Here is a 56569-nt window from a genome sequence, read left to right as displayed (position 1 = left end):
CCAGGAGACCGAACGGCGCTGCCGGCCTAAAACCAAAAGGGTTAAAACTTTGACGCGCGTCCCGATTACGGTTATACTCTCGCCGCGTTGCCCGACATCACAGGCAGGGCAAGGCGGAGACAAGCGACCGTATCCGGGTCGTCTTCTCCGTTGCAGATTATCATGGAGGTACTGTTTTGGAAGCCTGGATCGCCGAGCACCTGGTGCCGTTGTTTCAGAATCTGTTCAATTCCATCGGATGGCCCGGCGTGGTCATCATCATGGCGCTGGAAAGCGCCAATATCCCCATTCCGAGCGAAATCACGATGCCGCTCGCGGGCTGGCTGTTGACGCCGCGAGCCGTGTTCCCGTGGTGGGAAGCCGCACTGATCACAGGATTCCTGGGCGCCTTGGGGTGCACGATCGGTTCAATCGCCTCGTATGCCCTGGGCTATTGGGGTGGACGCCCGCTGGTGGTGCGCTATGGCCGTTTCATCTTGGTGACAGAAGAAGATGTGGATCGCTTCGACCACTGGTTCCAGCGTTGGGGCGACTATGTCTCTTTCGTCTCCCGCATCCTGCCCATCGTGCGCACCTTCATCTCTTTCCCAGCTGGGGTGTTCAAGATCCATTTCGTCAAGTTCACCGTGTTGACCTTTATCGGTTCCTTCATCTGGTGTGCCGCGCTTGGGCTGGTGGGCTGGGCGCTCGGCGATCAGTGGGAGCAGATACTCGGCATCATGGGGCCGGCCAAATATCCCATCGTCGCCCTGATCTTGATCGGCCTTGTCTACTACGTTTGGCATCACCTCACCGGACCGGCGCGCAAACAAGCCGCCCGCCGCGCGTCAGCCAGCGAATAGTCTGTGCCCTGGCTGCGGTCGGGCTGGCCGCTTCACCCGGCAGCCACGGTGGCAATGCCGGCCAGCTGAATGCGCTGCTCGGTGAAAAGCACCACCCGCAGGTCCACGCGCAACAGCGCCCCATCCGCCACGCGGCCGCTCCATACCAGAGAGTCGGCCGCCTGGCGGTAGGGGAAATCGCCCGCCGGCAGGCCGCCAATGCGCGCACCCTGGTCTGTCTTGCCCTCATACGTGAGCGTCGTGCCAGGAATGCGGTCGCCACGGGCGATGTTATAGGTCACCGGCATGCGGTAGGCCACGACCGGCTTCTCTGGGAATGGGCCAGGCGCCGGGTTGGCGTTGCTGATGGTCAAATTGGCGGTGCCAGCCAACTGCACCTTGTCGGCCGTGTAAAACACGACGCGTAAGCCCAGGTCAGCCTGCAAATCGCGCCCGAGCGCGCCTTTCCAGCCGACGAAATCGCCGGCCTTCTTGGTCGCGCGCTGGTCATCAATCATCAGCTCGGCCCCTTCTGACGTTTCACGCACATAGCGCACGTTCGTGCCCGGCAGCGTCTGTCCAACGGCGATACTCTCCTCGGTCGGGCCAGAATAGTGCAGTGTGCCATCATCATTGTGCGCGCAGCCGGCGCCCAACATGGCCAGGCTTGCCAAGAGCAAACAGCGCACGATCCATGCCGTATGCTTGGCCGGCCGATCATGACCTGATTTCATGCGCACCTCCATCAATCAATCAGCCAATGGCGATCAGCGTTCCAGTGGAACATCCGGCGACAGCGGCGCCCAAACCTCGACCGGCGCCTGACCCAGACGGCGGCTGAAATAGACAAACAGGCCGCTGTTGATGATGAACAACCCACCCAGGGCAAACATGAGCAGGACGCCCCCAGCGCCCAGGAGCAGGTTTTGATTGAACGCTCCCTGTAACTGCATGGCAGAGGCCAGCGCGGCGACGGCGTTCCACAAGCCGTGAATCGCGACGGCCAGGGCGTAGTAGGTCGCCAGGCGCCAACGCCGCGCCCCGCTGAACCAGGCCTGCCATCCCAGCCCCATCAGCCCGGCGGCCAGGCAGTGAACAACTGCGGTGGCCGCGCGCATGGTTACCGGCGCACCCCAGGCCGGCAGCGCGCTGACCGTATTGAACATGGTTTCGGTCATTGCGAAGCCAGCGCCAGCGGCCACTCCCCACAAGAAAGCCTCGGCCGGTAGAAAATGCCGTCGCGAGGCGCCGAAAATCAGAACGCCGACGCTCTTGGAAAATTCCTCAATCAGCGGCGCTGCAACCGCAATCACGCCCCCAGCGCCAATCAGCACCAGCGGCGAATTCAGCAGCGATTGCAGGAACACCGGATCGCGCAAGATGTCTGGCTGGCTGAGCTGCGCCGCCAGGGTCTGCAGGCGCTCGGAGCCGCCTGGCGTCAGCGTAATGATCAACGCCGCGGCCACCAACAGCACCACAACCGCGACGACCTCAATCACCAACGCCAATCCGGTGGCAAAAACCGCGCCGCCCGCGACTTGCAGCATCAAATCGCGACGCTGCACAATCACCCCCGAGGGTCGAGCAAGCGTCGCGGCAAGCGTTAAGAAGAAAAGCGGCGGGGCAACGCTGGCCAGCACATGCAGCGGTGGAAAAATCCAGGGCGCCACGCGCGTGCCCAAGACTAATTCGCCCAGACCGAGAGCGAGCACGAAAAGGAGAGCAAACCACCAGGGGCCAGGCAGCCGCGCCACCACGGAACGGACGCCCGAATACCTGCGCCACCCGATCCAGGCCATGATCGCCCCAGCCAAGCCGCTGACCGCCAAAACGCTCACGGCTACGGTGTTGATCTGTAGTAGATCAAACTGAGCATCCGGCGACACCACCGGCAATCCCAGGTAGAAAAGGCCAGCTAACAGCCCAATGATGACAAACCCCAGACCGACTACAATCAGTGCTATGGGTACCAACCGCCGCATAAAAAGCCTCCACTCGCCATGAAGCTGACAGACGCCAACCTTCGGCAAGCTGGTATCGGTCAAAAAATCGTCGGAACTATGGTAGTTTAAGCCGGTATCCGTGTCAAGTTGCGAGCAGGCTGCCAACTTCGCAACTCCCAACTTCGCAGGCATTGACAGTTGCGCAGCGCTGTGTTACACTCATTTCAGCACCTGCGGGTGCTGCTAATTGAATCTACTGGACCTTCGGGGCAGAGTGAGGCCCGACCAGCCCGTTATCACAGCGGAGCCGGGTCAATTCTCGACCGGCGGTAGGAGCCAGGCGGCGAAGACGCTCAGCTCAAGCCCGCAACCCGCAGCGCGTGGTGGATCCGGTGACGGCGTCATGCCCAGTCCGGAGCCGACGGTATAGTCCGGATGGGAGAAGGTCGCGAGGAGGCTCGACGGCAAGGTCCGTGCGCGCCACGCGTCCCTGGAGGCAATCGCAAACAGGGACGTTTTCTTATCAGTCTCGACGCCTGCTGACGCGCTTCGCCGTCAATGGGCGTCAGGGTGATTGCTTCGCGGCATCCGGTCTCCGAAGGCGCCTGCTCTCGGAGACTTTCTTGTTGATCTTGCTGGCTATGCTGAACGATCGCACCACACGCTTGACCCGGGTTGCATCCCGCGTCACCTTACGCGCCTCTCGCCTAACCGTGCGGGCCTTCATGCGACTCCGCGCCGTGGTGACAGCGGTTGGCCTGCTGCTTTTCCTCCTCGGTTGGGACGCGCTGGTGAAATGGCAGAACTACGCGCCCTACGTCCTGCCCGGCCCAGGCCTGGTATGGCAGAAGCTCTGGATCGTGATCGGCGACGGCTCGCTGCTGCGGCACGTAACGATCACCTTGGGCGAAGTGCTGGCAGGACTCGGCCTCGGCGTCGGTGTGGCTGTCCTGCTCGGCTATGCGATTGCCAAATCAGAACTGCTCGATCAACTCCTATCGCCCTACCTGGTTGCCTTGCAGGCGGTGCCCATCGTGGCGGTGGCGCCGTTGCTCATCATTTGGGTCGGTTTTGGCGCGTGGAGCAAGATCCTCGTTTGCGCCCTGACTGTCTTCTTTCCCATGCTCATCAACACCGTGGTGGGCATCCGCGGCGTGGAGCCTGACCTGGTCGCGCTGATGCACTCGTTGCGCGCCAACCGCTGGCAGATGTTCTCCTTGCTGGAAGTTCCGTCCGCGCTGCCTGTTCTGTTGGCTGGCCTGAAGGTCAGCGTCACTCTGGCGGTCATCGGCGCCGTGGTCGGTGAATTCGTCGGCGCGGACCGGGGACTCGGGTTCCTGGTCAACCTGGGCCGCAATCTCCTCGACACGCCGCTGATGTTCGTGGCTCTCTTCACCCTCATCGCCCTGGCGTTGTGCCTGTATGGCCTTGTCAGCCTGATCGAACGCTGGCTCCTGCGCTGGAAAATCACGCCATGAAGTGCCTCGAAGAATCGTGCAAACAAAAATAAAGAGACGTACACAGAAAGGATCAAAATGATGATGAAACGAGCAAAAGCAGCAAACCTGTTGACCGTGATCGCCCTTTTTACGCTCCTGACGGCCTGCGTTCCCGCGACGCCCCAAGCGGCGCCGGTTGCGACTGCGCCGGCAACCCCGATCACGACCACAGCCGCCCCGGCGACGCCTTCAGCGCCCGCGGCGGCCAGCCAGACAATCGAGCTGGCGATGGGCTATATTCCCAGCGTTCAGTTCGCCCCGTTCTATGTTTCTGTAGAAAAGGGTTTCTACCGCGAAGAGGGGCTGGAGGTAAAATTCCGCTACGGCTTCGAGTCCGACCTGATCAAATTAGTCGGCGCAAACGAGCTGCAGTTCATGATTGGCAGCGGCGAGGAAGTGATCCTGGGGCGCGCCCAAGGTCTGCCGGTCGTCTACGCCATGAGTTGGTATCGCAAATTCCCCGTGGTGGTCTTTGCGCCCAAAGGCAGCGGGTTGGATACGCCAGCCAAGCTGGTGGGGCGTAAAGTAGGTATTCCTGGCCTCTACGGCGCCAGTTACGTGGGTTGGAAGGCGCTGGTCTACGCCACCAAGTTGGACGAGAGCCAGGTGCGGCTCGAAAGCATCGGCTTTGCGCAAGTGGCGGCTGTGCAGTCCAAGCAGGTGGATGCGGCGCTCGACTATTCGGTCAATGGTCCGGTGCAGATACGACTGGCCGGGCAAGAGGTGGATGAGATCTTCATCTCCGACTTCGTTGACCTGCCCTCCAATGGCATCATCACCAACGACAAGACGGTGGCCGAACAACCAGAACTGGTGCACAAGTTCGTGCGCGCCACGTTGCGCGGCCTGGAGTACGCTCTCGCCAACCCAGACGGCGCGTTTGCCCTCAGCCTCAAGCAGGTGCCAGAAGCCGGCGCGGATGAGACCGCGCGCAAGACCAATCGCGCCATCTTCGATGAAGTGCTCAAGCTGTGGCAGACCAATGACGCCCTTGGCGTATCGGACCCGGCGCGCTGGGAAACAGCCGCGCGCTTCATGCGCGCGATGGGCCTCATTACGGCTGAGGTCAAGCCGGAGACGCTGTACACGAACCAGTTTGTAAAACCGCAATAGGCCGCGCACATGTGAAACGTGTGTATGGAGAGGCATGAACGACGCGTTGATCACAGTCACACGGCTGAGCAAGAGCTATCTACAAAACGGCGGGCTGGTCAAGGCGCTGGCCAACGTCAGCTTCGACGTTCACGACGGCGAGTTCGTCGCGTTGGTAGGGCCTTCAGGCAGCGGAAAGAGCACCCTCCTGCGCATGGTGGGCGGACTTTTGACGCCTGACGAGGGTGAGGTTCTGCTGGACGGCCGCACCATGACTGGCCCGCGCGCAGAAATCGGGTTCGTTTTTCAGGCGGCGAATTTGATGCCCTGGCGCACCGTGCTCGATAACATCGCCTTGCCGCTCGACGTGTTGGGCGCAGCAGCTACCCGTGCGGACGCACGGCATGAAGCCAAACGCCTGAGCGACCTGGTCGGCCTGCAAGGCTTCGAGCTGGCCTATCCACACCAGTTGTCGGGCGGCATGCAGCAGCGCGTCGTGCTGGCGCGCGCGCTTATTCATCGGCCGCGCGTGCTGCTGCTCGATGAGCCATTCGGCGCGCTCGACGCGCTGACCCGCGAACGCATGAATTTTGAGCTGCTACGCGTGTGGCAACTGCGCCGCGCCACCGTCCTCCTGGTGACGCACAGCATCCAAGAAGCGGTCTTCCTGGCCGACCGCGTGATGGTGATGGGGCCGCGCCCCGGGCATATCATCGCCACGATTCCCATTCCTCTTCCACGCCCGCGCAGCGCCGACCTGCTGAGCAGCGAGCAATTTGGCCGCCTGGCGCTGACCGTGCGCCGCATCATTGACCAGGCCGGCCAACCCTGGCCAGGCCCGCCGCTGTGAGGGAATATGAGGGAGATCGGGGGCCAGATACCAAAGACCAGAGATCGAAGACCAGATACCAAAGACCGGAGATTGGAGATTGGAGACCGGGCGCCGTGACATTCTCACACCCAGTCATCACACCCCACCGCGTGACCCGATCTCTAATCTCCAATCTCTGATCTCTCTCCAGTACGCTTTGAATTTTAGCGCGCTTCAGGGTATAATACGGTCTTGTGAACAGCCTACTCTCAACACGCCTTTATTGGCATGATGCCTACCTGCGCAGCTTCGAGGCCGCCGTGAGCGACCTGACCACGGTCAACGGCCAACCGGCCGTGGCGCTCACCGCCAGCGCGTTTTATCCCACCAGCGGCGGACAACCCCATGACACTGGCCTGCTCAACGGCGTTGCTGTGACCGACGTCAGCGCGGACGATGACACCGTGTGGCATCTGTTGGACGCGCGCTTGCCCGCCGGCCCGGTGTATGGTCAGATTGCCTGGCCGCGGCGCTACGACCACATGCAGCAGCACACGGGGCAGCACATCCTGTCCCAGGCCTTCATCGTGACCAGCGGGGCGGAGACCGTCGGTTTTCACCTCGGCATGCACAGCGCCACCATTGATCTCAGCCAGGCCGCCGTCAACCAGGCCGACCTGGACGCGGCCGAAGCGCTGGCGAATCAGATCATCGCCGAAAACCGAAGCATCCATGCGCGCTTCGTCAGCCCAGAGGAGCTGCCCACGCTGCCCCTGCGCCGACCGCCCAAAGTGCAAACGGACATCCGCATTGTTGAAATTGCAGGTTTCGACTGGTCGGCCTGCGGCGGCACGCATGTGCGTCAAACCGCAGAAGTCGGGCAGATCAAGATTCAGCGGCTGGATCGTCGCGGCGCCGAGACGCGGATCGAGTTTTTGTGCGGCCAGCGCGCCCTGGGCGATTATCGGCGCAAGCAGGACACCGTCCAGGCCCTCATCAACCGCCTGGATACGGCGGAGGATGATCTGCCCGCGGCCGTGGATCGCTTGCAGGACAAACTGCGCGCGGCGCAGCGTCAACTGCGCGAGATGCAGGCTGAGCTGGTCGCGGTCGAAGCCGCGCGGCTATGGGATGCCGGCCGCATGGTGGGCCAACGCTGCGTGGTGCAGGCCTACCTGGACAATCGCACACCAGAGACGGTCAAAGCGATTGCGAGCGCCCTGCGCGCCAGGCCTGGCTGTATAGCGGTTCTGGCCTGCGAGCTCAGCGCGGAGAGCGGCGGTCAGCTATTTTGTGCGGCAGCCGACGATGTGGCGCTGAACATGGGGCAGCTCATGGCGGCGGCCGCGGCGGCTGGTGCACGCGGCGGCGGCCGCGGCGCGTGGGCGCAGGGCGGCGCGCCCAACGCGACCCTGCTCAGGCAGGCTTTTGACGCGGCGGCGGCCCTTGCGCATTCGATGGGCGAAGTCTAACATCACGAGGAGTCGTGTATGCAGGAAATTGCACCGGGTGTATTCATTGAAACCGGTTATCGCAACGCCAATGTCGGCTGCATCATCACCGACGAGGGTGTCATCTTGGTGGACACCCCGATGGTCCCTGCCCAGGCGCAGGCGTGGCGCAAGCATGTGGCCGAAGCATCGAACAACGCCCGCATCCTTTACGTGATCAACACAGATCATCACCGCGGACATTCACTCGGCAATCAGTTCTACCTGCCCGCGCCGGTGGTGGCGCACGAGCGCGCCTGGAAGGAAATGCGCGGCTACACGGAGAATTTCAAACAACGGGTGCGCGACTCCTTCAAGAAAGAACCGGACATCCAGGTGCAGTTCAACGACCTGCAGATCATTCGGCCCGAAATCACCTTCAAGAAGCGATTGACCATCTTGCGCGGCGGACGCGAAGTGCGGCTGATTTGGATCGGCGGGCACACCCTGGCGACGGCGGTGGTGTGGATGCCGACGGAACGCATCCTGTTCGCCGGCGACTCGGTCTGGCTGGACCAGCATCCATACATGGCCCAGGCCAACTCGCGCGATTGGCTGCATGGGCTGGCCTTCATCAAGAAACTCAATCCGCTCACGATCGTGCCGGGTCATGGCCCGCCGTGCGGCGTCGAAGCCGTAGATCGAGTCACCGATTATATTCGATATATGCGCACGCAGGTCAAGGTGATGTTTCGGCAAGGCAAATCGAAGCAGGAGACCGGCTCGATCTTAGTCAAAGATTTGGTCACATGGTTCCCGATCCCGGCCGGGCGCAAGGCTAAGATCGAATCGCAAATCAAACAGGGCATTGGACGCGTGTACGAGGAAGTCAAACGCAGCGCCAATGAGGCGGCCTGAGATGCCGCATCAGCAGACAAGGCTGCGTGAAATACAATGGCCCACGATATAGCTCACGATACGAACACCCCGGCCGATGAGGTGCGCAGGCTGCTGGACACGGCCGAGGGCCTCCTACCTCTCATGCGAGAGCGGACATCGGCTGTTTCACAGCTGCTGGGGATTTTCGATCAGCTCGATGCGCGCATCCCCACCCTTGAACAGCAGGGCGTTGACCTGCGCGGCGAGCGTGGGCGTTGGGAGGCGCTGCAGCGGGGTTTGCGCTCACGCGCGCGCTGGGCCGTGTCGGCCATTACTTCTTGGCCTGCCGCCCGGCAGCAAGCGCAACCCCAACCAGAGCAGTGGTGGTGGCGCCTGGACGAGACGCTCGCCGCCGAAAGACGGCGCGCGTGGCTACGCGGCGCGGTCATTGTGCTGCTTGTCGTCACAGTCGGCGTTGTGGGCACGCGGCTCTTCCGTTTCTATTTCCCGGTGGATCCCAATGTGGCGGCGGCCAATGACCGCCGCCTGCAAGCAGAACGTCATGTGCGCGAGGGCGACTGGGCCGGCGCCTTTTCGATGTACGAACAAGCGACCCAGTTCGCGCCGGATGATCCTATGCTGTACTTATGGCTTGGGGTTCTCAGCGAGCAAATGGGTCGCCCAGAGCAGGCCGAACCGTGGTATGACAAGGCGCGGCCGTTGCTGCATGATGCCGTGCGCTTCCATGTTGAGCGCGGATTCGTCTACTTGCAGGCCAACCGCGCGGCCGATGGCGAACGTGAAGCGCGTACGGCGCTTGACTTGGACAACCAGTCGGCCGTCGGATACTACGTCCTGGCGAGCGCGCTGGAAATGCAAAAGCAAACTGATACGGCCATCGAGGCATACAAAATGGCGGCCAGCCTGGCCGAGGGGAATGATCCGGATCTGACGGCGCTGGCGCGCGTACACATGGGATTGCTGCTGCAATCAGCGCCGTTTGAAGATTTACGGATGCTGACGCCTACGCCATGAGTCGGGGCCAGCGTCGCCGGGCCAGTCCGTTGGCCGCAGGCGCAGCTGCATCGGCGGTGTGCGAAGGCTTGGATTGCTGCCGTGGGCGTAAAGGCCGTTGGACAGGCAGATAGAGAAGCAGATGGAGGTTGTATTGGCTACTGACCGTGACTATTACACTGTTGAGATTGCAGGATTGACTCGCCGGTTGCCCTTGTTTGAAGTGGCGCCTGGCGTACGCATTGCTGTGTTCAACATGCTGGGCGATACCACCGTGGTCAAGGCGGCGGCGGCCGTCCTTTCCGAGCGCATCAAGCAGGAAGCAGGCGACGCCGATGTGCTGGTAACAGCCGAGGCCAAAAGCATCCCCCTGATTTATGAGCTGTCTGCGCTGTTGGGCCTGCCCTACGTCGTGCTGCGCAAAACGTACAAGCCATACATGGGCAACGCCATCACAGCCGACACCCTTTCGATCACAACGGGCGCGCCCCAACAGCTCTTTCTCGACGAAAAAGACCGTGCCAGCATCGAAGGCCGCAAGGTCATCCTGGTGGATGACGTGGTCAGCACTGGCAGTACGCTCGCCGGCATGAGATCGGTGATTGCCAAAGCCGGCGCCACCGCTTTGGCCACGGCGTCCGTCTTCACGGAAGGCAACGACGATGGCTGGAAGGATGTCATTGCCCTGGGCAATTTGCCGGTCTTTACAGATCAGCCGTAACAAGAACTTTTGCGGCGAGATCAACGTTTGGTATCATGATGGCAACAGTCTCTACGCTGACCGCTGTTTGGTCAGCCAACGTGGAGAAGCGAAGGACGCATGTTCGAAAAACTGGAATCAACGGTTGCCCGTTATCAAGAGTTAACCCGCTTGCTGGGCGACCCGGCGCTGTTCAACGACAATCAGCGCGCGGTTGAACTGGCGCAAGAACACGCCAGCTTGACCGAGTTGGTAGAGACCTACCAGCGCTACCGGCAGGTCGTGGCAGAGCAGGCGGAGGCGATCGCGCTCTTGAACAGCGATGAAGAGCCTGATCTGGTGGCTCTGGCGCGCGAAGAGATCGGCCAGTTGGAGCAGGAGCGAGCAGACCTGGAAGCGCGGCTTCATCGTCTCCTCGTGCCCAAAGACCCGAACGATGAGCGTGATGTCATCGTGGAGATTCGCGCCGGCACCGGCGGCGATGAGGCTGGCCTGTTTGCGGCCGACCTGTTCCGCATGTACACGCGCTATGCGGAGAATCACAATTGGAAAGTAGACCTGCTCAACTCGCATGAATCGGGCATCGGCGGTTTCAAAGAGGTCATCTTCGAGGTGCGCGGCCGCGGCGCCTATTCGCGGTTGAAGTACGAGAGCGGCGTGCATCGTGTGCAGCGGGTGCCAACCACCGAGTCGCAGGGCCGCATCCACACCTCCACGGCGACCGTGGCGGTGCTGCCAGAAATGGATGAAGTAGAAGTGGACATTCGGCCGGATGAGCTGCGCATTGATGTCTTCCGCGCCGGCGGCCCCGGCGGTCAGAGCGTGAACACCACCGACTCGGCCGTGCGCATCACGCACCTGCCAACCGGCATCGTTGTCTCCAGCCAAGATCAGAAATCGCAGCTGCAGAACAAAGTCAAGGGCATGCAGATTCTGCGCGCCCGGCTCTACGACGCGGAACGACGCAAACAAAATGAAGCCCAGGAGGCCGCGCGGCGCAGCCAGGTAGGCAGCGGCGAACGCGCGGAGAAAATCCGCACCTACAACTTTCCCCAAAATCGCGTCACCGATCACCGCATCGGCAAGACGCTCTACCAGTTGGAAACTGTCCTGACCGGCGATCTGGATGAATTCATCAACGAGCTGAGCACGGCCGATCAGGCCGAACGCTTGCAGGCAGCTTCCGAAAGCGATGAATGAACACACATTTGCAGGTAAAGATCTCGTATTCGTGGCTGTGCCCTGGATCGCCCGGCAATGGCGCCGCAGCGATCAATTTCACCAACACCATGTCGGAAGCCGACATGACATCCTTGCAGGAGGCCTGATTTCATGATGCAGGTCAATGGAAGACCGGCAGCGTCCCAACGACGGGACCGATATGCGCCCCCCGCTTCCCTGGTCAACGAACAGACCAATCTCTCCTTTTCGTTCGCCTGGCGACTCGATCCCAGCACCAACGTGGGTCGGGCGATGGCCGCCGCTTTCCAGCGTTTGCGCAGTTCGCAATCGGAAACGCCCCGCCTCGACGTCGAAATTCTACTGGCGTCGGTGCTCAACACGGATCGCGTCGGCCTGTTTGCACATCCAGAGCGCCCCCTCAACGCCGCGGAGAGAAGCCGTTTCGAGGAATTGATCGAACGTCGCCGCCGGCACGAACCAGTCGCTTACCTGGTCGGCAGTCGCTCGTTCTTCGGGCTCGATTTTCTGATCACACCCCAGGTGCTGGTCCCGCGGCCAGAGACGGAACTCCTGGTTGAACATGCTATCCTGGCGATCGAATCGCTCGTCACGCGCAGCGCGCAGGCGTACAGCGACGCGTGGCTGGTCGGCAACCGGCCGCCGGGAACCAACGGGCATGGGCCGGGTCGTTATCCACCCTACGCCCAGTTCTTCCGCCCCCCATCGGTTGACTCTGGCGTGTTGATGGCTGATATCGGCACAGGCAGCGGAGCCATTGCGATCAGCGTGGCCCACAATCACCCGCGCGTCATGGTCTACGCCACGGACATTTCGAGCGACGCCTTGGCCGTGGCCCAGACGAACGCCGTGCGCACGCAGGTGGCGGATCGAATGCAGTTCCTGCATGGCAGCCTGCTCAGTCCGTTGCCACAACCGGTGGACATCATCACCGCCAACCTGCCTTATGTGCCTTCAAGCGTCATCCCCACCCTGGCGCCTGACGTGGCCCAGTATGAACCGCGGCTGGCGCTTGACGGCGGACCGGATGGCACCCTTCTGATCCAGCAGCTGCTGAGCCAGGCGCCTGCGTATCTGCGGCCGGGGGGCGCGCTCTTGCTCGAAATCGGCAGCGACCAGGGCTTCCTGGTGGCGGACATGGCCCGTCAGGCCTTCCCGTCTGCAGACGTCAACGTGCTCCAGGACTTTGCCGGGTTGGATCGGCTGGTGCGCGTGCTGTGTAGCTGAAAAGGATTATGTATCGTTTAATTGCTTTTGATGTGGACGGCACCCTGGTGGATGCCAGCATGCATCTTTCCACGCGGCTGCGCACGGCAGTCGCTCAGACCCAGGCGCGCGGCGTGGCTTTGACCCTGGCTACGGGCCGCGGGGCCACGCCTATCCTTCCCCTGGCCGCCGCCCTGGGCATGACCGCGCCCCTGATTTGTTACCAGGGCGGCTGGGTCTATGACATTCGCACTGGCCGCACGCTGCACAAATCCACCCTGCCGCTGAGCCTGACGCACGAGGTCTTGGCGTGGGCGCAGCCCTTCGGTTGGGACATTTCGGTCTACATGGATGAGGAAATCTATCTGCAAACCATGCACCGCACCTCCGAATTCTACGACCGCTGGTTTGGCTTGCCGTGGCACCTGGTTGGCAACCTGAGCGAGGCCGTGACGCACGACCCAGAGAAGATTCTGTTCACGGGTGAGCCAGAGGTCTGCGATGTGATTCACGCCAGGCTCAACGCGCAGTTTGGCGCGGTGATCCAGGTCTTACGCACACACGATCTCTTTGTCGAGCTGGTGCCGCACGGTACCTCCAAAGGCAAGGCATTGGCCTGGCTCGCCGACCAAATGGGTATTCACCAGGATGAAGTCATTGCCGTGGGCGATTCGGAAAATGACCTGAGCATGGTGAAGTGGGCCGGCCTGGGCATCGCGATGGGCAATGCGACCGCAGAGGTCAAGGCTGCTGCGCGTTGGCAGGCGCCATCGGTGGCAGATGATGGCGCGGCCGTTGTTCTGGAGCATTTCATTCTCAATGCAAACACGGGTCATCTCCGCTGACCGGCCAGGCGCGCTCGCGCAGGCGGTCGCGGTTCTGCGAGCGGGCGGGTTGGTGGCATTCCCCACCGACACCGTCTATGGCGTGGGCGCCCATGCCTACCTGCCAGCCGCGATCGCGCGCCTTTACACGGCGAAGGTGCGTCCAGAAGGCAAGGCCATTCCCCTGCTGCTGGGCGACGCCGCCGACATCGAACGCGTCAGCTGTGATCTCCCGCCGTTGACCCAGCGGCTGATGGATGCTTTTTGGCCTGGCGCGCTGACCCTGGTGGTGCCGCGCAACCCTGAACTGCCAGACATCGTCACCGCGGGAGGGCCAACAGTGGCCGTGCGTTTGCCGGACCACCCCGTGCCGCGCGCGCTGGCGCGCGCCCTGGGCGCTCCATTGGCCGCGACCAGCGCCAATCTGTCGGGGCAGGCCGAAGCCGCCAGCGCGGCCGACGTCATGGCGCAGCTCGCTGGCCGCATTGACCTGCTGCTCGATGGCGGCCGCTGTCCGGGCGGAGTGCCATCCTCCGTCGTGGATCTCACGGTGCAGCCGCCGGTCATTCTGCGCCAGGGGGCGCTCGACCCAGGACTGCTGCAGCGCCTGCTGGCTGCCCGCTGATGATACTCGGCATTGACGCCAGCCGCGCCCTACGCCCGGCAAGTCAACGCACGGGCACCGAGATCTATGCGCGTCATCTGATTGACGCCATGCTCAAGCTGGCGCCGGGACTGCCGTCCCCGCTTTCGATTCGTCTGTACAGCGATGTGGCGCCTGATGAGGCCGCCAGGCAGGCCTGGCAAACGGCCGAATGGCGCGTCATGCCCAGCCCCCGACTGTGGACACACGCGCGCCTAAGCCTGGAGATGGCGCAGCGGCCGCCGGCGGCGCTCTTTGTCCCCGCGCACGTGCTGCCGTTGTGGCGGCCGCCGCGCACCCTGGTGACGATTCACGACCTCGGATACCTCTTCTTTCCGCAGGCGCATCCACCGCGGCAGCGATGGTACCTGGACTGGTCGACACGTTGGAACGGACGCGTGGCCACGCATGTCCTGGCCGATTCGCAAGCCACCGCCGCCGATCTGCGCCAGCGCCTGGCCGTGCCAGCCAATCGCATCAGCGTTGTGTACCCGGGCTTCATCCCCACGCGGCAGCGGGTGATGGACCCCGACCGCGTTCAAGCTACTCTGGCGCGCTACGGCGTCCGGCCGCCGTACTTTCTCTACATCGGAACCCTTCAGCCGCGCAAGAACCTGGTGCGCCTGGCGCAGGCTATGGCGCGCGTGCTTGCGCGCAGCTCGGCTGAACGACCGAACGCCGCGCCGCCGATGTTGGTGCTGGCGGGTAAGCCTGGCTGGCTCTCGGAGCAAGTGCTGCCGCCCATGGCTGCCCTCGGTTTGGGCGATCGTGTGCGCACGATTGGCTATGTGCCGGAGGCGGACTTGTCTGCACTGTTGACCGGGGCCGCAGCCCTGGCCTTTCCCTCCTTGTATGAAGGCTTTGGCTTTCCGATCCTGGAAGCGCAGGCGTGCGGCGCGCCGGTGCTCACCTCCACCACCTCGTCATGTCCCGAAGTGGCGGGCGAAGGGGCGCTGCTCGTGGACCCGCATGATGTGGAGGCCATCGCCGACGGTTTGTGGCGGCTGTTGACCGAGCCGGCGCTGGCGCAGCGAATTGCCGCGCTGGGCGCGGCCAATGTGCGGCGTTTTCGCTGGGAGACCGCCGCCCAACAAGTCTTCGACGTGCTTGGACAGATGGGAGTGGAAAAATGAGCAACGTCCAGAATGTGGTCTTCGACCGTGCGGCTGGCTACTACGACCAGACACGCGCCTTGCCCCCGCACGAGGCAAGCCAACTAACCGATGCCCTGTGGGAGGCCCTGGGCGCCGCGCCGGCCTCGCACGTCTTGGAAATTGGCGTGGGCACCGGGCGCATTGCCGGCCCGCTGGCGCAGCGCGGCCTGAGCATGATGGGCATTGACCTGTCTGGGTCCATGCTGGCCGTCTTACACGAAAAATTCCCGTCATTGCCTGTGGCCCTGGCGGATATGACCCGCCTGCCCTTTGCCGCGGCCGCGTTCGACGGCGTCATCGCATTCCACGTCTTTCACCTGGTCAGCGGCTGGCGTGACGCCTTGGCTGAAGCGGTGCGCGTGCTGCGGCCGGGCGGAAAGTTCATCTACAGCATTCACGGCCGTGACCCGAATTCGGTCAACAGCCAGCTGCGCACGCAGTGGCGCAGGCTGTTGGCTGACCAGGGCATCAAAGCTGAACCGCCAGGCATTCGCGACGACGCCCAGGTAGATCAAGTTTTACGTCAACTCGGCTGCCGCGACCATCAGCAGAGAGAGGTCATTCGCAGCCGCGAGCCGGTCACGGCGCGATTCGTGTTGGATGCAATGGAAAAGCGCATCTGGTCGGACACCTGGCTGGTGCCAGATGACGTTTTTGCGCAGACCATGGGCGTGCTGCGCGCGTGGGCCAGCGAACGCTTCGATCTCGACCAGGTGGATCAGGATGAATACCACGTCGGCTTCCATGTCTACACCGTCTGAGGTCGTCCCGTCCGTATCCATTCTGGGCGTGCGCGTCGATGCCTTGACCTGGGAAGCGTTCGAGGCGCAGGCGGCTGCCTTTGTGACCAGCGGCCGGCCGCACCAGGTGGTGACGGTCAACCCGGAGTTCGTTATGGCCGCGCAACGCAACCCTGCCTTCAGCCGTGTGCTGGCCGCGGCGGATCTGGCGCTGGCCGATGGCTGGGGCCTCCTGTGGGCGGCGCGGCGGCTAGGCCGCCCCCTGCCGGCGCGCATCACCGGCTCTGACGGCGTGCCTCGCCTGGCGGCATTAGCGGCGCAGAAGGGCTGGCGCGTCTTCTTGCTTGGCGCCGCTCCAGGCGTGGCAGATCAAGCGGCCAACGTGCTGTGCGCACGCCATCCAGCCTTGCAGATCGTGGGCGTGTTTGCTGGCAGCCCGGCCGTCAATGAAGAAGAGGCGATCGTGGCGCGTATCGCCGCGGCCCGGCCGCACGTCCTATTTGTCGCCTATGGCGCGCCGAGCCAAGACCTGTGGATTGCACGCACGCAGCCGCGGCTGCAGATTCCCCTGGCGATGGGCGTTGGCGGCGCGCTCGATTTCATTGCCGGCGTGCGCCGCCGCGCACCCGCCTGGATGCAGCGCGCGCGCTTGGAATGGCTATTTCGATTGGCGCAGGAACCGTGGCGTTGGCGGCGCCAACTGGCCCTGCCCCGCTTCGTCTGGGCGGTGTTGTGGGAATCACGCTCGCGCCAGGAGGCGGCTTGATGGACATCAATAGATGGGAGTGGAGGAATGGGCATCGAGACGCTTGTGGCGCGGCTCGCCGGACAGCGCGTCGTCGTGGTGGGCGATCTGTGCCTGGATGAATATGTGATGGGCGTTGCCACGCGTTTGAGTCGCGAGGCCCCGGTGCCCGTGCTCGAACTGCGCCAGCGGCTGAGCGTGCCGGGCGGCGCGGCCAATCCCGCGTCTAACATCGTCGCGCTCGGCAGTCAGGCCACGGCCGTCGGCGTGATCGGCGCCGACGCGGCTGGGGACGCCTTGACGAGCCACTTGCGCGGTCTGGGCATTGACACTGCGGGCGTTGTCACCGATCCCGAGCGGCCTACCACGACCAAGACGCGCATCGTGGCGCAGGGCAACCTGCGTTTTGCGCAGCACCTGGCGCGCGTGGATCACCTGGACCGACGGCCGCTCAGCCCCACATTGACGCAAAACCTGGACGCGCACCTGGAGCGCTTGCTGGCCGGGGCCAGGGCTGTGCTGATTTCCGATTACCGCGCCGGCGTCATCACCGCGGACCTGATCGCTACGGTGCAGGCGGCCGCGCGCCAGCACGGCGTGTTGACCACGGTGGATTCGCAAGGAGACCTGGGCAAGTTCCACGGCTTTGACCTGGTGCGCTGCAATGCGGCCGAAGCCGAGGCGCAGGTGGGCTTTGCGCTGCGCGATGACCATGATTTCGAGCGCGCGCTGGTGCGCCTGCAAAAGGAGCTGGCGGCTCGGCGCCTGGTCGTTACCCGCGGCGGCGACGGGGTCAGCCTGCTGGCCTGGGGCGATGTCCCGCGGCACCTGCCGGCCTGGAATCGCGAAGAGGTGTTCGATGTCACCGGCGCAGGGGACACCGTCATCGCCGTGTTGACCCTGGCCCTGGGCGGCGGCTGCGATCTGCGCACGGCGGCGCACCTGGCCATGACCGCGGCGGGGCTGGTGGTGCGGCGTTTCGGCAACGCCGTGGTGACGCCGCAAGAACTGGCCGAGGCGTTGGCGAGGCAGTGAGGACAGAACGCTAGATAGTGCAAAGTGCAAAGTGCAAAGTGGAGGGGACAGAACGCATTTTGTCTTCTGCATTCAGAATTCACGGCGTTTTCGCTGAAAACGCCAAGCATTCCGCATTGACGATGGGGGGAGAAGCATGACAGATTGCGGCGGCCAGGAGGCCAACGTGCGTGGGTAGCGTCGTCTTGCCAGCAAGCGCGCTCGCGCAATGCGACGCCTGGCGCAAGGCCGGTCAGCGCGTGGTCATGACCAACGGCCATTTCGATCTGCTGCACCTGGGGCATGTGGACTATTTGCAGCGGGCGCGCGGCCTGGGCCACGCCTTGGTGGTGGCCGTCAACAGCGACGCGTCGACGCGCGCGCTGAAAGGGCCACAGCGTCCCCTCATACCGGATGGGGAGAGAGCACACATGCTGGCGGCCTTGGGCTGCGTTGACCTGGTCGTGATCTTCGACGCGCTGACGGCTGAGTCGCTCGTGGCGGCGCTGCGGCCGGCGGTGTATGTCAAAGGCGGCGACTGGGATCCGGCGGTTACCGCGGCGGCGTCCACGGTGGGACAAACCGCGTCGCCACGGCGTGAACCGCCTGAAGCCGCCATCGTCGCCGGCTACGGCGGCGAAGTGCGCTATCTGCCTTACCTGGCCGGCCATTCCACGCGTGAACTGATTGCGCTGATCGTTGCGCGCTACGCGTCGGGCGCCGACTGCGGCGAGCGTTCGACTGAGACTTCGGCGAGCGGCTCGACTGAGCTCGCCGAAGTCTCAGTCGAGCCGCGCTCACGCCGAAGGCTCAGTCGAGCCGCGCAACCACGGGAGACTGCTGGCCCATGACAGACGCCCCTGTAACCGATGCCGCCAGCCCAGACGTCGCAACGGCTGAAACCGGCGGCGTCGCGCGTTCGGCCGGCATCCTGGCCTTCGGCAACGTCGCCAGCCGCATCCTGGGACTGCTGCGCGAGACCATCATCTCCTACTATTTCGGCTCAGCCGGCGAGCTGAGCGCGTTCCGTCTGGCTGCGCGCGTACCGACCATGATCTATGATTTGCTGGTCGGCGGTCTGCTCAGCGCGGCGCTGGTGCCAGTTTTCAGCGATTACGCGCGACCCGAGAGGCGCCGCGAACTGTGGGAGGTTGCCAGCGCGGTGCTTACGGCGGTGGGCGCGGGTATGGCCGTGCTCTTCCTTGCGCTGGAGGGCCTGGCGCCTTACGTGGCGCGCCTGATTGGCGGCGGCTTCGATGACCCCTTGATTGCGGTCATCACCAATGCCCTGCGCATCATGGCGCCCGCCGTCTTCTTCTTCGGCTTAGCGGGCGTGCTGACCGGCATCCTCTACGCGCTGAAGTCGTTTTCCTACGCCGCGCTGGGCGCGGCCGTGTTCAACCTGGGCGTGGTGGTCTGCGCGCCTCTCTTGACGCCGTGGCTTGGCATCTACAGCCTGCCGGTGGGCATTGCCGTTGGCAGCCTGGGCCAACTAGCCTTGCTGATGCCTGGACTGCGTGCGGTGGGCGCGCGCCTGCGCCTGGCGTGGGGCCATCCGGCTGTGCGCCAGATTCTGCGCCTCTATGCGCCGGTCAGCATCAGCTTGCTGGTCGGCCAGTTCCAGGTGCTGATGGACGCCAACTTGACCTCACGCACCGGGGAGCAAAGCGCGGCGTGGATGCAGTACGCCACGACGCTCGTGCAATTTCCTTTGGGCTTGGTGCCGGTGGCCGTATCGCTGGCGGCGCTGCCCACCCTATCCCGCCATGCGGCCGCAGGCGAGTGGTTGGCCTACCGCGGCACCCTGGGCCGCGGCCTGCGCTTGGTGCTCGTCCTTCTCATCCCGGCCATTGTGGCCCTCTTTGTCATGGCCGAACCAATCATCCGCCTGCTGTTCGAACACGGCAGCTTCGTTGCCGCGGATACCATGTGGACGGCGCGGGCGCTGCGCCTTTATCTGTTGGGCCTGGGCTTTGCCGGCGTTGATTTTCTCTTCAATTACGCATTCTACGCCCGCCAGGACACGCGCACCCCGGCCATCGTCGGCGTCGTTTCAGTCGCCGTCTATCTCGTCGTCGCCCTGAGCCTGCTGCAGCCGTTCGGGTTTTTGGGTCTCGTTCTGGCTGACTCCACCAAACATATGACCCATGCCATCATCATGCTGATCTTGCTGCTGCGCGCGGTGGGCGCGCTGCGCGACCAGGGCATTGTGCGCACTGGGATCAAGGCGCTGCTGGCTGCCTCAGCCATGGGCGCGGCGCTGTGGATTCTCCCTGGCTGGTTGAGCAACCTGGCTGGCGGCGGCCTCGTGGGCAAGTTCATCGTGGTGGGCGGCGCAGCCGGCAGCGGAATCGCGGTCTACGTCGCGCTGCTGTGGCTGTTGGGCGTCGAAGAGGTGCAGATCGTCTCGCTCATGGTTGCGCGGCGACTTATCAGGCACAACTAGGTCTTGTTTGACGCCCTGCGCGGCGTCGAGTATAATCGGACTGGCAATCATTCCAACGCAGGAGAGAGATTTTCATGGCAAAGAAACAACGTGTGGCGCAGCGGGCGCCGCGCAGCGCATCGCCCACGCGCTATTCCCAGGGCACGACATCCATCACGCCAGGGGACGCGACGAGCACGACAGGCGCGTCTGGCGCGGCCCGCAGCGCTTCGGGCCGCGGGCAAGCAGGTCGCGGCGCCAAAGCGCCTGTGCAGGTGGATTACGCCAAGGAGTATGGCCACGTTGCCAGCGACCTGCGTCGCGTGGGCCTGCTGGCCGCGTCGCTGTTTGCAGTGATTATTATTCTGAGTTTCGTTGTACGCTAGAACCAAGCACGGGGCCATCCGATTTCTGTGAGAAATCGGATGGCAGCCACAATCAACAAGAAACCGGGCTTCTTCGTGAAACCCGGTTTCTGTTTGCGGTGAGTCCAGCTGGAATCGAACCAGCGACCCGCTGATTAAAAGTCAGCTGCTCTACCTATTGAGCTATGGACCCGCGCGCCAACGAGTCAGATTATAGCACCGCGTTTGCGCAGTGTCAAAACCCTACGCAAACGCGGCGCCAGCGGTTTGTAGTTGTGTGAGCGAGATGCTGCCTTACGCGGGCATCATTTCTGAACTGCGCAAACGGGCCTCGATACTCTGCAGCACGCCGACGCGGTTGCCATGCACACGCTCGTACTGGGCAATCACGGTCAACTGGGCCGTATCCAGTTCGTCGAGCTTGGCTGTGATTTGCTCCACGGCCAGATCATCGTAATCGGCGATCGGCATCGCATCAATGCGGCGGTTCAATTCACGCAGAACCGTCGCCCGCTTGCCCATGGACATTTCAGCGTCGCGAATGGCGTGCAGCTCTGACACGGTCAGATCAGCCAGCTTGTTGACGATTTCCTTGACGTTCAGCTTGCTGTAGTTGGCGATCGGCAGGTTCTTCACGACAGCGTCGTGCACATCCGCCGCCTGCTCTTCCACCTTGCTCTCGAGGTGATCAATTTCCTCAACCAGGTTCTGCACCTTTTCTCGCGTCGGGACATTGATCCGCTCTACCACGGTCTTCACCCGGTGCTCCAGGTCGTTTTCCACGGTCTCGATGCGCTTGCGTCCTTCCTCCCAATAGTGGCGCGCCTCCTTCATGCCCCAATCCTCAAGCTCCTGGCCGCGCTTGAGCGATTTCTCATAGAAATCGGTCGTCCACTTGATGAGGTCGGCCACGACATCCTGGGTCGTGCCCATAGAGCCGAGGCTCACCAGTAATGCCTTGTGACTGGTCTCGCGCACATCGTGCACGGCCTCGTCGCCCCATTTCTTGATCGTTTCCTCTACATCGTGCAGTTGCGTTTCTGCCTGCTTGCGCATGTTCTCAAGTCGTGTCATCTCAGCCATGATTGGCCTCCCTTTTCCTTTTGTTGTTCATTCATCCCGCCAGCCGACGTGCGCTGTGACAACGGGTTAGCTTCGTTTATTTTTCGGGTTGATCTTCATGACGCATTGCGTCATGAAGCATTATAACAGGTTGCGTCGCATCTGTCAATAGTCTGTGCAACCAATTTGCGCTATCGTGTTAGGGACATTTCAAAATTTTGTGCGCCGAGATCGCAGCCGCACGATCACACCAGGACGTAAATATCCTCGCCATGCACCAGGACGCGGTAGGTGGTGGCTGGTTTGGCCGCCTTGAAGCGGAGCATCTGCTCCGCGCCCAACGGCAAGGTGCGCCCAACCCAGGTGACCACAGCGCCGTTGGTAACATCGAACTGGCTGCCGTGCGCCAGGCAGGTCACCACACATCCTTCCAATTTGCCCAGGCTCAGGGGCACCGAAAGATGCGGGCACAGATTGTGCAGCGCGTAAATCGTTCCGTCAACGTTCGCCAGCAACACCGGGGTCAGTCCGGCCACCACGGCGCGCATGGCGCCTGGCGGCAGATCGGCGACCCATGCGACTTTGTAACGAGCATGAGCCGGACGCGGCGCGGTCTCGTCGCGCACCGTATCCCACAAGTGCTGCGTATTGGTGCGGATCGTTGCTTCCATCGTGCGGCCGCGCTGCAGAGAATGATCATACCAGCGCGTCGTGCGGCTGGAAAGATCATTCACCAGATCCTGGACCGCGCCAACACCCCCAAGGCCGAACAAAAGTACATGGCGCCCACCCTGGCGCAGGCGATTGACCACCGCGCCACCCTGCTGTTTCAGGCCTTTGAGCACGCTTGCCGCCGGCTGATCTGCCGGCTGAACCATGACTGCCTTTGTCATTATCTTTCTCCTTATCTTCATGACGCATTGCGTCATAGGTATTGTATCACGATGCCCAGGGCATGTCAAGACCCCTACGGCGCGCAAAAACAGTCCACGGCTGCGTATGGATTGCAGCCGTGGACTGTTCATTGGCAAAGAGCGGCGCGTACCTGTCCCGCGCCGGACGCTGGTTTTAGAGTATCTGGCGCAGCGCGTCGAACACGGGCTGGATGTCCGCTTCCGTCACCTGGCCCATGTGGCCGATGCGGAAGATGTCATTCTTGAGCGCGCCCTGCCCCCCGGCCACTTCCTGGCCGAACTCGTCGCGCAGCCGCGCCCGCAGCCTGGCTGCTTCGATGCCGGGCGGAACGCGGATGGCGGTCACGGCGTTGGAGGCAAAGGCCGGATTGGCGAACAGCTGCAGGCCCAGGTCGCGCACGCCCTGGCGCGTGAAATCGCCCACCCGGCGATGACGCGCGTGAATCGCGTCCAGCCCTTCCTCGCGCATCATCAGCAGGGCTTCTTGCAGGCCAAAGATCAAGCCGACGGCCGGCGTCCAGGGCGTTTGACGGTTGGCGGCCGATTTGCGCGCCTGGCGCAGATCGAAGTAGAAGCGCGGTGATCTGCACCGCTCGATTACCGGCCAGGCGCGTTCACTGATCGCGACAAAGGCCAGGCCGGGAGGCAGTCCCCATGCCTTCTGCGAACCGCTGACCACGACATCGAGGCCCAGCTCGTCCATCGGCAGGGGCAGGCAGCCAACCCCGCTGACGGCATCCACGATCGTGAGCGGCCGCACCTCCCCCAAGTCGTTCACTGCCAGGGCAATCTCGCGCATCGGATTGGTCACGCCGGTTGAGGTTTCGTTGTGCGTCACCAACACGGCGTGAAAGGGCGGGTTGTCGTGCAAGGCCTGGCGCACCTGGCTGACATCAATCGGTTGGCCGGCCGGCGCGTCCAGCGCGGTCACCTGCGCGCCATGAATACGGGCCAGGGTGCGCAGGCGCTCGCCGAAATTGCCAATGCTCAGGGAAAGCACGCGATCTCCGGGGCTGATGGTGTTAGCAACCGCCGCCTCCAGGCCGCCGGTGCCGGAACTGGTCAACACCAGCACCTCTTGCGCGGTCTGAAACGCCCAACGCAGGCCGTCGGCAGCCTCGCCAAAAATAGCGCTAAAACGAGGGCCGCGATGATTGATCATCGGCTGGTTCATGGCCGCCATCACCCGTGGGTGCACCGGGATGGGGCCAGGAATGCGTAAATTCATCCTCGATCTCCTCCATCTGAAACACGTCTACACGTGTTTTGAATCTGAAACACGTCTACACGTGTTTTTCAATGATCTCCTTAATGAATTCAGGGATGTCCTTCTGAAGTTCCATGGTTCGTTTCTTCAGGCGGTCATAGACCTCAATTTCCGCTCCTATCCACATGAGGTCCGCCCGACGCACTTGGCGCATGGCGACATGATCGTAATCTTCCGGGAAAGCCCAATAGCACTTTTGACAAATCTCCGAATCCTTCAATTCCTGCCAGTTTGCACAGTGTTCGCAGGACCAGGATTTTGCGCGGTTCGCAGACCCACACAATAACATGTATGTTTTTGGGTCGTCCTTGTTCGCAAGGCTATCACCAGCGACTTCGAAGGGTATTCGATGGTCTATCTGGAGGTCGCGCGGATCAAACTCCTCCAAATAGATGGCACAACGATTTCCATGTAGCCTGATGAGCTCTGCTTTCAATGCTTTCGCAAAGGCCGTTCTACCGGAAATTCTGGAGTACTTTGTCGTGGTGGGATCGCCAAACCGGTAAGCGCCTATCTTTCGCCCGTCACTTCCAGTAACCCAGAACGTTTCTAGTGGAATGCCTTGTTCTCGCACATCGCGCGCGGCCCTGGGTGGATGGTTGTAGCCGTATTTCTCCTGCAATTCCTCGGTTGTAATATAGCCATATGTCAATATGTGATCAATGACGGTGCGCGGTCGCTTCGCGGTGACTGATTTACACTTGTCTAGAAACGCTTGAGGCAGATCAAGGACGGTCATTGGGGGCGGCCTTCCATGAGACAAAGCTGCTCACCGCGGGTGTAGCGATAAACAATTGGGGCATGGGCCAATTCATCCGCCAGGCTTGGCGAAAGATAAAGTGATTCAATCGTGACATCGTTTCGGCCCAGGAGCGTGGCTTGTGTCGAACGACCCGCGTACAACTCAATCAGCGTGAGATTGAGTTCTGCAGGGAGTTGTTTGCCAAAGGTCTTGTCGCCGGTGCGGCCATCGTAACTGACCAGGTAGCGGATTCCCCTGGCGTTCAATCCTTCCAGCGCCTGTACGAATTCGCAGAATTGTATGTTCTGAAGATAGCGACTGTCTCTGTTACCGCCGACTCCTTGATAAGGGGGATCCATGTAGACAAGGTCAGCGGGAGTCGCCATGTCCAGAATATCTCGATAATTGCGTGACGAAATCGTGGTGCGCCCTTTAAGGTAATACGACACGCCCATAACCTGCAAACGCATGGTCTCTGGCATCATGCCCTGCCGGCGGTTGTCCGGGCTTTGGTTGAACTCCCCTTGCGCGTTGTAACGCACAGAACCCTTCACGCAACGCGCCAAAAGGTACAAGAACAAATCTGGCCTTCCCAATCGGTTGAAGTCCGATCGTACCTGGTCGTAAAACGATCGAGGGTCGGCTTGTTGTTCCTTCCATAGCGCTGCATATTGTGAAGCAATTTGCTCAGGCGTTTCGATCATTGCACGCCATAAATCCATCAGGGGCTTATTAAGATCGTTGATATGATAGGACTGGCCGAGCTTGTTCACAGCGGCCGCAATCGTGATCGCGGCTGATCCGGCAAACGGCTCATAAAGTGTGACGAACTGAGGCGGGAAATATCGAAGGATCTCGGCTGAGAGATTTCGCTTACTTCCTTGATAGGGTATGGGATGAGGAACGTTCTTTGTCTTCATATCATGTGAGGTCAGCGGACATTGGTAAGCCGGACGCACCGAATGATAACTGAATGGCTGCGCCAGTCGCCCACGTCAGCCACAGAAAGCCAACGCGAGCGGCTGACGCCACGTGCGCGAAAAACCAAACCAACCGCTGTTCTACAGCGGCCACTCCTGCAGGATGCGCTCTGTCTCTTGCTCGTGACCGCTCTCATCGAGCACCATGTTTTCGAGCTGGACTTTAAGCCCCACATCGCCCAATTCGGTCGCATCCTCGGCGCGCTGGGTATAATCCTTGAGGGCTTGTCGCTCCGCCGCCAATATGGCTTCCAGCATCTCGCGGTTGCTGTGCGCAACGGGCACCGGACGCGGCTGGGTGGTGGGTTCGCCGCCGAGGGCGACGATCTTGTTCGCCAGGAACTGCGCGTGGAGCTGTTCGTCTGGCACTTCGGCCATGAAGAACTGCACCAGCTGCGGCCGGAATGGCCCGTTGGCCTTGGCCGCGTAGGTGAGATACTGAATGATCGCGCCCAATTCACCGGCGAGGTCATTGTTCAAGCGTGCAACAAGCGTTTGCTTATCCATAAAAAGTATCCTTTCTTTGCATTTGACACAAAAGCGATGATCTTCGAAACCATGTCATTGACGACACATGCTTGAATTCTACCACCGCCTGCGTCAGGCACAAAAAGCCGTTGCTGACATCTTTTTGACTTCCCTTTCGGCGTGCGGTATACTCGCTTGCGTTTGGGAGCGGGCAAAAAACGATCGCTTCGCCCCGGATGCGATCTAACAGCCAAGCTGACAAGCGTGAGAGCATGATTCGTCTACTAGACTTGACATTGGAACAAATGCGCACACAGGTGCAGACCTGGGGCGAGCCGGCCTTTCGCGCGGAACAGCTGTGGCATTGGCTGTATGCCCGCCAAGCCAACGATCCTGCGCAGATGACGAACTTGCCGCGCACCCTGCAGGCGCAGATGGCAGCCCATGCCAAGATTGATCTCCTGCAGGTCGTCGCCAAGACGGTGTCGGCCGATCGGCTGGCGCACAAGGTTCTGTTCCAACTGCATGACGGACAAACGATCGAAGCGGTGCTTATGCTGTACGACCGCCGGCGCACGCTGTGCATTTCCACGCAGGCAGGGTGCGCGATGGGCTGCACGTTTTGCGCGACAGGGCTAGGCGGGCTGACGCGCAACCTGACAGCCGGTGAAATTGCCGCGCAGGTTCTCTATTTTGCCCGTTGGTTGGGCGATCCAGACGCCAACGGGGCTGACTCACTGCCGATCATGCGCCCTGCGCAGGTGACCAACGTCGTGCTGATGGGTATGGGCGAGCCGCTCGCCAACTACAAGGCGGTGTGGCAGGCGCTCCACACTTTGACCGACCAGCAGGGTTTTGGCCTGGGCGCGCGCCATTTCACCCTGTCCACCGTGGGGCTGGCGCCGATGATCGAGCGCATGGCAGCCGAGCCGCTGCAGATCAATCTGGCCGTTAGTCTGCACGCACCCACCGATGAGCTTCGCAACACGCTGGTGCCCATTAACAAGCGCTATCCGCTGGCTGTGCTGTTGACCGCTTGCCGCAATTACACGGAACGCACTCACCGCCGCTTGAGCTTCGAGTACGCGCTGATGCGCGGCATCAATGACAAACCAGAACATGCGAAGCGCCTGGCGCAGATTGCCCACGGCATGTTATGTCACATCAACTTGATTCCACTCAACCCCGTGCGCGGATCGGCTTTTCAGCCGTCCACCAAGGCAGACACGGAGGCGTTTCTCAACATCCTGCAGCAAGCCGGCATTTCAGCCACGCTGCGCTTGCGCCGCGGGGTCGAGATCAATGCGGGGTGCGGTCAGTTGCGGCAGCAAATCCAACTCGTGAACGCGTCGGGGTAAACAAAAACGCCAACCGACACAACGGCTGGCGTTTTTGATCGCTCAAGCAATGCTGAGAGTGGAACCATCAAGCATTCTTTTGCAGCGTCTTCAGGCACTTGGCGCAAGCATACACCCGGCGCGACCTGCCATCCACCACCAGCGTCTTGCGCTGGATGTTGGCTCGCCACATGTGACGAGTATGTCGGGCCGAAAAGCTCACCCGGTTGCCAAACTGCGGCCCTTTGCCGCACATTTCACACATTGCCATGTCGAACCCCCCAAGGACGTGGCGCCGCTTTCAACGATGCACTGGCATCGAGGAGCCGCAGCGCCTGGATTTTTTCGCCTGACTGCCGGGCAAAATAAACGCCCCGCAATGCTGCAGGGCAGTCGGCCCAAAGCCGTGCTGTTCAATGGGACGCATCTTACCACAGGATGGCGACTTCGCCAAAAAAGCCAGTGCGCAATCGTGGATAGGACTGAAGTTGAGGTCGAGGGTCAAGATGGAAGAAACCAAACTGGGACGCATTGAGATTTCGCCGGCGGCCATCGCCGCGCTGGCTAGCGAGGCCGTCCTGGAGTCATACGGGGTCGTGGGCATGGCCAGCCGCAACCTGATTGATGGGATCAGTGAGATGCTGCAGGGAGATCGAGCGCGGCGCGGGGTGCTGGTTCATCAAGACAACGAGCGCATCATCATTGATCTATATATCATCGTTCAGTATGGCACCCGCATTTCCGAAGTGGCGCAGAGCGTGATGAGCCGAGTCAAATTCACGCTCGAACAAACCCTCGGTCTGCCCGTGCAAGAGGTTAATGTTCATGTGCAGGGCTTGCGCATGGATGGCGAAGATCAGGCTGAGTCCTGACACTGAGATCAACAGGAGGCTCCAGGTTTGGCAGGGACATCTTTTCAACACGGCCGAGCCGCTTCGCCTACGCTGGCCGACAAATACCCACAGGGCGCGATCGTGACCAGTGTGGATGGGGCCGATTTCCGCTTGTTGCTTGAGGCCGGGTTTAGTTGGCTGGCGCAGCATCATGAGAGCGTCAACGCGCTCAACGTTTTCCCTGTACCTGACGGCGACACCGGCACTAATATGCTGCTCACCATGCAGTCGGCCTGGGAGGAAATTGTCAAGCTGGACAGCGGCCACCTGGGCAAGATCATGCAGGCCGCGGCCCAGGGTGCATTGATGGGCGCGCGCGGCAACTCCGGCGTGATTTTGTCCCAGATCCTGCGCGGGATGGCGCGCGGCCTGGAGCAGCAAACCGCGTGTAATGCCCCACAACTGGCGCATGCGCTGCGCCTGGCATCCGACACCGCGTACAAGGGTGTTGTCAAGCCGGTGGAAGGCACCATTCTCACGGTAATCCGCCTGGTGGCCGACGCGGCCGAAAAGGCCGCCCAGCTCGATCATGATCTGCGTTTTGTCTTTCGACGCATCGTTCACACGGCCGATGAAGCGGTGGCGAAAACGCCCAGCCTGCTTGCGATTCTGGCGCAGGCGGGCGTGGTGGATGCGGGGGGCAAGGGTCTCTTTTACCTGCTCGAGGGCATGGCGCGTGCACTGGAAGGAGAGCGCTTGACACAAGACCACCAACGACAGGCGACATTTGTCGGCCATGCGGACGCGCTGGACGGCGAGTACGGCTTTGACATTCAGTTCATCCTGCAAGGCAACAACCTGGACGTAGACGAGATTCGCCGCGTCATCACCGGCATGGGCGACTCCGTCCTGGTCGTGGGCGACCAGCATACGGTCAAGGTGCATCTGCATTCCAGTGAGCCAGGCCACGCGTTGAATTATGGCGTCAGCGTCGGCCATATGAGCCGCATCATCGTCGAGAACATGGACGCTCAGTTCGACGAGTTTGTGCACGGCGAAGGCAGCGGCGACGGGCCGTTGGCGGGCCGCACGCTGACCGAAATCAGCGCGCCGCCCGCGTCCGCAGCCAGTACGGCGACCATTGTGGTGGCGCCAGGCGCCGGCCTGCAGCAGGTATTCCAGAGCCTGGGCGCCAGTCAGATCGTCGCCGGCGGCCAGACCATGAATCCGAGCACGCAGGAACTGCTGGCGGCCGTGGAAGCTACCCCGGCCGAGGATGTCATCATCCTACCGAACAACAGCAATATCGTGATGGCCGCAGAGCAGGCCAAGCAGTTGTCGCACAAGCGCGTCCACGTGGTGCCGAGCAAGACGATTCCACAGGGCATCAGCGCGCTGATCGCTTTTCAGCCTTCAGACAGCGTCGAAGACAACATCAAGGCCATGACCCACGCCTTAGGCGCGATTCAGACAGGCGAGATTACCGTGGCGGTGCGCAGCGCGGCCTTCGACGGCATTCGGGTGGAAGCTGGCGAGATGATCGGGCTGCTGAACGATGTACTGACCGCGCATGGCCGCAATGCCCAGGACGTGGCCCTGGAACTGCTGCGCCAGATGCAGGCCGACGCCCGCGAAATCATCACGGTTTACTACGGCCAGCCTGTCAACGAAGCAGAGGCCATGGCGATGCAGGGCCTGCTCGTTGAGACGTTTCCTGAACAGGCCGTTGAGATGGTCAACGGCGGTCAGCCTCATTATCACTACATCGTTTCGGTCGAATAGTCGCAGCCTGGAGTCGTTCTCGTGTCAATGGTAAAAATCGTTACCGACAGCAATGCCCAACTATCGCCTGGCGTCGTCGAACGCTTAGGCATCCATGTCGTGCCGCTGCGTATTCAACAGGGCAAACGCATTAGCCGTGAAGGCGTGGATGTCACGCCGCACAACTACTTCGCACGCTTGGACCGCAGCAACGTGCTGCCGGTGGACTTACCGCCTTTGCAGCAGGAAATGGCCGATCTCTATGCACATCTGCACCGAGAGACCGATCAGATTCTCTCGCTGCACGTATCGTCACGCATCAATGACACCTGCGCGGTGGCGCGCACAGCCGCAGCCAACCTACTGGGCCGCTGCCGAATCATGGTGCTCGATTCGCAGATGGTCTCCATTGGACTTGGCATTCTGGTGGAGGCCGCGGCCGAAGCGGCGGCGGCCGGCACGCGGCTCGATGAAGTGGTGCGTCTGGTGCGAGGCATGGTGCCGCACCTGTATGGCGCATTCTTTGTCGAAACGCTTGACTACCTGGAACGCAGCCGGCGCATCAGCAAAGCCCAAGCCCTGTTGGGAACCATGCTCGGTATCAAGCCGATGCTCACCGTGGAAGAGGGCGAAATTCTGCCAGCCGAAAAAGTCCACACGCGCGAGCGCGCAGCCGAAAAATTGGCCGAGTTCATCGGCGAGTTTTCACAAATCCGCAAAATGGCCGTTCTGCAGCACGATTTTGACCACGAAACAGAAACGCTGCTCACACACCTGCACGATCAACTTCCAAATCGGGAGATCCCAGTGTATACCTACAGCCCGTCGCTGGCCTGTCACCTGGGGCCAAGCGCCATCGGCGTGATCGTTTACGAAGGTCAGATTTAGCATGATAAGCAAATCCGAATTGCCCGGCGCGTTCGAGCGTCTGAGCAAAATCCTGGCTCTGGAAAAACGGCAGGGCTATCGCAACAAAGCAGTCATTGGCGGGCTGGACAAGTTTGCCGCGCGTTGGGAACAAGATGCACGGCACGAAATGCCCCAAGACCAGCCGTTGATTGGCGAGATTGTCTCCCTGCTCACCGGCTACCCAACCGTCGCCGACCAGGAAGCGCGCGCGCGGGTGATCAACGATATTATGCTGCGCCTGAACATGCCAACCGCCACGGCTGCGCCAGATAGCGCGCGCCCGCCGCGGCCGTCTGAGGACAGCCCAGGAAACAGGCAGCAGGCGCAGCCCCCGGCGGGCGTTGCCCCGCGTCCAAGCGAACAGCGCCCAACCACGGCGAGCCAGGAGCCTGAGGGGAACCCACCTCCGACCGCCGGGGCCAAGGCTCAGTCAGCCTCACCGCAGGCGCCGCGGCCGCAAGCTCCGCAGCGTGCACAGCCTGAGGCGCAGCCAGGTCGCGGCGCAGCGCCAGAAAAGAACAAGCCCGCGCCTCCACGTCAAACTCCCGCGGCCAGCGAGCGGCCAAGCCAGCCGCAAATCAAACCAGCCAAGGCGCCGGACAAGCCCGCGGCGAAGTCATCCCCGCCCGCGCGGCCGAGCGCCCCAGCCAAGGGTGGACAGAAGCAGCCGCCCGCCAGGCCAGCGCCGCCGGCCAAATCGGGCGCGCCCGAACGCGCGCCGCGATCGAGCGCGCCGCCCCATCCGGTTCCCGAGCGCCGCCCGCCCACGCGCCGGGCGCGCGGCCTCGCCAACAGCGAGATCAACCTGGGCCTACAGGCGCAAGTGACCAGCCTGCCCAGCATCGGCCCCCACTATGCTGAGCTGTTGGCGCGCTTGAACATTACGACAGTCGAAGACTTGCTGTGGCATTTCCCGCATCGCTATGTGGATTACAGCCGCCTCAAGCCCATCGCTTCGCTGACCCGCGACGAAGAGGTGACTATTCTCGCCACCGTCTGGGAAGTGCAGGAGCGCCTTCAATTCAACGGCCGCCGGGTCATTCAAGCCATTGTGGCTGACGGCAGCGGTACGATGCAGGTGACCTGGTACAATCCGTATGTCAAAAACCAGGTCAAGGCCGGTCGCGTGCTGGCCCTCAGCGGCAAAACCGACCTTTACATGGGACGCCTGGTCATGAATAGCCCGCAGTGGGAGCCGCTCGACCAGGAGCTCGTGCACACCGGTCGCATGGTACCGATGTATCCGTTGACCAAAGACTTGAGTCAACGTTGGCTGCGTCAACGGATCAAACAGGTAGTGGATGCCTGGGCCAGTCACATCACGGACTTCCTGCCCGACCGCGTCCTGGCTTCTACGAGGCTCATGTCGCTGTCCAAGGCGTTGGCGCAGGTGCACTTTCCAGATAGCGCCGACCAGCTAGACCAGGCGCGGCGCCGCCTTGCGTTCAATGAGCTTTTCCTGATCCAGCTGGGCGCGCTGCGTCGCCGTCAGGCGTGGCGCGGGCATCCGGCCCCGCGCCTGGCGATGGGCGAGTCCGATTTGGCGCGCTTCCAGGAAAGCCTGCCATTCACGCTCACCGCCGCGCAGGAGCGCGCGCTGGGTGAAATCGTGCATGACCTGCAGGACCTGCGCCCCATGAGCCGCCTGCTGCAAGGCGATGTCGGCTCCGGCAAGACGGTGGTGGCGGCCGCGGCCATGTGGATCGCTGCGCAGAACCAAATGCAGGCGGCGATGATGGCGCCGACCGAGATCTTGGCCGAGCAGCACTTCGTCGGTCTCTCGCGCCTCTTTGCACGCCTGGGCGAACAAGGGCTGCCCGCGCCCAGCGTGGCGCTGTTGACCGGCAGCCTGAAGGAGACTGACAAAGAGGCCGTCGTCGCCCAACTCGCCAGCGGTGAAGCGCAGGTCGTCGTCGGCACGCACGCGCTCATCCAGGAGGGCGTCAGGTTTGCCAACCTGGGTTTAGCCATCGTGGACGAGCAGCAGCGTTTTGGCGTCGAACAACGCGCGGCGCTCAAGCAGGCGGCGCGCGGCGAGGGCGAGGCGTTGACGCCGCACCTGCTCGTGATGAGCGCCACGCCGATCCCGCGCTCCCTGGCGCTGACCGTGTACGGCGATTTGGACCTGTCCATCATTGACGAACTGCCGCCCGGTCGCCAGCCGATCAAAACCTATGTCGTGCACCCTGACGAGCGCGAACGCGCCTACAGTTTCATCCAGACGCAGGTAGAACAGGGCCGCCAGGCGTACGTCATCTGCCCGTTGGTGGAGGAATCCGATCAATCGGATGCGCGGGCGGCCGTGGCTGAGCATGAGCGTCTGCAGCGCGAGGTTTTTCCGCGGCTGACGCTGGGCCTGCTGCACGGTCGCATGAAGGGCGAGGAAAAGGAAGCCGTCATGCAGGCGTTTGCGCGCAACGAAACCCAGGTGCTGGTCTCCACCTCTGTCGTCGAGGTAGGCATTGACGTGCCCAACGCAACGGTGATGATGGTGGAAGGCGCCAATCACTTTGGTTTGGCACAGCTACACCAATTCCGCGGCCGCGTGGGCCGCGGAGAACATGCCTCCTTCTGCCTGCTGCTCGTGGAGCGCACCGATCAGACGGAGGACGAACGTCTGCGCGCGATGGCGCAGACGCAAGACGGCTTCAAACTGGCAGAGATTGACCTGCAGCTGCGTGGCCCCGGCGATTTCCTGGGCACGCGCCAAAGCGGCATCCCCGGCTTGCAGATGGCCAGCCTGGGTGATGCCAACCTGATGGATATGGCGCGCACCGAAGCGCAGCACCTGCTAGATCTGGATGCGAGTCTGAGCCTGCCCGAGCATCGCAACCTGGCAGCCCGGCTGGAACGTTTCTGGCACGGACAAGGAGATGTAAGCTAGAGCCATGACGATCGCCCTTTATCCAGGCACCTTCGACCCAATTCACAACGGACACATTGATATCGCCACGCGTGCGGCCAGCCTTTTTGAGCATGTCATCGTGGGGCTATACGATCGGCCGGCCAAGCGCCTGCTTTTCAGCACAGAAGAGCGCACGCGCATGGCCCGCCAGGCCCTGGCGCACCTTCCCAACGTGACCGTGCAGTTGTACAGCTGCCTGACGGTTGATTTTGCCATCGAGGTCGGCGCGCGGGTGGTGGTGCGCGGTTTGCGCGCCATCTCTGACTTTGAATTTGAGTTCCAGTTGGCGCTGACCAACAAAAAATTGGCGCCCAACGTTGAGACGGTTGGCCTGATGACCAGCCTGGAATACCTGTATCTCAGCTCGACCATTCTCAAGGAGGTGGCCTTGCTGAATGGGGCGGTGAGCGATCTAGTGCCTGCGCATGTCGAAGAGGCGCTTCAGCGTAAGGTCGTTGGATTGGCATCGCCCGCGGCATAGGCTGCGCCCGCGGCCAACGTGGCGCAGGTAACAGCGAGTGGAAGGATCGTGAGTGGCATGGAGATTTTGCAGCTCGTAGACCAGTTTGACAACCTTTTGCGCAGCAGTTGGCGCGTCCCCCTGACCAGCCGGCTGCTGGTGAGCGAAACCGACTTCAATCGGTTGATTGAACAGATGCGCATGACAGTGCCCGAGGTGATCAAACAAGCGCAGCGGACGGTGCAAGAACGTGACCGCATCCTGGCCCAGGCCAAGGAGGAGTCGGACCGCATCGTGGCGCGTGCACGCACACGCGCCGCGGAACTGGTGAACGAACACGACATCACGCAGGCCGCGCAGCAGCGGGCCGCCGCTCTCCTGCAGGACGCCGAAATGCAAAGGGCGCAGCTGCGCGATGATGCCGACGACTACGCCGTGCATTCCCTGCAGAACCTGGGCGAACACCTGGAACGGATGCTGACGGAGGTCCGCAACGGCATCGAGGTCCTGAAGCCAAGCGCCAGCTAAGGACAGAAGCCAACAATTTTGACGCCTGGCGTACTCTCGCCTATAATGTCGTGCTGCTTGATAAGCAAGCAAGCCGTGGTCAAGTGTGATCTGACGCGATGGCGTCCCCCCTTCATAATGGATAGCGTCCGATGGATTTGGAATTTAATGTTGCCCAGCTTCTGAAAGCACCGGTTGGCGCAACGCGACGTTATGAGCTGGAAGAAGATGTCCACGAATTGGTCGCGGAGCTGCGGCTGGTGTCCCCGGTCACCGGTCAGATTCAGATGCTGCACATTCCGGGGGGCGTTTTAGCAACCGGCCAATTGCAGACGACCGTGGCCATGGAGTGCAAGCGCTGCTTGAGGCCGTTGGAGCTGCCGACTCGGTTTGAGATCGAAGAGGAGTTCAAGTCCACGGTGGACGTGCTCACGGGTACCGCGTTGCCGGTTGATCCTGGCGAGGATATGGCTCTGCTGATTGATGCACAGCACATCCTCAACCTGGCTGAGATCATCCGTCAGGACTTGTTGTTAGCGGCTGAACCAACCGCCCTCTGCCGGCCAGACTGCCGGGGACTATGCTCCAATTGCGGGCAAGATCTCAACGAAGGCCCGTGTGGGTGCCAACGCGAGTCTGAAGATGCACGTTGGGCGGCCTTGAGCCGTTTATTGAATACGTGACGTATGTGGGGACTGCGCCCCTGGATTACCCCAACGGGCAGGCAACCAGCGGCGGGCTCACGAATAAAACACAAGATACCAAAAGAGTCTAGAGGAGATTGTTCACCAATGCCACCATTAACGAAACGTCGTTTCTCGCATGGCCGCACGCATCGCCGCCGCGCGCACGACGCCATCACGCTGCCTAACCTGGTAGAGTGCCCTCACTGCAAGACGCCGCGCATGGCGCACCAGGTTTGCCCAAGCTGCGGATACTACAAGGGCGTCGAAGTAGTCAAACAGGAAGACAAAGACAAGAAGAAGCCGGCCGCATAAGCAAGCCGACGCCGAATGGGGAACACGGCGATAGTGACCGGCGCTGATGGGGGCGAATGCAGGCATGGTCAAGCTGATGCCTACCGAACGGCTGCCGTCAACGCTTTCCCTCTACGGCGCGACCATGCTCAACGCGGCGCCGGTTTAACCGAACACCCGCCGCACTTTGATGACGAAGGACGAAACGCAGCGCCTGGCAGCCTAAATTCGTCCTTCGTCTTTCGTAGCGATTACTTTACATCCGACTATGCCACATATTGCCTACATCTTCCCTGGTCAAGGCTCGCAGGTTGTCGGCATGGGGCAGGCCCTGGCCGGCTCCCTCGCCGCGGCTGCCGCCGTCTTTGCCGAAGCTGACCAGCTGCTTGGTTTTTCCTTGTCTGATCTGTGCTTCAATGGCCCCGCTGAGGCGCTCAACCAAACCATCAACACGCAGCCCGCGCTCTTCGTCACCAGCATCGCGGCGTGGCGCGCTATCGAAGCCGCGCTCGGTCAGGCTCCACCAGCTCAGTTCGTCGCCGGACACAGTTTGGGGGAATACAGCGCGCTGGTGGCTGCGGGCGTGCTCAGTTTTGCCGACGGCCTGCGTCTCGTGCGTTTGCGCGGCCAGCTCATGGGCGAGGCTGATGAGACGGCGCCTGGCGGCATGGCTGCCATCTTGGCGCTCGATGCCGCCGCGGTAGATGCGGTGTGCGCCGAGGCGCGCACCTTGACAGGCGGCGTGGTGCAGGTTGCCAATTACAACAGCCCCGGTCAGGTAGTCATCTCAGGCGATGACGCGTCGCTGGCGCAGGCTCTGGAGATTGCCAAGGCACGCGGCGCGCGCAAATCCATCCGCCTGCCCATCAGTATTGCCGCCCATTCGCCTTTGATGGCGCCGGCGGCTGTGGAGATGAGCCGGGCCATTACGGCGACTGACCTCTGGCCCCCGCGTACGCCCGTGGTCAGCAACATCACCGCGCTGCCCTTGACCACGGTGGAGGAAATCCGCCGCGAACTCGTGGGCCAGTTGACGGCTGGTGTGCGCTGGGAGGACTCTGTACGCATGATGGCTGCGGAAGGCGCTGACTTGTTCATCGAGATCGGCGCGGGCAACGTTTTGACGGGATTGGTGAAACGGATTGTCAAGGATGTGGGCGCGCTCAATGTCGGCGATGCGGCAGGCATCGAACAGATGCGCGCGCTCCTGTAGTCATTGATGGAGGAAAGGCAGCTGTGAACTCGCTTGACGGTCAAGTGGCCATTGTCACCGGCGCTTCGCGCGGCATTGGAGCGGCCGTGGCGCGGCTGTTGGCCGCGCGCGGAGCCAAGGTAGTGATCAATCATCGCGCCAGCGCCGACGCGTCGGTCGCGCTGGCGGCTGAGATCAAAGCAGCCGGCGGAGAGGCCCTCGTGGTGCAGGCCGATGTGAGTGTGGTGGAGGAAGCGGCCGCGCTGGTCAAGGCGACGCTCAGCGCCTACGGTCGCATTGACATCCTGGTGAACAACGCCGGCACGACACGCGATAATCTGATCATGATGATGAAAGAGGCCGATTGGGACGCCGTGATCACCACGAATCTGAAGAGCGTCTACAACTGCTCGAAAGCGGTGCTACGGCCCATGCTCAAGCAGCGGTCAGGGCGCATCATCAACATTACCTCGGTCGTGGGCCTGTCGGGCGCGGCCGGCCAAACCAACTACGCCGCGTCGAAGGCCGGCATCATCGGCTTCACGAAGAGCCTGGCCAAAGAAGTTGGCTCGCGTCAGGTAACGGTGAACGCCATTGCGCCTGGTTTCATCCCTACCGCCTTGACCGAGGTGCTGCCAGAAGAGGCGCGCCAGCAGGCGATTGCGATGACGCCGTTGGGCCGTTTGGGCACAGGCGAGGATATCGCCGAGGCGGTTGCGTTTTTTGCATCCCCCGGCGCCAGCTTCATCACCGGGCAGGTGCTGAGCGTAGACGGTGGACTGGTGATGCAGTAGCAGAACGCCATCGCGCCTGCCCCCTTGCAGGCAGATGTCAGCGTTGCGCCCGACGACAAGACGCCGTTACGGAACAGGAAGGCCATGAAACAAGAAAAAGAAGCCGCCGAGATGGCTGCGGGCGAAGTCGGCGTTGTCAGCGACAGCGCACACCTGGGCCGCGTAACCATCGCACCCGAAGTCCTTCTGACCATTGTGCGTCAAACTGTCTTGAGCCAGGAAGGCGTGGTGCGCTTCTCAAACCACAGCATGCCCAAATTAGGCAGCATTGGCAAAACGCGCACCGCCAGCGCGGACGGTTTACGGATCGAGCTGGCCCAGGATAACAGCGTGGCCGTGGGTGTGCGGCTGGTGGTGTCAAGTCAAGTCAACATGCGCGAGTTGGCCCAAACGCTGCAGACTGAGATCACACGCGCCATGCAGACCATGGTGGACATGAAAACGCGCGAGGTCAATGTGCACATTGACGCGGTTGAGATGGGCAGCGGGGGCCAAGAAAACGCCGCGGAACATCGTGCGCGCCGCCGCTAAGACAGCACGTCAAGAGCAAAACAAGGAGCTATCGGTGTGAAAGCAGCCCGTCGCCAAGCCCGGACCATCGTGCTCCAGGCGCTCTATGAAACGGATACGGTTCATCATGACCCATTGCTGGTCATTGATAACCGGTTGGTAGAAGATCCAACCGATGTCGAAGCCGAGTCGTTCGCGCGGCGCCTCTTTTTCACGGTGCTGGAAAACAGGGCCAAGTTGGACGCCATCATCCAACAGCATGCGCCCGAGTGGCCGCTCGAACAAGTGGCAGTGATTGACCGCAACCTCCTGCGCATGGCGCTGTGTGAAATGACAATCACGCGCGATGCCCCTGTCAAAGTAGTCATCAACGAGGCCATCGAACTGGCCAAAGACTTCGGCAGCGACAGCAGCCCTCGTTTCATCAACGGAGTTCTCGGCAGCATCGTGAATAAGAGCACGGCCAGCGCCGAACGTAAAAGCAAGAAACCTTGACCGCACAACTACACTGACGATCGTTGTCAAGCGGTGCATAGGCGCACCCGCTGGAAACCGTCCATCAGAAAGGACCAACATTCAATGGTGAAGCAACGAGTTTTGATCATGGGCGCCGCCGGGCGCGATTTCCACAATTTCAATGTCTATTTCCGTGGCCGCGAGGAATACGCGGTCGTCGCCTTCACCGCAACGCAGATTCCCAACATTGATGGGCGTCGCTATCCGGCGGCATTGGCTGGCCCGCTCTACCCTGATGGCATCCCAATTTATCCCGAATCTGATCTTACCCGCCTCATTGCCGAGCTGGCCGTGGATCAGGTGGTGTTTGCCTACAGCGATGTGGCGCACGAGTATGTGATGCACAAGGCATCGCAGGTGATGGCCGCGGGCGCTGATTTCCGCCTGCTTGGCCCACATGCCACGATGCTCACCTCGCGCAAGCCAGTGGTTGCCATCGGCGCCGTGCGCACCGGCTCCGGCAAGAGCCAAACCACGCGCCGCGTGTGCGACATTCTGCGCGGCCAGGGCAAAAAGGTCGCTGCGGTGCGGCATCCCATGCCCTATGGCGACCTGGTCAGCCAGGCATGCCAACGATTTGCCTCGTACCAGGATTTGGACGCGCACCAGTGCACGATTGAGGAGCGCGAGGAGTACGAGCCGCATCTCGACCGCGGGGTGGTGGTCTACGCAGGCGTGGATTACGAGCGCATCTTGCGCGCGGCCGAGGAAGAGGCCGATGTGGTCGTGTGGGACGGCGGCAACAATGACTTCCCCTTCTACAAGCCGGATATCTACATCGTGGTGGCCGATCCGCACCGTGCAGGACACGAACTGACCTACCACCCAGGAGAGACGAACCTGCGCATGGCTGATGTGGTGGTCATCAACAAGGTGGACACCGCAGACCTTGACCCGATCACCCGCGTGCGCGACAGCGTGCGGAGCGTCAATCCGAAGGCGATCATGATCGAAGCGGCTTCACCCATTTCGGTCAGTGATCCAGCGGCCATCCGCGGCCAGGCGGTGCTGGTGGTAGAAGACGGCCCCACGCTGACGCATGGAGAGATGGCCTATGGCGCCGGCGTGGTGGCTGCGCGGCGCTTTGGCGCGGCCGAGATTATTGACCCGCGCCCCTATGCCGTGCGCACGATTGCCGACACCTACATCAAATATCCGCGCACCGGCGCCGTGCTGCCCGCCATGGGCTACGGCGATGCCCAGGTCGCCGACCTGGAAGAGACCATCAACAACATCCCGTGCGACTTGGTGATCATCGCCACCCCGATTGACCTGACGCGTGTGCTGCGCATCAACCGCCCCACGCAGCGCGTGGGCTATGAACTGCAAGAAATCGGAAGCCCTACGCTGAACGACGTGCTGGCAAAGCTCACGTAATCCGTCCTGAATGATAAAACGCTGATTCGAGATTATGGAAGCGTTATGTCAATTGATATTGATTTGGATGAACGAACCGAGATTCTCGCTGAGATTACACGGCGCATCACAGATCTCAACGAAGAGAGCCTGGTGCGCCTGTCCGAGTTCATCAGTTTCCTGAAGTGGCAGGAAGAGCAATGGCGCTCGCCTACGCTGGGCGAGTTGGAAGGCAGTCAGCCGCAGGTGATCTGGCGCTTCGACATGGTGGAGCAGTTCGCCAACGCCCGCCAGGCATCCACGCAGGCCCCGGCCGGCATGGAAATCAAGGTGGGACCGGCTTCCAGCGGCGGCGAGCTGCGGCCGGCGATTTGGGAACACCCGCCGGTGGCAGGCGCGGCTGTGATCGAGTATCAATTCACGGTGCCGATGGCCGTGGAGCGATTGCGCTTCCGGGCCAGCGTCGGTGTGCGTGATGGTTCGCTGATTACGGACAACAACCCGGTTGCTTTTCGTCTCTACGTCAACGGCCACAAGCTGTGGAGCACGCTCAAAGCCTCCTGCCGCTGGGACCCCGTCGAAATCGTGCTGCCGTCCCTGGCCGGCCGCGAGGTCACGGTGCAGCTGGTGACGGATGGCCTGGGCGATGCGCGTTGGAATTGGGCCGTGTGGGGCGATCCGCAGGTGGTGGGCTATGCGTCAGCAACCTGATGCCGCCGCCGGGCAGTGCCTGCGTATCATCGGCGTGCCGATGGACCTGGGCCAGCAGCGCCGCGGGGTGGACATGGGGCCAAGCGCGCTGCGCTACGCGGGTCTGCAGGCGCACCTGGAGCGCCTGGGCTACCAGGTGCGCGATGAGGGCAACCTCAATGTGCCGGTGCCCGAAGCCTCGACCGAGGCAATCACCCGCGCCAACGATCTGCGCCATCTGCCCGCCATTGCGCAGGTGACGCAGGAGTTGTACACCCGCGCCGCCGCCCTGGCAGGCGGACCAGACTTGCCGATTTTCCTGGGCGGAGACCATTCGATCGCCATGGGGACTGTCGCCGGCACGGGCAGCGTGGGTGCGATGGGCCTGCTCTGGATTGACGCGCACGCCGATTTCAACACCCCGGAAACCACACCCAGCGGCAACATCCACGGAATGCCGGTGGCTGCGCTCTTGGGGCTTGGCGCAGCCAGCCTGGCCGAGATCGGACGCCACAGCCAACTCAAGCCGGCGCAGATCGTCATGATCGGCGTGCGTGACCTGGACGGCGCGGAACGGCTGCAGCTCAAGCAGAGCGGCATCACCGTCTTCACGATGCGCGAGATTGATGAACAGGGGATGGCGCGCATCGCCCGCCGCGTGCTGGACCGCCTGGCCGCCTTCCCGCGCCTGCACATCAGCCTGGACATGGATGCGCTCGACCCGGACTTCGCGCCCGGCGTGGGGACGCCGGTGCCCGGCGGCCTCAGCTACCGTGAAGCCCATCTCCTGATGGAACTGCTGGCCGAGTCCGGCCGCGTGGCAGCCGTTGACGTGGTTGAAATCAACCCGATCCTGGATCACGGCAATAAGACGGCGGAACTGGCGGTGGAGTTGGTCTGTTCGCTGCTGGGGAAGCGGATTCTGTGATCCGAGACCGGAGATCGGAGAGCGGTGGACAGTGAGCGGAGGGCAGTATGACGGATGAGTTTTCGTTTGTGGGCGGGGGAGAGATTGTCTGGCGGCCATCGGCCGAGGTGATCGCGCGCAGCCGGCTGCAGCAGTTCATGAACCGGCACGGCATCAGTTCGTTCGAGGAGCTGCACCAGCGTTCGACCGACGACATCGGCTGGTTCTGGGAAGCGGTGCTGGCCGAATTGGGCATTGAGTTCTACGCGCCCTACCGCCAGATTGTGGATGTTAGCCGCGGCATCCAATGGCCGGTGTGGTGCGTGGACGGCATGATGAATATCGTGCACAACTGCCTGGACAAATGGCAGAGCACGCCCACGGTCAACCGCGCTGCGCTGCGCTGGGAAGGCGAAGAAGGCGCCGTGCGTGTGCTGACCTACGGCGACCTCTACCGTGAGGTCAACCGCATGGCCGCGGGGCTGCGCGCGTTGGGCCTGGGCAAAGGCGATGCGATTGGCCTCTTCCTGCCCATGATCCCCGAAGTGGTGATTGCGCTGCTCGCGATTGCCAAGATCGGCGGCGTCATTCTGCCGCTCTTTTCCGGCTATGGCGCGGGCGCGGTCGCCAGCCGCCTGGCCGACGGGGAGGCCAAGGCGTTGTTCACCGCCGACGGCTTCTTGCGCCGCGGCCGCGTCGTGCCGCTGAAGCCAGTGGCCGATGAGGCGCTCCTGCACGCGCCGAGCGTGCAGCATGTCATCGTGGTTAACCGGGCGCACAGCGCCATCCCCTGGACAGAGGGACGCGATCACCACTGGGCCGATGTGATGGCAGGTCAGCCGCAGCGAGCCGAGACGGAACGCACCAGCGCCGAAGACGTGGTCATGCTGATCTACACCTCCGGCACCACCGGACGCCCCAAAGGCGCGGTGCACACGCACTGCGGCTTCCCCATCAAAGCCGCGCAGGACATGGCCTTCGGGCTGGACGTGCACGAGGACGATACCGTCTACTGGATGTCGGATATGGGCTGGATGATGGGGCCGTGGCTGGTCTTCGGCACGCTGCTCCTGGGCGCGACCATGGTGCTTTACGACGGCGCACCCGACTTTCCCGACGTGGATCGCACCTGGGCGCTGGTTGCGCAGCACGGCGTCACTGCGCTCGGCGTCTCACCCACGCTCATTCGTTCCCTGCGGCCGCATGGCGCGGCGCCCGTCCAGCAGCACGATCTCTCCACCCTGCGCCTGGCTGGCTCCACCGGTTCGCCGTGGGACCCGGAATCATGGCTGTGGTTCTTCAACACCGTGCTGGAGGGACGCAAGCCGATCATCAACTACTCCGGCGGCACCGAAATTTCCGGCGGCATCGTCATGGGTCATGTGCTGGCACCGCTCAAGCCCGGTGCGTTTACGGGGCCGGCGCCGGGCATGGCGGCCGATGTCGTAGATGACCACGGCCGTTCGGTGCGCAACCAGGTGGGCGAATTGGTCGTACGCCAGCCCTGGATCGGCATGACGCGCGGTTTCTGGCGCGATCCGCAGCGTTACCTCGACACCTACTGGTCACGCTTCCCGGACGTGTGGGTGCACGGCGATTGGGCGGCGATTGATGAGGATGGCCTGTGGTACATCCTGGGGCGCTCGGACGACACGATCAAAGTCGCGGGCAAGCGCCTGGGTCCAGCCGAGATCGAATCGGTCTTGATTCGCCACCCGGCCGTGATCGAAGCGGCTGTCATCGGCGTGCCGCACGAGATCAAGGGACAGGAGGTAGTCTGCTTCTGCGTCCTGCGGTCGGGACATGAGGCCAATGAGGCCCTGCGCCAGGCGCTGCAAGCCATGGTGATTGCCGAGATGGGCAAGGCCTTGCAGCCCAAGGCGATCAAGTTCGTCAGTGCGCTGCCCAAGACGCGCAACGCCAAGGTGATGCACCGGGTTATCCGCGCCGCCTACTTGGGGCATGACCCCGGCGACCTGTCGTCGCTGGAGAATCCGGCCACGGTCGAGGCGATCAAGCACGCGGTGTAACAGAGCCACTGTGCCAATGAAGCCGGAGGCAGTTTCTGGGGCGATTTTTAGGTGATGGGGTATGATACAAGCACGATGTGACAAGCGATGAGCTATTCTCCGCCGCATCAAGCGGGCCATGTTAGCTACGAATGTTCTGTATGCGGGGAACGGGTATTCGAGCGCGAGGCGGTGGATAGGATTCAAGCGTTCTCGCCGGCGTTCGCCAAACCACCCCGGAAGACGGTCAGGATTCACGGGGCAAAGATCTGTTACCAATGGATCACCCAGCAAAAAACTGGACCTGAACAAGAAAGCGCCGTTGGGCAGAGAAGACCATCGGTGCTATACTGCGCATGACGAGAACAGGCTCTATCGAACCCAAACTCCGACTTTGCCGATCTATTGAGTCTTTTCAACGACAACAGGGAGACAGGAGATGAGCGCAACAACGGTAGATATCCACGAAGCACAAACACAGCTACTCCAACTAATGACATTGGCCCTGAAAGGTGGTGACGTTGTCATCGCCAAAGATAATGTCCCGCTGATCAGGCTCGTTCCCGTGAAATCGCCCCGTAAACGCCGTATTGCTGGCTTGCACCAAGGTGCGATGCGGATGCATGCCGATTTCAATGACCCCTTGCCGGATGAATTTTGGCTGGGCACAGTATGAGACTGCTTCTGGATACGCAAATCTTCATTTGGTGGGATAGTGAATCGGAGAAACTACCCGCGCGTGTCTTGCAGTTGTGTGAAGATGAAGCGAACAGCTTGGTGCTGAGTGTCGCCAGCATATGGGAAATGCAGATCAAAGCCCAACTGGGCAAGCTTGATCTGAATCGCCCACTGCAAGAAATCATTCACGAGCAAGAACGCGCGAATCGCATTGAGCTCTTATCAGTGCAAGCTGCGCACGTATTTGGCATACAACAGCTATCCTTCCACCACAAAGACCCATTTGACCGCCTACTTATCGCACAAGCCATGGTGGAGAACATTCCTGTGTTGAGCGTTGACCCTTTGTTTGCGCAGTATCCAATTCAGGTGATTGCCTCGTAAAAACGCCAACTACAAACCTGCGAATCTTTAACCCGCACCCTAGCTTCAAGACATTGCGATTCAGAATGTTGGGACAACAGATAATTCCCGATCGTTGACTTGAGGGATGGTCGCACGATGACCCTATCGTAAAGAGAAGTGCATTTTGACTCAAACCTTTCAGCGGAATCGCTTCACCTGGTTGGCCTACCTGCTTCTAGCCTTCTATGGTTATTTCCTCAATGTCCTGGGTCCGATCACGCCCTTCTTGAAAGACGAACTGAAGTTATCGTACACCGTGAGCAGTCTGCATTTCACGGCGTTTGCCATCGGCATGTTACTGGCTGGCTTAGGCGGCCACTGGCTGATCGAGCGCGTGGGGCGCGGGCGTGCACTGTGGATCGGCGCTGGCGGCATGAGCCTGGGCGCCCTCCTCCTGGTGGCCGGCAGGACGCCCCCGATCACGATCGGCGCTTCCTTTCTGATGGGATTAGTCGGTTCACTGATCCTGGCCATTGTGCCTTCCGCCCTGTCGGATCAACACGGCGAGATGCGAGCGGTCGCGCTGACAGAAGCCAACGTCATTTCCTCGCTGGTGGTGGTGGCCGCACCGCTGCTCGTGGGCTGGTTTGCTCGTGTGGAGGGAGGCTGGCGGGTGTCCTTAGGGATGGTTGCCTTGACGCCCATCTTGCTGTACCTGAGTTTCAGGAAAGCCTCTGTTCCCTCACCAGCTTCGACTCCGGCAGCCCTTGCCCAGGCCAGGCAGCCCCTGCCCTTCGTGTATTGGGCGTTCTGGACGGCGATCGTCCTGGCTGTTTCGGCTGAATTCTGTATGGTTTCCTGGAGCGCTGATTACCTGAAGAACGCGCTGGGGATGTCCATCACGACTGCCGCCCAGGCCGTCAGCCTGTTCTTTGTGGGCATGGCTCTCGGCCGCCTGGCAGGAAGCCTGCTGGTGCGACGATTTTCCACTCCGCACGTTGTCACAGGGTCTATCTTGGTGGCAGGCGTCGGTTTCCTGCTTTTCTGGCAGGCGCGGATCACAGGGCTGGGACTGGCCGGCCTGCTTGTCACCGGGTTAGGTATCGCCAGCCTCTACCCCCTGATCCTCTCGCTGGCCATCGGCGCGGCGGGGAGTAACACAGTCCAGGCCAGCGCACGCGCCACGCTGGCTTCGGGCCTTGCGATCCTGACGCTTCCCTTGGTGCTGGGACGCCTGGCCGATGCCTTCGGCATCGGGCGGGCCTATGGCGTGGTGATTTTCCTGCTGGCAGGTGTTTTCTTGATCATCCAGGTTGCCGGCCGGCTCTCGCCGACGCCGCGGAGGACTACGTAAAGCCATGTCTCGATTCGAAACGATTGCCTTTGATGCCGATGATACGCTGTGGCACAATGAGCGTCTTTATGTCAACACTCAGGCCAGGTTCAGGCAGCTCCTCAGCCATTATCAGCCCCCAGAATGGATTGATGAGCGTCTCTACCAGACCGAGATGCACAATCTGCAGCACTTTGGCTACGGCATCAAAGCCTTTGCGCTTTCGATGATCGAAACGGCCCTGGAATTGACGGAAAACCGCATCTCCGGCGGCGATATCCAAACGATCATTGATACGGCCAAAGCCATGCTGGCGGCCGACGTTGAACTGCTTGAACATGCAGCCGAAACGGTCGCCGCGTTGGCCGAAACCTACCCGCTCATGGTGATTACTAAAGGCGATTTGCGCGACCAGGAGACGAAGATGGCTCGCTCCGGTTTGGCCCGCTACTTCCGCCATGTCGAAATCGTGAGCGACAAAAGTCCGACCAGCTACGCAGCCCTCTTGCAGCGACACGGGATTGCGCCAAGCCGGTTTCTCATGGTCGGCAACTCACTGCGCTCCGACATTTTACCGGTGCTGGCGCTCGGCGCCTGCGCCGTGTACGTTCCCCATCATTTGACATGGGCGCACGAACTGGCTGAATCTCCGCCAACTGATCACCCAGGCTTCTACCAGCTCGAACATCTCGGCCTGTTACCTGACTTGCTGCTAAGGCTTGAGCGCCTATAAACCCAAACGCTTGCGTGGCGTCGGCGCGGTCTGCTCTAAAGGATGCATCTGCCTGCGCCTAACCGTCGGCGGCCTCGCGCAGCACGCGGATGAGGTGTGTCAGCGCCTGATCGAGCTGCGCGACCGCAGCCAATTGGTCAGGTGAGGTTAACGCCGGCAGCGTCGTCTGCCATTCCTGCAGCATCTCAAGCAGCACTGGAATCCGCGGTTGCAAGGCCGGCGGCGCCAGCATAGGCGGTTGCCGCGGCGGCGATGCATCGAAACCAGGTTCGCCTTGCACCGCCAGCGCCGCGCGTGCGGCATCGCCAGCCACTGGATCATCGAGCAGGCGCTGCAGCGCATTGACCGCGGCCGGCGGCAGACCAGGCAGGCGACCCAGGGCTTCGGCCGCCGCGCGCCGCACATGGCCGTTGAGATCGCCGGTCAATTTGATCAGGTCAGGCAGCGCGCTCGCGCCGGCCAACAGCGCCAGGCTGATCACGGCCTGCGGCCGCCGGAACGGATTGGGATCGCTGAAGGCTATCTGGCGCACCGAATCCACAGCCGCCGCATCGCCCCATTCGGTGACGATGGTCAGGGCCATTTCGCGCAAGGCATCGCGCTCATCTCGCAGCAGCGGGCGCACCAGCGGCAGCGCCAGCCGGTAGTTCGCCTGGCGCAAGAGGCGCAGCATGGCGCGGCGTAGGCGCCAACTGGGATCACCCAGCAGCGCGATGAGGAGCGGCGCGACTTCGGCTGCCTGCCAGCGCACCAGCGTCTCCACAGCCGCCGTGCGCACGCCGATCTCTTGCTGCGCCAGTTCCACCAACAAGGGAATGGCCTCACGCGCGTGTAAGCGCGACAGGGCCTCGACGTAAGCGGTGAGCAAGGGCAGGCGCACACGGCGGGGCAGATCGAGCCGGCGATCAGCGATCAGGCCGGCCAGTAGTTTCGGCGCGGCGGGCGCGTAGTTCAACAGCCCAACCGCGCGTACGGCCGCCAGGCGCATGGCCGGCTGCGGGTGGTCGAGAAATGCGGCGACTCGTTCACCGTCCTCCGGCGCACCCAGGCGCCCCAGGGCGGTCACCGCGCCCCTGACCACGCGCTCGCTCTCATCGTTCAAGCATTCGAGCACCTGGTCACGCGCTTCTTGGGCATTCAAAAGACCCAGGGAGCCGAGCGCGGCCTCGCACACGTAATCGTTCTGGTCGTCAATGGCAGCTAGAAGCTGCTCGATCACCTCGGATTTCAATTCCTCGTCACCTGCGCCGCTGACGTCGCTCAACCCCAGGGCATGCGCCGCGGCCGCGCGCACGAAGCTATTCGGATCATGCAGCGCGGTCAACAGCGGAGCGGGCGGCGCGCGCAAATCGCCCAGGCGGCGGGCCGCGGCCTCGCGCACGCGAGGGTCACGCGCTTGCAGGCTGAGGGCGCTGCGGGCAATTTCTTGCTGACGTCGGGCTTCCCGTTCATCGGCCAGAGTGTCGTCTGTGGTCATGCGGGCCTAACCTCCGAAAGTGCACATGGCTTGCTTGCCATCCATGATTGATCCATGAAAACGCGGCGCGCCGGCGCAATCCGGCGGATCAGCGCGACCATTCATGACGGGCGCGGCTAGGCGGCAACCTTCAACGCCCGCCAGCGCAGACCCAGAACAGCCTCCTCTCCCGGCGCCAAGCGCCAGGAAAACTGCGGCGCCAGGGTCAGGGCAAAGAGGCCATCCGCGCCGGCGACATCGTCGGGCGCGGGCTGCGCCTGGAACACCGCCAGGTAGTTGACAGCCCGGTTCAGCACCCCGCGCGTGCCCGCATCGGCGCTGGCTTGCGGCAGTCCGTCCGCCTGCCAGTAAACCGCGGCCTGGCGGCCGGCATCCAGCAGATCCACGCTGGATGGACACAGCTCATTCTCGATGACCAGGCGTACGGCAACCGGCGCTGCAGACTCCGGCGAGCCTTCGGCGTGAGCGCTCAGTCGAACGCTCAGGCGAGCCGCGGCAAGGCGCAGGCGATACACCACTTCCAGGCCATCGGCGTGCAGCGTCACCTGCTTGCGCAGGGTAAACGTGTCGCGCTGTACAGAAAAAATGACGCCGTCGGCCGTCTCAACGACGTCCCAGGCCACATTCTCAGCCGGTTCGAGCACAAGATGGTCATCCAGCCAAAGATAATCGGCCAGGGCGCGCGTCTGCGCCGCAACCGGACGCCACTCCGGCGGCGAGGGGGCAGGCAAGGCGGGCGCGAAGTAGGTCGGCGTCGTTTCTGGTTCGCCATCCCACCAATCGTCAGGCAGGAATTGTCCCCAGAGGATACGCGGGTCGGCCGCAGCCGCCGTGAAGCTGCTGACATCGGCCTCGAAGGTCGTGGGAATCCAGGCCATCGGCCAGGTGCGCGTGATCACCGGATAGGCGCCGTCCTGGCTAAAAGGCGCCGGCGGCATGGCGTTTTCGTTGCCCACCCAGGAGACACCCTCCTGGAGATCGAAGGCGTACAGCAGACGGCCGCCCAGCGCGGTCAGGACGGCAAAGAGGCGCGCGCTCGCCAGGCAGATCTCCTCCTGGCCGTCGTCATTGACATCTTCGCGCCAACAGCGCACGCCGGGTGAAGTCGCCGCGGCGGGCGCATTCGCCAACTGCTGGCGTCGTTCCGCGCGCCAATCGAAAGGATCACTGGCGGCTTCGGGGTCGGCAGCGGACAGGTGTGGGCTATCCACGACCGCGTCGCGGCGACCTGAAAAATCCGGCGCAGACACGGCGGCCGCAGCCAGTTCGGCCGCACGCAGACACACCAGCGCGGCGCGTGCCATCTCCCATTGGCGATCGCCCGGCTGACCGATGCCGATACAGCCAAATTCATACTGATGCGCGGCCAGTGCCAGGTGGGCCTGGGCGATGAGGCGCGCCGCGGCCGCGACTTCGGCGAGCGGTTCGACTGAGCGTTCGACTGAGCGCTCATGCCGAAGGCTCGCCGAAGGCTCAGTCGAGTCGTTGGCCGGCGGCGCGGCCTGGCTGGCTTGCAAGCGCGCACGAATCCCGTCGAAAAGGCTGCGAAAATAGGCCAGTTTGGGCGAGCGCGCGTTGAAATCGAACCAGTCCTGGTAACCGTCCTCATGATAAGGCTTGCCCGTGGCGCGCAGCGACGCCACCATCCACGAGGCCTGTCCATCGGGTATGACGGGCAGAACGCCCTGCGGCTTGGGCGCCTGCGTCGGCGCGGTAATCGCCAGCCACGGTTGCTGCTCCAACTCGGTGAGCAAGCGATCGAGATTGGCCCAGGCCGATTGCGGCAGGACGCCGCGCGCATGACCCCAGAGGCCCGTCGCCTCCGCATCCTCAGCGTACCACAGATAGTAGCTGTCACTGTCAGGCTGCGCGGCCAGCGTGCGTAGGTAGTCGAGGGCGCGGCCGGTGCGTCCAGTCCAGATGGCGTAATTCATCACATTCTTCAGGTGTTGGTCATCGTTGAAGAGGGTGATGGAATGATCGCCCTGGCCGGTTTGCCAAACGGCGTGCGGCTGCGGGCTGCCGGCCTGGCGCAGGAAATCGCCTTCGATCAGCGTGTGTGAATAGCCGCCCGCCCTTAACACGGGCGCCAGGGATTGGCGCCAGCAGCGCTCTGGGTTCCAGAAGATGGCCGGGCTGACGCCAAAATTGCGCTGCATGACCTCACGATGCAGCATCATCTGCAGCAGATTGTCCCAATCATCGCTGGCGTATGCCACATTCTGCGCATAGGTGCTGCCCACGAGCGTAAACTGGCCGGCGTTGATGCCGTCGGCCAGCAGTTGCAGCGGTTCCGGATCGTACCACTGCAAGGCATGAATCAGGCTGCCGGACATGTGGATGGCAAAGGGCAGGCGGGCGTGCCGCCGCAGCACATGCAGCAGCCCCTTGTAGCAGGCCTGGCTGGCAAGATGGCTAAACTGATTGAGGTTTTGATTGAAATGGAAAAGGAGTGCAATGTGCAATTGGCTCATGGAGCGGGCAATTCATAAGGAAGGGGTGGCACCAGGGTGACGGGGAGCGATTGCAGCGGCTCGGCCAACAGCGGCATGACTTGCTGACGCCAGCCTAGAAAATGGCTCGATCGCAAATGCGCCTCCCTGGCTTCAGCGTCGGTGTAGATCTCCAAGACGGTGAAATGCGTGGGGTCATCGGCCTGTTGCAGCATGTCAAAGCGCACCACGCCCATCTCGCGCAGGGAATGCGCCAGCGCGACCTGCGATGCGGAAAGGAACGCGGCGAGCGCGTCAGGCTTGACCACCAGTGAAATCAAACGAGCAACCATCGAGGCGACACCCCCTGTATCTGGTTCACGCGGCAAAGCGTGCTTGCAGCAGACATTATACCGACAAGCGCCGACTTGAACAAGCGCAACGGGCCATGATCCGCGCACGCGCTGACCCGTGATGCACAACCGTGGCTGACAGCGTCAGCAGACCAGGAGTCCCGTACTGGTTCGGATTCGTTTCAAGTCAGCCCTCATTCCAAGCCATCAAGATGTCAAGAGCTTCTTGGTGGCTTGGTGTGAGACATCGGGTCCTTTTCAGGTCAGCCGCGCTTGCACAGCCGCGCTGGTCAATTCCCGCAGCGCATCGGCCGCCACCCAACGCGCGGTCTTGTTGTCGTTGAGCGCCAGGGCCTGCGCTGCGGCGACAGCCTGCGCGTTGAGGTTGCGGTTGCGCTTACCGATGCCGCGCAGCGCCCAGTTGACCGCTTTCTTCACAAAATTGCGCGCATCGCCGGCCTCGCGGGCGATGATAGGCAGAAATGCCTCGAAACGCGCGTCAGGCGCGGACTTGTCATGCACCGCTAACGCCGCCATCAGCACAAACCCGGCCCGCTTGACAAACTCCTCCGGCCGGCTGCTCCAGGCAACGGCTTTGTCCCACGCGAAGGGCGTGCGGTCGAACAGATTGCTGCACACCTGGTCGCAGACGTCCCAGGAATCAAAATCGCTCACCCACTGCTCCATCTGCTCCTCGGTGACCCAACGCGCGTGATCCACCAGGGAGGCCAGGATGCGCGCTTCGTGAATGCCTGACGCCCATAACTCGGCCGCCAGCGCATGGTCATGGCCCGCCAGCCTGGCAAGCCTGCGCACCTCAGGGATCGAGATGCCCAGCGTTTGATGCGCGTTGATGCCAAACCGCGCCATCCCCGCGACATGGGCCGGGTTCGCCCGGCTGTGCAGTTCGGTCATAAGTTCTTCCGCTGTCATGCACGACCTCCAGGAAAGCGCAGGAAAGTTGCCTGCTCTCCATCTTCTCGTTTCCAGGGCGAACACGCAGGGTCGCCCGTACGCGATCTGCCCTGCATTTTCGCGTTGCTTAGCGGACCGACGCCGGCATACCAGGTTTCAGGCGATGATCGGCGTTTTCCAGGCTCAGCTTGACCGCAATCACCAGGTTGGCGCGGTCAGCGCTGTTCTGCACCGTCTTGGGGGTGAACTCGGCAGCGCTGGCGATTTCAGTCACATGGGCGGTGAAAACTTCGCCGGGATACGCGTCCACGGCCACGGACAACGCCTGCCCCATCTGCACCTGGCCGATCTGTGCGGTTGGGACATAGACTTTCAGGCTGACCTGATCGAGGTCCGCCAGGCGCAGAAGAACCGCGCCGGGCGCGGCCAGTTCGCCTACGCGCGCAGGCTGCTCCAACACAATGCCTGCGCGGGGCGCATGTAGGGTGAGGCGAGCCAGCTGCGCCTGGAGATGGGCCACGGCGGCCTTGGCCTGGTCTACTTGCGCCTGCGCCACGGCCAGATCCTCAGGGCGCGCACTGGCCTGGGCCGCGGTCAGGCGCGCCTGGGCCAGCTGCACTGTGGCTTCGGCCTGCCGGTAGGCCGCCTGCGCACTGTTGGCCTGGCTGCGCAGCGCCAACGGGTTCGCGGCCAGCGCCTGCAGCAGGGTCAGCTGACGCCGCGCGCCAACCAGCTCGGCCTCGACTGCAGCCTGATTCGCCTGGCTGGCCTCCACCTGCTTGACGGCGGCTTGCGACCGGGCGCGGTCGTCGTCTGTCGCCACATGACGCGCCGCCTCATCGCGTTGGATTTCCGCGGACTTGACCATCGCCCTGGCGGCGTCCACCTGCTGCACAAGCAGCGCGATCTCACGATCGGCGGCCGCGACGCGCGCCTTCAGTTCCAGCGGCTGCGTGATGACCGCCTGCACTGTTTGCCAGACCGTGTACGCGCCGTCGCGGCCGGCCTCAGCCTGCGCCAGGTCGGCCTGCGCTAGCGCAATGGCCTCGCTGCGGGGCGGGGCCGCCACATTCGCCAGGTTGGCCTGTGCGGTGGCGAGGGCCGCGGCAGCCTGATTTTCTTGCGCCAGCAGCAGCGTACGATCCAGCTCGATCAACGCCGGACCCTGCGTCACTGTCATGCCCTCGGCGCTGTGGATCGCGACAATGCGGCCGCCCGTCTCGCTGGACAGCGCCAGCACATCGGCTTCGATAGCCCCTGAGCCTTGCACGCCGGCCGTGCGGCTGGCGCCATTGCCTGCAGGCGCCTGACCACCCTGGGCGCCACTGTCGTCGTCCGCGCCGAACACCACCTCCGCGCCCATGCCAGGCTTCAAGCTGTGGGCGGGGTTGGCAATGCGCAGACGCACCGCGTAAACCGTCTGCGTGCGTTGGTTCTGCGTCTGCACGTTCTTGGGGGTGAACTCGGCCTGATCCGCAATCCAGGCGATCTCGCCGCGAAACGGAGTCTGCGGGAAGGCGTCGGCCCACAGCGTCGTGGTTTCGCCCAGGTGAACCGTCCCCATGGCCGGCTCCGGCACATAGACGACCAGGTCTACCGTGTCGAGGTTGCCGAGGCTTAGCAACGTCACGCCGGGCATGGCCGTTTCACCTACATGCGCCGCCAACTCCAGCACCTGCCCGGCGGCCGGGGCGCGCAGCGTATACTTGGCGCGCAGAACGGCGAGCGCGTCACGCGCGGCGCGTGCTTGCACCACGCCGCGTTGGGCGATGTCGCGCTGCGTGGGCGAGGAGCCAGCCTGCGCCTGCGTCAGCGCCGCCTGCGCCACGGCGACAGCCGCTGCGGCCTGACGATAACTTGCCTCTGCCTGCGCGGTTTGGATGGCCGCCAGCTGCGGATTTGCGCGCACGGCTAACAGGTTGGTCAAGGCCTGCTGCGCCGCGGCGCGCGCAGCCGAGGCCCGGCTCAGGTTGGCCCACGCGCTCCAGACATCGGCCGTCGCCAAATCCCACCCCACGTTGAGCTGGCGTTTGATCTCCTCCCCCACGTAGGGTGAATCAGCCACCGTCGCGGCCTGACGTGCGCGCATGCCGGCCAACAGTTCAGCCGCGTCCTTCAGCGCCGTCGCCTGCACGAGACGCTTTTCGGCCACCGCAACCTGGGCGCGCGCGTTGGCGATTTGCAGATCAAGCTCTTGCGGATTGGCTTGCAGTATCTGAGCATCCTGCCAGGCCTGCTGCGCGCCGTCGCGCCGCGCCTCCGCCGCGGCCACCGCCATGGCCGCCACGCGGATGTCCTCGGCGCGCGCGCCGGCAACGATGCGCGCCAACTGCGCTTCAGCCAGGGCGACCACGGCGTCCGCTTCGGCCATCTGCGCTTCCAGGATTGTCATATCAATCTCGACCAGGGCTTGGCCGGCAGCTACCGTATCCCCCGCGCTGACCAGCAGGCGCGTGATGTGGCCGCTCACTTCACTCGCCACGGTCAGGGTGGGGGCTTCGATGAAACCGGACGCCGCCAGCGTGTTTGACCCTGTTTCGCCCCCAGTGAGACCCAGCCGCACCCATGTTGATTGGATCGCCGCACGCTGCTGCCAGGCATACCAGGCGCCGCTGCCGATCAGCAGCAGCAGCGCGCCACCAAAGACCACGCGCAGCCAGCGACTCCTCATGAGACCTTTCATCTCTCACTCCTCGCGACGCGCGCTGGCGATGAACACATCTTCCAGCGACGGCGTGATTGCCGTGATCGCCATCACGTGCACCCCGGCGGCAGCGAGCGTTTGCGCCACCACATCTTGCTGCGCAGCCGCGTCCGCGCTGATGACGTGAACCAGCGCGCCGTAGAGCGCCACCTCGTCGAACAGGCTGGCGCTTCGACCACGCGCTGCCTCGTCGAAGCGCCGACTGCGCAGCGCGATCACGGCCATCTCTGGCTGATCGCACGTCACTTCCAGCACCTGGCCGCGCATCTGCGTCTCTTTGATCTCCTGCGGCGAGCCGCTGGCGACGAGGCGGCCGCGTTGGATGAAGGCTAATGTCTGGCAATGCTCGGCCTCATCCATGTAGTGCGTTGTCACCAGCATGGTCGCACCGCTTGCCGCCAGATCATACAACAAGTCCCAGAACGCGCGGCGCGAAAGTGGATCAACCCCGGCTGTCGGCTCATCCAAGAACAGCATTTCTGGCTCATGCAGCAGCGCCGCGCCCAGCGCCAGGCGCTGCTTCCAGCCGCCAGAGAGGCTGCGCGTGATCGTACGCTCACGGCCGATCAGGCCAGCCATCTCCAAGATGACCGCTTTGCGCTGGCGCAGGCGCGCCCCGCGCACGCCATAGACGCCGCCGTAGAAGTCGAGATTCTCGCCCACAGTCAGGTCGTCATACAAGCTGAATTTCTGACTCATATAGCCAATGCGCTGGCGAATCGCTTCTGCCTCGCGTTCGCTGTCCAACCCCAGCACGGTCGCGCGGCCGGTCGTGGGGCGCAGAAGGCCCAGCAGCATCCGAATGGTCGTCGTCTTGCCCGCGCCATTTGGCCCCAAGAAGCCAAAGATCTGCCCCCGCGGCACCTCGAACGAAATCGCATCCACGGCCACGAAATCGCCAAAGCGCTTACTCAGCGCGTCTACCTTCACTGCGCTCGTGCTCATAGCCCCGTCACCAAGTCTGAAGGGTGAATAATGAACGCTGAATGCACCGTGCCCAACACAACCGGCCTCCCGTCTCCGGTTCTTTAATCCCCCCCTCCCTGCCGGCGGATCAACCAGATGAAGGCCTCCTCCATGCGTGCAACCGTCCGGCGCAGGCCGTTCGGCTCGATGTCAGCCGCGCGCAGCGCCGCATCCACCATGGGCAGACAGGGCGCGGCATCGTCCACCACCAGATGCAGCAGGTTGCCGTGGGTTTGCACCTCTAACACACCGGGCAGAGCGCGCACAACACGCTGCGCCTGGCGCATCAGGTTCACCCCCTGGCCCTGGGGACAAACTTCGATGATCTCTCCGTGCACCAGGCCCTTGATCTCGGCTGGCGTGCCGCTCACCACCAGGCGACCGCTGTGCAGCAGGGCAATGGATGAGCAGCGCTCGGCTTCATCCATGTACGGCGTGCTGACCACCATCGTCACGCCTTGCAAATGCAGGTCAGACAGAATGTCCCAGAACTCACGGCGCGCCACCGGGTCTACGCCTGTCGTTGGTTCATCGAGCAGGAGAATGTCAGGCTGGTGGATGAGCGAGCAAGCCAGGGCCAGCTTCTTCTTCATGCCGCCGGAGAGCTGGCTGGCGCGACGCTGCGTGAACTCAGTCAAGCGCGCAAAGTGCAGCAGCCGCGCCATGCGCTCGCGGCGCACGGGGCCGTGCACCGCGCACATATCCGCGAAGAAATCAAGGTTCTCCTGCACGCTCAGGTCGCCGTACAGACGAAACTCCTGCGCCATGTAGCCCACGCGGCGCTTGATCGCCTGTGCAGCGGCCACCGTATCATGCCCATCTACGGTCGCCCGCCCGGCCGTAGGCGCCAAGATCGTGGCTAACAGGCGCAGGGTGGTCGTCTTGCCCGCGCCATCTGGCCCCACCAGGCCAAACACCGCGCCGCGGGCAACAGTCAAGTCGAGGTCCTTCACGGCTTCCACGGCGCCAAAGCGGCGGCTCAGATGTTCGGTCACGATCAGGGGCGTCGTCACGGCGGCAGGAGACTTCGGC

56 protein-coding genes and 1 tRNA gene (1 of these 57 running past the window's edge) are annotated in these 56569 nt (G+C 62.6%); 40 read left to right on the top strand and 17 right to left on the bottom strand.

Going from position 1 to position 56569, the window contains the following annotated elements:
• The first annotated feature begins 176 nt into the window (after nt 1-176).
• Nucleotides 177-842, top strand: coding sequence for a DedA family protein (locus ACPQ6D_RS04065; protein WP_423223016.1), 666 nt, complete (start codon nt 177-179; stop codon nt 840-842).
• Between the two features lie 32 nt (nt 843-874).
• On the opposite strand, the gene ACPQ6D_RS04060 is transcribed toward ACPQ6D_RS04065, so the two are convergent.
• Together ACPQ6D_RS04060 and ACPQ6D_RS04055 are read right to left on the bottom strand one after the other, a co-directional pair.
• A complete protein-coding gene (locus ACPQ6D_RS04060) occupies nt 875-1555 on the bottom strand; it encodes a hypothetical protein (RefSeq protein WP_423223015.1) in 681 nt (226 codons plus the stop codon).
• Between the two features lie 33 nt (nt 1556-1588).
• Nucleotides 1589-2803, bottom strand: coding sequence for a PrsW family glutamic-type intramembrane protease (locus ACPQ6D_RS04055; RefSeq protein WP_423223014.1), 1215 nt, complete (start codon nt 2801-2803; stop codon nt 1589-1591).
• Nucleotides 2804-3387: 584 nt separating this feature from the next.
• On the opposite strand from ACPQ6D_RS04055, the gene ACPQ6D_RS04050 reads away from it, so the two are divergent.
• The 18 genes from ACPQ6D_RS04050 (at nt 3388) to ACPQ6D_RS03965 (ending at nt 20526) form a co-directional block, all read left to right on the top strand.
• Nucleotides 3388-4242: an ABC transporter permease gene (locus ACPQ6D_RS04050; RefSeq protein ID WP_423223013.1), complete on the top strand. Its 855-nt coding sequence runs from the start codon at nt 3388-3390 to the stop codon at nt 4240-4242.
• A gap of 57 nt (nt 4243-4299) precedes the next feature.
• Nucleotides 4300-5376, top strand: a complete 1077-nt coding sequence (locus ACPQ6D_RS04045; RefSeq protein ID WP_423223012.1) for an ABC transporter substrate-binding protein — start codon at nt 4300-4302, stop codon at nt 5374-5376.
• Nucleotides 5377-5410: 34 nt separating this feature from the next.
• Nucleotides 5411-6205, top strand: coding sequence for an ABC transporter ATP-binding protein (locus tag ACPQ6D_RS04040; protein WP_423223011.1), 795 nt, complete (start codon nt 5411-5413; stop codon nt 6203-6205).
• A 215-nt stretch (nt 6206-6420) separates the two neighbouring features.
• The gene (locus ACPQ6D_RS04035; RefSeq protein ID WP_423223010.1) at nt 6421-7638 is read left to right on the top strand and encodes a DHHA1 domain-containing protein; all 1218 of its coding nucleotides are present in this window, start codon (nt 6421-6423) and stop codon (nt 7636-7638) included.
• 18 nt (nt 7639-7656) lie between these two features.
• Complete coding sequence (locus ACPQ6D_RS04030) at nt 7657-8514, top strand: MBL fold metallo-hydrolase (protein WP_423223009.1); 858 nt, start codon at nt 7657-7659, stop codon at nt 8512-8514.
• A gap of 36 nt (nt 8515-8550) precedes the next feature.
• Nucleotides 8551-9510, top strand: coding sequence for a tetratricopeptide repeat protein (locus ACPQ6D_RS04025; protein ID WP_423223008.1), 960 nt, complete (start codon nt 8551-8553; stop codon nt 9508-9510).
• A gap of 133 nt (nt 9511-9643) precedes the next feature.
• On the top strand, nt 9644-10210 hold the full coding sequence (locus tag ACPQ6D_RS04020; RefSeq protein WP_423223007.1) for a phosphoribosyltransferase family protein: 567 nt from the start codon (nt 9644-9646) through the stop codon (nt 10208-10210).
• A gap of 99 nt (nt 10211-10309) precedes the next feature.
• Complete coding sequence (prfA, locus tag ACPQ6D_RS04015; protein ID WP_423223006.1) at nt 10310-11389, top strand: peptide chain release factor 1; 1080 nt, start codon at nt 10310-10312, stop codon at nt 11387-11389.
• Between the two features lie 132 nt (nt 11390-11521).
• On the top strand, nt 11522-12616 hold the full coding sequence (locus ACPQ6D_RS04010) for a N5-glutamine methyltransferase family protein (RefSeq protein WP_423223005.1): 1095 nt from the start codon (nt 11522-11524) through the stop codon (nt 12614-12616).
• A gap of 8 nt (nt 12617-12624) precedes the next feature.
• Nucleotides 12625-13440 carry a Cof-type HAD-IIB family hydrolase gene (locus ACPQ6D_RS04005; RefSeq protein ID WP_423223004.1) on the top strand — a complete coding sequence of 272 codons (816 nt, stop codon included), beginning with the start codon at nt 12625-12627 and terminating at the stop codon, nt 13438-13440.
• A complete protein-coding gene (locus ACPQ6D_RS04000; RefSeq protein ID WP_423223003.1) occupies nt 13415-14044 on the top strand; it encodes an L-threonylcarbamoyladenylate synthase in 630 nt (209 codons plus the stop codon). Before ACPQ6D_RS04005 ends, ACPQ6D_RS04000 begins: the two co-directional genes overlap by 26 nt.
• A complete protein-coding gene (locus ACPQ6D_RS03995; protein WP_423223002.1) occupies nt 14044-15195 on the top strand; it encodes a glycosyltransferase family 4 protein in 1152 nt (383 codons plus the stop codon). Before ACPQ6D_RS04000 ends, ACPQ6D_RS03995 begins: the two co-directional genes overlap by 1 nt.
• A complete protein-coding gene (locus ACPQ6D_RS03990) occupies nt 15192-15977 on the top strand; it encodes a class I SAM-dependent methyltransferase (RefSeq protein ID WP_423223001.1) in 786 nt (261 codons plus the stop codon). The genes ACPQ6D_RS03995 and ACPQ6D_RS03990 overlap by 4 nt, the downstream gene beginning before the upstream one ends.
• A complete protein-coding gene (locus ACPQ6D_RS03985) occupies nt 15940-16722 on the top strand; it encodes a WecB/TagA/CpsF family glycosyltransferase (protein WP_423223000.1) in 783 nt (260 codons plus the stop codon). Before ACPQ6D_RS03990 ends, ACPQ6D_RS03985 begins: the two co-directional genes overlap by 38 nt.
• Before the next feature lie 27 nt (nt 16723-16749).
• Nucleotides 16750-17736, top strand: coding sequence for a bifunctional heptose 7-phosphate kinase/heptose 1-phosphate adenyltransferase (locus ACPQ6D_RS03980; protein ID WP_423222999.1), 987 nt, complete (start codon nt 16750-16752; stop codon nt 17734-17736).
• A 170-nt stretch (nt 17737-17906) separates the two neighbouring features.
• Nucleotides 17907-18566: an adenylyltransferase/cytidyltransferase family protein gene (locus ACPQ6D_RS03975; RefSeq protein ID WP_423222998.1), complete on the top strand. Its 660-nt coding sequence runs from the start codon at nt 17907-17909 to the stop codon at nt 18564-18566.
• Nucleotides 18563-20161, top strand: coding sequence for a murein biosynthesis integral membrane protein MurJ (gene murJ, locus ACPQ6D_RS03970; protein ID WP_423222997.1), 1599 nt, complete (start codon nt 18563-18565; stop codon nt 20159-20161). The genes ACPQ6D_RS03975 and murJ overlap by 4 nt, the downstream gene beginning before the upstream one ends.
• A 74-nt stretch (nt 20162-20235) precedes the next feature.
• The gene (locus ACPQ6D_RS03965; protein WP_423222996.1) at nt 20236-20526 is read left to right on the top strand and encodes a hypothetical protein; all 291 of its coding nucleotides are present in this window, start codon (nt 20236-20238) and stop codon (nt 20524-20526) included.
• Nucleotides 20527-20625: 99 nt separating this feature from the next.
• Here ACPQ6D_RS03965 and ACPQ6D_RS03960 read toward each other — a convergent pair.
• The 7 genes from ACPQ6D_RS03960 to ACPQ6D_RS03930 form a co-directional block, all read right to left on the bottom strand.
• A tRNA-Lys gene (locus tag ACPQ6D_RS03960) sits at nt 20626-20698 on the bottom strand.
• A gap of 101 nt (nt 20699-20799) precedes the next feature.
• Entirely contained in the window at nt 20800-21588 is a 789-nt protein-coding gene (locus ACPQ6D_RS03955; protein WP_423222995.1) for a hypothetical protein, read from the bottom strand.
• A 224-nt stretch (nt 21589-21812) separates the two neighbouring features.
• On the bottom strand, nt 21813-22460 hold the full coding sequence (locus ACPQ6D_RS03950) for a Rieske (2Fe-2S) protein (protein ID WP_423222994.1): 648 nt from the start codon (nt 22458-22460) through the stop codon (nt 21813-21815).
• 175 nt (nt 22461-22635) lie between these two features.
• The gene (locus ACPQ6D_RS03945; RefSeq protein WP_423222993.1) at nt 22636-23709 is read right to left on the bottom strand and encodes a pyridoxal-phosphate-dependent aminotransferase family protein; all 1074 of its coding nucleotides are present in this window, start codon (nt 23707-23709) and stop codon (nt 22636-22638) included.
• A 55-nt stretch (nt 23710-23764) separates the two neighbouring features.
• Nucleotides 23765-24487 carry an HNH endonuclease gene (locus ACPQ6D_RS03940; protein ID WP_423222992.1) on the bottom strand — a complete coding sequence of 241 codons (723 nt, stop codon included), beginning with the start codon at nt 24485-24487 and terminating at the stop codon, nt 23765-23767.
• Nucleotides 24484-25410 (bottom strand): Dam family site-specific DNA-(adenine-N6)-methyltransferase, encoded by a 927-nt coding sequence (locus ACPQ6D_RS03935; RefSeq protein WP_423222991.1) that lies wholly within the window; start codon nt 25408-25410, stop codon nt 24484-24486. The genes ACPQ6D_RS03940 and ACPQ6D_RS03935 overlap by 4 nt, the downstream gene beginning before the upstream one ends.
• A 141-nt stretch (nt 25411-25551) precedes the next feature.
• Nucleotides 25552-25977, bottom strand: a complete 426-nt coding sequence (locus tag ACPQ6D_RS03930; RefSeq protein ID WP_423222990.1) for a ferritin-like domain-containing protein — start codon at nt 25975-25977, stop codon at nt 25552-25554.
• 233 nt (nt 25978-26210) lie between these two features.
• Between ACPQ6D_RS03930 and rlmN the strand changes: the two genes are divergently transcribed.
• Nucleotides 26211-27296, top strand: coding sequence for a dual-specificity RNA methyltransferase RlmN (gene rlmN / locus ACPQ6D_RS03925; RefSeq protein ID WP_423222989.1), 1086 nt, complete (start codon nt 26211-26213; stop codon nt 27294-27296).
• Between the two features lie 67 nt (nt 27297-27363).
• On the opposite strand, the gene rpmB is transcribed toward rlmN, so the two are convergent.
• Nucleotides 27364-27546 carry a 50S ribosomal protein L28 gene (gene rpmB / locus ACPQ6D_RS03920; protein WP_423222988.1) on the bottom strand — a complete coding sequence of 61 codons (183 nt, stop codon included), beginning with the start codon at nt 27544-27546 and terminating at the stop codon, nt 27364-27366.
• A 235-nt stretch (nt 27547-27781) separates the two neighbouring features.
• Between rpmB and ACPQ6D_RS03915 the strand changes: the two genes are divergently transcribed.
• The 20 genes from ACPQ6D_RS03915 to ACPQ6D_RS03820 all read left to right on the top strand — a co-directional run bounded on the left by ACPQ6D_RS03915 (nt 27782) and on the right by ACPQ6D_RS03820 (nt 46690).
• Nucleotides 27782-28147: an Asp23/Gls24 family envelope stress response protein gene (locus ACPQ6D_RS03915; protein WP_423222987.1), complete on the top strand. Its 366-nt coding sequence runs from the start codon at nt 27782-27784 to the stop codon at nt 28145-28147.
• Nucleotides 28148-28174: 27 nt separating this feature from the next.
• Nucleotides 28175-29890 carry a DAK2 domain-containing protein gene (locus ACPQ6D_RS03910; RefSeq protein ID WP_423222986.1) on the top strand — a complete coding sequence of 572 codons (1716 nt, stop codon included), beginning with the start codon at nt 28175-28177 and terminating at the stop codon, nt 29888-29890.
• A gap of 27 nt (nt 29891-29917) precedes the next feature.
• Nucleotides 29918-30757 carry a DegV family protein gene (locus ACPQ6D_RS03905; protein ID WP_423223156.1) on the top strand — a complete coding sequence of 280 codons (840 nt, stop codon included), beginning with the start codon at nt 29918-29920 and terminating at the stop codon, nt 30755-30757.
• A gap of 1 nt (nt 30758) precedes the next feature.
• Nucleotides 30759-33662, top strand: coding sequence for an ATP-dependent DNA helicase RecG (gene recG, locus ACPQ6D_RS03900; protein WP_423222985.1), 2904 nt, complete (start codon nt 30759-30761; stop codon nt 33660-33662).
• A 4-nt stretch (nt 33663-33666) separates the two neighbouring features.
• Nucleotides 33667-34164, top strand: a complete 498-nt coding sequence (coaD, locus tag ACPQ6D_RS03895) for a pantetheine-phosphate adenylyltransferase (RefSeq protein WP_423222984.1) — start codon at nt 33667-33669, stop codon at nt 34162-34164.
• Between the two features lie 57 nt (nt 34165-34221).
• Nucleotides 34222-34671, top strand: a complete 450-nt coding sequence (locus tag ACPQ6D_RS03890; protein WP_423222983.1) for an ATP synthase subunit B family protein — start codon at nt 34222-34224, stop codon at nt 34669-34671.
• A 131-nt stretch (nt 34672-34802) separates the two neighbouring features.
• Nucleotides 34803-35333: a YceD family protein gene (locus ACPQ6D_RS03885; RefSeq protein WP_423222982.1), complete on the top strand. Its 531-nt coding sequence runs from the start codon at nt 34803-34805 to the stop codon at nt 35331-35333.
• Between the two features lie 108 nt (nt 35334-35441).
• Nucleotides 35442-35648, top strand: a complete 207-nt coding sequence (gene rpmF, locus ACPQ6D_RS03880) for a 50S ribosomal protein L32 (RefSeq protein WP_423222981.1) — start codon at nt 35442-35444, stop codon at nt 35646-35648.
• A 247-nt stretch (nt 35649-35895) separates the two neighbouring features.
• Complete coding sequence (gene fabD / locus ACPQ6D_RS03875) at nt 35896-36840, top strand: ACP S-malonyltransferase (protein ID WP_423222980.1); 945 nt, start codon at nt 35896-35898, stop codon at nt 36838-36840.
• A gap of 23 nt (nt 36841-36863) precedes the next feature.
• Nucleotides 36864-37613, top strand: coding sequence for a 3-oxoacyl-[acyl-carrier-protein] reductase (fabG, locus tag ACPQ6D_RS03870; protein ID WP_423222979.1), 750 nt, complete (start codon nt 36864-36866; stop codon nt 37611-37613).
• A gap of 84 nt (nt 37614-37697) precedes the next feature.
• Nucleotides 37698-38144: an Asp23/Gls24 family envelope stress response protein gene (locus ACPQ6D_RS03865; protein ID WP_423222978.1), complete on the top strand. Its 447-nt coding sequence runs from the start codon at nt 37698-37700 to the stop codon at nt 38142-38144.
• Between the two features lie 36 nt (nt 38145-38180).
• Nucleotides 38181-38618: a transcription antitermination factor NusB gene (gene nusB, locus ACPQ6D_RS03860; protein WP_423222977.1), complete on the top strand. Its 438-nt coding sequence runs from the start codon at nt 38181-38183 to the stop codon at nt 38616-38618.
• Between the two features lie 84 nt (nt 38619-38702).
• Nucleotides 38703-40016, top strand: coding sequence for a cyclic 2,3-diphosphoglycerate synthase (locus ACPQ6D_RS03855; RefSeq protein ID WP_423222976.1), 1314 nt, complete (start codon nt 38703-38705; stop codon nt 40014-40016).
• 45 nt (nt 40017-40061) lie between these two features.
• Nucleotides 40062-40706, top strand: coding sequence for a hypothetical protein (locus ACPQ6D_RS03850; RefSeq protein WP_423222975.1), 645 nt, complete (start codon nt 40062-40064; stop codon nt 40704-40706).
• Nucleotides 40690-41613: an arginase gene (gene rocF / locus ACPQ6D_RS03845; RefSeq protein WP_423222974.1), complete on the top strand. Its 924-nt coding sequence runs from the start codon at nt 40690-40692 to the stop codon at nt 41611-41613. Before ACPQ6D_RS03850 ends, rocF begins: the two co-directional genes overlap by 17 nt.
• Nucleotides 41614-41660: 47 nt before the next feature.
• Nucleotides 41661-43622 carry an AMP-binding protein gene (locus ACPQ6D_RS03840; protein ID WP_423222973.1) on the top strand — a complete coding sequence of 654 codons (1962 nt, stop codon included), beginning with the start codon at nt 41661-41663 and terminating at the stop codon, nt 43620-43622.
• Nucleotides 43623-44040: 418 nt separating this feature from the next.
• Nucleotides 44041-44277 carry a type II toxin-antitoxin system Phd/YefM family antitoxin gene (locus tag ACPQ6D_RS03835; RefSeq protein WP_423222972.1) on the top strand — a complete coding sequence of 79 codons (237 nt, stop codon included), beginning with the start codon at nt 44041-44043 and terminating at the stop codon, nt 44275-44277.
• Complete coding sequence (locus tag ACPQ6D_RS03830; protein ID WP_423222971.1) at nt 44274-44663, top strand: type II toxin-antitoxin system VapC family toxin; 390 nt, start codon at nt 44274-44276, stop codon at nt 44661-44663. The genes ACPQ6D_RS03835 and ACPQ6D_RS03830 overlap by 4 nt, the downstream gene beginning before the upstream one ends.
• 145 nt (nt 44664-44808) lie before the next feature.
• Nucleotides 44809-45978 carry an MFS transporter gene (locus ACPQ6D_RS03825; protein WP_423222970.1) on the top strand — a complete coding sequence of 390 codons (1170 nt, stop codon included), beginning with the start codon at nt 44809-44811 and terminating at the stop codon, nt 45976-45978.
• Nucleotides 45979-45982: 4 nt separating this feature from the next.
• Nucleotides 45983-46690 carry an HAD family hydrolase gene (locus tag ACPQ6D_RS03820; protein ID WP_423222969.1) on the top strand — a complete coding sequence of 236 codons (708 nt, stop codon included), beginning with the start codon at nt 45983-45985 and terminating at the stop codon, nt 46688-46690.
• 58 nt (nt 46691-46748) lie between these two features.
• Here ACPQ6D_RS03820 and ACPQ6D_RS03815 read toward each other — a convergent pair whose 3' ends face one another.
• From ACPQ6D_RS03815 to ACPQ6D_RS03785, 7 genes are all read right to left on the bottom strand, one after another.
• On the bottom strand, nt 46749-48167 hold the full coding sequence (locus ACPQ6D_RS03815; protein WP_423222968.1) for a HEAT repeat domain-containing protein: 1419 nt from the start codon (nt 48165-48167) through the stop codon (nt 46749-46751).
• Nucleotides 48168-48283: 116 nt separating this feature from the next.
• Nucleotides 48284-50641, bottom strand: coding sequence for a hypothetical protein (locus ACPQ6D_RS03810; RefSeq protein WP_423222967.1), 2358 nt, complete (start codon nt 50639-50641; stop codon nt 48284-48286).
• The gene (locus tag ACPQ6D_RS03805) at nt 50638-50952 is read right to left on the bottom strand and encodes a putative quinol monooxygenase (RefSeq protein ID WP_423222966.1); all 315 of its coding nucleotides are present in this window, start codon (nt 50950-50952) and stop codon (nt 50638-50640) included. The genes ACPQ6D_RS03810 and ACPQ6D_RS03805 overlap by 4 nt, the downstream gene beginning before the upstream one ends.
• Before the next feature lie 258 nt (nt 50953-51210).
• Nucleotides 51211-51885 carry a DNA alkylation repair protein gene (locus ACPQ6D_RS03800; protein ID WP_423222965.1) on the bottom strand — a complete coding sequence of 225 codons (675 nt, stop codon included), beginning with the start codon at nt 51883-51885 and terminating at the stop codon, nt 51211-51213.
• A 109-nt stretch (nt 51886-51994) separates the two neighbouring features.
• On the bottom strand, nt 51995-54550 hold the full coding sequence (locus ACPQ6D_RS03795) for an HlyD family secretion protein (RefSeq protein ID WP_423222964.1): 2556 nt from the start codon (nt 54548-54550) through the stop codon (nt 51995-51997).
• A gap of 3 nt (nt 54551-54553) precedes the next feature.
• On the bottom strand, nt 54554-55516 hold the full coding sequence (locus tag ACPQ6D_RS03790; RefSeq protein WP_423222963.1) for an ABC transporter ATP-binding protein: 963 nt from the start codon (nt 55514-55516) through the stop codon (nt 54554-54556).
• Nucleotides 55517-55599: 83 nt separating this feature from the next.
• Nucleotides 55600-56569 carry the 3' portion of an ABC transporter ATP-binding protein gene (locus tag ACPQ6D_RS03785; RefSeq protein ID WP_423222962.1) on the bottom strand. It continues 23 nt past the right edge of the window, so 970 of the gene's 993 nt are visible here — the last part of the coding sequence; its start codon lies off the right edge, out of view; the stop codon is at nt 55600-55602.

The sequence above is a fragment of the Candidatus Amarolinea aalborgensis genome, from assembly GCF_900491745.1.
GTDB lineage: Bacteria > Chloroflexota > Anaerolineae > SSC4 > Amarolineaceae > Amarolinea > Amarolinea aalborgensis.
This window is presented reverse-complemented; position numbering and strand designations above follow the sequence as displayed.

Bases quoted from the DNA above. Each gene is read 5' to 3' on its own strand.
- ACPQ6D_RS04060 (WP_423223015.1), bottom strand. From the start codon at position 1,555: ATGAAATCAGGTCATGATCGGCCGGCCAAGCATACGGCATGGATCGTG.
- ACPQ6D_RS04055 (WP_423223014.1), bottom strand. From the start codon at position 2,803: ATGCGGCGGTTGGTACCCATAGCACTGATTGTAGTCGGTCTGGGGTTT.
- ACPQ6D_RS04045 (WP_423223012.1), top strand. From the start codon at position 4,300: ATGATGATGAAACGAGCAAAAGCAGCAAACCTGTTGACCGTGATCGCC.
- ACPQ6D_RS04040 (WP_423223011.1), top strand. From the start codon at position 5,411: ATGAACGACGCGTTGATCACAGTCACACGGCTGAGCAAGAGCTATCTA.
- ACPQ6D_RS04030 (WP_423223009.1), top strand. From the start codon at position 7,657: ATGCAGGAAATTGCACCGGGTGTATTCATTGAAACCGGTTATCGCAAC.
- ACPQ6D_RS04025 (WP_423223008.1), top strand. From the start codon at position 8,551: ATGGCCCACGATATAGCTCACGATACGAACACCCCGGCCGATGAGGTG.
- prfA (WP_423223006.1), top strand. From the start codon at position 10,310: ATGTTCGAAAAACTGGAATCAACGGTTGCCCGTTATCAAGAGTTAACC.
- ACPQ6D_RS04010 (WP_423223005.1), top strand. From the start codon at position 11,522: ATGATGCAGGTCAATGGAAGACCGGCAGCGTCCCAACGACGGGACCGA.
- ACPQ6D_RS04005 (WP_423223004.1), top strand. From the start codon at position 12,625: ATGTATCGTTTAATTGCTTTTGATGTGGACGGCACCCTGGTGGATGCC.
- ACPQ6D_RS04000 (WP_423223003.1), top strand. From the start codon at position 13,415: ATGCAAACACGGGTCATCTCCGCTGACCGGCCAGGCGCGCTCGCGCAG.
- ACPQ6D_RS03995 (WP_423223002.1), top strand. From the start codon at position 14,044: ATGATACTCGGCATTGACGCCAGCCGCGCCCTACGCCCGGCAAGTCAA.
- ACPQ6D_RS03990 (WP_423223001.1), top strand. From the start codon at position 15,192: ATGAGCAACGTCCAGAATGTGGTCTTCGACCGTGCGGCTGGCTACTAC.
- ACPQ6D_RS03985 (WP_423223000.1), top strand. From the start codon at position 15,940: ATGAATACCACGTCGGCTTCCATGTCTACACCGTCTGAGGTCGTCCCG.
- ACPQ6D_RS03980 (WP_423222999.1), top strand. From the start codon at position 16,750: ATGGGCATCGAGACGCTTGTGGCGCGGCTCGCCGGACAGCGCGTCGTC.
- murJ (WP_423222997.1), top strand. From the start codon at position 18,563: ATGACAGACGCCCCTGTAACCGATGCCGCCAGCCCAGACGTCGCAACG.
- ACPQ6D_RS03965 (WP_423222996.1), top strand. From the start codon at position 20,236: ATGGCAAAGAAACAACGTGTGGCGCAGCGGGCGCCGCGCAGCGCATCG.
- ACPQ6D_RS03955 (WP_423222995.1), bottom strand. From the start codon at position 21,588: ATGGCTGAGATGACACGACTTGAGAACATGCGCAAGCAGGCAGAAACG.
- ACPQ6D_RS03950 (WP_423222994.1), bottom strand. From the start codon at position 22,460: ATGACAAAGGCAGTCATGGTTCAGCCGGCAGATCAGCCGGCGGCAAGC.
- ACPQ6D_RS03945 (WP_423222993.1), bottom strand. From the start codon at position 23,709: ATGAATTTACGCATTCCTGGCCCCATCCCGGTGCACCCACGGGTGATG.
- ACPQ6D_RS03940 (WP_423222992.1), bottom strand. From the start codon at position 24,487: ATGACCGTCCTTGATCTGCCTCAAGCGTTTCTAGACAAGTGTAAATCA.
- ACPQ6D_RS03935 (WP_423222991.1), bottom strand. From the start codon at position 25,410: ATGAAGACAAAGAACGTTCCTCATCCCATACCCTATCAAGGAAGTAAG.
- ACPQ6D_RS03930 (WP_423222990.1), bottom strand. From the start codon at position 25,977: ATGGATAAGCAAACGCTTGTTGCACGCTTGAACAATGACCTCGCCGGT.
- rlmN (WP_423222989.1), top strand. From the start codon at position 26,211: ATGATTCGTCTACTAGACTTGACATTGGAACAAATGCGCACACAGGTG.
- rpmB (WP_423222988.1), bottom strand. From the start codon at position 27,546: ATGGCAATGTGTGAAATGTGCGGCAAAGGGCCGCAGTTTGGCAACCGG.
- ACPQ6D_RS03915 (WP_423222987.1), top strand. From the start codon at position 27,782: ATGGAAGAAACCAAACTGGGACGCATTGAGATTTCGCCGGCGGCCATC.
- ACPQ6D_RS03905 (WP_423223156.1), top strand. From the start codon at position 29,918: ATGGTAAAAATCGTTACCGACAGCAATGCCCAACTATCGCCTGGCGTC.
- recG (WP_423222985.1), top strand. From the start codon at position 30,759: ATGATAAGCAAATCCGAATTGCCCGGCGCGTTCGAGCGTCTGAGCAAA.
- coaD (WP_423222984.1), top strand. From the start codon at position 33,667: ATGACGATCGCCCTTTATCCAGGCACCTTCGACCCAATTCACAACGGA.
- ACPQ6D_RS03890 (WP_423222983.1), top strand. From the start codon at position 34,222: ATGGAGATTTTGCAGCTCGTAGACCAGTTTGACAACCTTTTGCGCAGC.
- ACPQ6D_RS03885 (WP_423222982.1), top strand. From the start codon at position 34,803: ATGGATTTGGAATTTAATGTTGCCCAGCTTCTGAAAGCACCGGTTGGC.
- rpmF (WP_423222981.1), top strand. From the start codon at position 35,442: ATGCCACCATTAACGAAACGTCGTTTCTCGCATGGCCGCACGCATCGC.
- fabD (WP_423222980.1), top strand. From the start codon at position 35,896: ATGCCACATATTGCCTACATCTTCCCTGGTCAAGGCTCGCAGGTTGTC.
- ACPQ6D_RS03865 (WP_423222978.1), top strand. From the start codon at position 37,698: ATGAAACAAGAAAAAGAAGCCGCCGAGATGGCTGCGGGCGAAGTCGGC.
- ACPQ6D_RS03855 (WP_423222976.1), top strand. From the start codon at position 38,703: ATGGTGAAGCAACGAGTTTTGATCATGGGCGCCGCCGGGCGCGATTTC.
- ACPQ6D_RS03850 (WP_423222975.1), top strand. From the start codon at position 40,062: ATGTCAATTGATATTGATTTGGATGAACGAACCGAGATTCTCGCTGAG.
- rocF (WP_423222974.1), top strand. From the start codon at position 40,690: ATGCGTCAGCAACCTGATGCCGCCGCCGGGCAGTGCCTGCGTATCATC.
- ACPQ6D_RS03840 (WP_423222973.1), top strand. From the start codon at position 41,661: ATGACGGATGAGTTTTCGTTTGTGGGCGGGGGAGAGATTGTCTGGCGG.
- ACPQ6D_RS03835 (WP_423222972.1), top strand. From the start codon at position 44,041: ATGAGCGCAACAACGGTAGATATCCACGAAGCACAAACACAGCTACTC.
- ACPQ6D_RS03830 (WP_423222971.1), top strand. From the start codon at position 44,274: ATGAGACTGCTTCTGGATACGCAAATCTTCATTTGGTGGGATAGTGAA.
- ACPQ6D_RS03820 (WP_423222969.1), top strand. From the start codon at position 45,983: ATGTCTCGATTCGAAACGATTGCCTTTGATGCCGATGATACGCTGTGG.
- ACPQ6D_RS03815 (WP_423222968.1), bottom strand. From the start codon at position 48,167: ATGACCACAGACGACACTCTGGCCGATGAACGGGAAGCCCGACGTCAG.
- ACPQ6D_RS03810 (WP_423222967.1), bottom strand. From the start codon at position 50,641: ATGAGCCAATTGCACATTGCACTCCTTTTCCATTTCAATCAAAACCTC.
- ACPQ6D_RS03805 (WP_423222966.1), bottom strand. From the start codon at position 50,952: ATGGTTGCTCGTTTGATTTCACTGGTGGTCAAGCCTGACGCGCTCGCC.
- ACPQ6D_RS03800 (WP_423222965.1), bottom strand. From the start codon at position 51,885: ATGACAGCGGAAGAACTTATGACCGAACTGCACAGCCGGGCGAACCCG.
- ACPQ6D_RS03795 (WP_423222964.1), bottom strand. From the start codon at position 54,550: ATGAAAGGTCTCATGAGGAGTCGCTGGCTGCGCGTGGTCTTTGGTGGC.
- ACPQ6D_RS03790 (WP_423222963.1), bottom strand. From the start codon at position 55,516: ATGAGCACGAGCGCAGTGAAGGTAGACGCGCTGAGTAAGCGCTTTGGC.